The sequence below is a fragment of the Burkholderia sp. HAN2018 genome, assembly GCF_024704855.1.
Classification (GTDB): domain Bacteria; phylum Pseudomonadota; class Gammaproteobacteria; order Burkholderiales; family Burkholderiaceae; genus Burkholderia; species Burkholderia cepacia.
The window spans coordinates 1-50,877 of the sequence record NZ_QOBB01000032.1; the positions used below are offsets into that span (position 1 = coordinate 1).

General features: G+C 65.8%; 46 protein-coding genes, 1 tRNA gene and 1 pseudogene. 32 read left to right on the forward strand and 16 right to left on the reverse strand.

The genetic code is table 11. The features are described 5' to 3' along the window. On the reverse strand, positions 1 to 77 hold a 77-nt coding region (locus DPV74_RS42110; RefSeq protein ID WP_346341597.1), incomplete at its 3' end, for a transposase. Between the two features lie 209 nt (positions 78 to 286). Between DPV74_RS42110 and DPV74_RS10795 the strand changes: the two genes are divergently transcribed. Then, positions 287 to 2,362: a molybdopterin-dependent oxidoreductase gene (locus DPV74_RS10795; RefSeq protein ID WP_119337134.1), complete on the forward strand. Its 2,076-nt coding sequence runs from the start codon at positions 287 to 289 to the stop codon at positions 2,360 to 2,362. 136 nt (positions 2,363 to 2,498) lie between these two features. Further along, entirely contained in the window at positions 2,499 to 4,172 is a 1,674-nt protein-coding gene (locus DPV74_RS10800; protein WP_119337135.1) for a long-chain fatty acid--CoA ligase, read from the forward strand. Between the two features lie 282 nt (positions 4,173 to 4,454). Here the strand turns inward: DPV74_RS10800 and DPV74_RS10805 are convergent, their stop codons facing one another. Then, positions 4,455 to 5,606, reverse strand: coding sequence for a porin (locus tag DPV74_RS10805; protein WP_027788458.1), 1,152 nt, complete (start codon positions 5,604 to 5,606; stop codon positions 4,455 to 4,457). A 276-nt stretch (positions 5,607 to 5,882) separates the two neighbouring features. On the opposite strand from DPV74_RS10805, the gene coq7 reads away from it, so the two are divergent. The 18 genes from coq7 (at position 5,883) to lpxC (ending at position 26,049) form a co-directional block, all read left to right on the forward strand. Continuing rightward, positions 5,883 to 6,509 carry a 2-polyprenyl-3-methyl-6-methoxy-1,4-benzoquinone monooxygenase gene (gene coq7, locus DPV74_RS10810; RefSeq protein ID WP_027788457.1) on the forward strand — a complete coding sequence of 209 codons (627 nt, stop codon included), beginning with the start codon at positions 5,883 to 5,885 and terminating at the stop codon, positions 6,507 to 6,509. A 386-nt stretch (positions 6,510 to 6,895) separates the two neighbouring features. Beyond that, on the forward strand, positions 6,896 to 7,324 hold the full coding sequence (gene mraZ / locus DPV74_RS10815; protein WP_119337137.1) for a division/cell wall cluster transcriptional repressor MraZ: 429 nt from the start codon (positions 6,896 to 6,898) through the stop codon (positions 7,322 to 7,324). Positions 7,325 to 7,347: 23 nt separating this feature from the next. After that, positions 7,348 to 8,289 (forward strand): 16S rRNA (cytosine(1402)-N(4))-methyltransferase RsmH, encoded by a 942-nt coding sequence (rsmH, locus tag DPV74_RS10820; RefSeq protein WP_060318884.1) that lies wholly within the window; start codon positions 7,348 to 7,350, stop codon positions 8,287 to 8,289. Next, positions 8,286 to 8,627 (forward strand): cell division protein FtsL, encoded by a 342-nt coding sequence (ftsL, locus tag DPV74_RS10825; RefSeq protein WP_021159919.1) that lies wholly within the window; start codon positions 8,286 to 8,288, stop codon positions 8,625 to 8,627. The genes rsmH and ftsL overlap by 4 nt, the downstream gene beginning before the upstream one ends. Further along, complete coding sequence (locus DPV74_RS10830; protein WP_027788455.1) at positions 8,624 to 10,471, forward strand: penicillin-binding protein 2; 1,848 nt, start codon at positions 8,624 to 8,626, stop codon at positions 10,469 to 10,471. The genes ftsL and DPV74_RS10830 overlap by 4 nt, the downstream gene beginning before the upstream one ends. Beyond that, positions 10,468 to 12,006 (forward strand): UDP-N-acetylmuramoyl-L-alanyl-D-glutamate--2,6-diaminopimelate ligase, encoded by a 1,539-nt coding sequence (locus DPV74_RS10835; RefSeq protein WP_119337138.1) that lies wholly within the window; start codon positions 10,468 to 10,470, stop codon positions 12,004 to 12,006. The genes DPV74_RS10830 and DPV74_RS10835 overlap by 4 nt, the downstream gene beginning before the upstream one ends. Next, positions 12,003 to 13,409 carry a UDP-N-acetylmuramoyl-tripeptide--D-alanyl-D-alanine ligase gene (gene murF / locus DPV74_RS10840; RefSeq protein ID WP_119337139.1) on the forward strand — a complete coding sequence of 469 codons (1,407 nt, stop codon included), beginning with the start codon at positions 12,003 to 12,005 and terminating at the stop codon, positions 13,407 to 13,409. Before DPV74_RS10835 ends, murF begins: the two co-directional genes overlap by 4 nt. Positions 13,410 to 13,425: 16 nt before the next feature. Beyond that, positions 13,426 to 14,595 carry a phospho-N-acetylmuramoyl-pentapeptide-transferase gene (gene mraY, locus DPV74_RS10845; protein WP_006477019.1) on the forward strand — a complete coding sequence of 390 codons (1,170 nt, stop codon included), beginning with the start codon at positions 13,426 to 13,428 and terminating at the stop codon, positions 14,593 to 14,595. Between the two features lie 28 nt (positions 14,596 to 14,623). Beyond that, complete coding sequence (gene murD / locus DPV74_RS10850; protein WP_027788452.1) at positions 14,624 to 16,138, forward strand: UDP-N-acetylmuramoyl-L-alanine--D-glutamate ligase; 1,515 nt, start codon at positions 14,624 to 14,626, stop codon at positions 16,136 to 16,138. Next, positions 16,135 to 17,418: a putative lipid II flippase FtsW gene (ftsW, locus tag DPV74_RS10855; RefSeq protein WP_021159916.1), complete on the forward strand. Its 1,284-nt coding sequence runs from the start codon at positions 16,135 to 16,137 to the stop codon at positions 17,416 to 17,418. Before murD ends, ftsW begins: the two co-directional genes overlap by 4 nt. Beyond that, entirely contained in the window at positions 17,415 to 18,518 is a 1,104-nt protein-coding gene (murG, locus tag DPV74_RS10860) for an undecaprenyldiphospho-muramoylpentapeptide beta-N-acetylglucosaminyltransferase (protein ID WP_021159915.1), read from the forward strand. Before ftsW ends, murG begins: the two co-directional genes overlap by 4 nt. Next, the gene (gene murC, locus DPV74_RS10865) at positions 18,515 to 19,912 is read left to right on the forward strand and encodes a UDP-N-acetylmuramate--L-alanine ligase (RefSeq protein ID WP_059586549.1); all 1,398 of its coding nucleotides are present in this window, start codon (positions 18,515 to 18,517) and stop codon (positions 19,910 to 19,912) included. The genes murG and murC overlap by 4 nt, the downstream gene beginning before the upstream one ends. A 1-nt stretch (position 19,913) precedes the next feature. Beyond that, a complete protein-coding gene (locus DPV74_RS10870) occupies positions 19,914 to 20,855 on the forward strand; it encodes a D-alanine--D-alanine ligase (protein ID WP_021159913.1) in 942 nt (313 codons plus the stop codon). Between the two features lie 19 nt (positions 20,856 to 20,874). Next, entirely contained in the window at positions 20,875 to 21,627 is a 753-nt protein-coding gene (locus DPV74_RS10875; RefSeq protein WP_021159912.1) for a cell division protein FtsQ/DivIB, read from the forward strand. Positions 21,628 to 21,653: 26 nt separating this feature from the next. After that, positions 21,654 to 22,886, forward strand: coding sequence for a cell division protein FtsA (gene ftsA, locus DPV74_RS10880; RefSeq protein WP_006487138.1), 1,233 nt, complete (start codon positions 21,654 to 21,656; stop codon positions 22,884 to 22,886). A 113-nt stretch (positions 22,887 to 22,999) separates the two neighbouring features. Next, entirely contained in the window at positions 23,000 to 24,196 is a 1,197-nt protein-coding gene (ftsZ, locus tag DPV74_RS10885) for a cell division protein FtsZ (protein WP_021159911.1), read from the forward strand. Between the two features lie 188 nt (positions 24,197 to 24,384). Then, positions 24,385 to 24,891, forward strand: a complete 507-nt coding sequence (locus tag DPV74_RS10890) for a peroxiredoxin (RefSeq protein ID WP_060194642.1) — start codon at positions 24,385 to 24,387, stop codon at positions 24,889 to 24,891. Positions 24,892 to 25,131: 240 nt separating this feature from the next. Then, on the forward strand, positions 25,132 to 26,049 hold the full coding sequence (lpxC, locus tag DPV74_RS10895) for a UDP-3-O-acyl-N-acetylglucosamine deacetylase (RefSeq protein ID WP_027788449.1): 918 nt from the start codon (positions 25,132 to 25,134) through the stop codon (positions 26,047 to 26,049). Positions 26,050 to 26,129: 80 nt separating this feature from the next. Here the strand turns inward: lpxC and DPV74_RS10900 are convergent, their stop codons facing one another. Further along, positions 26,130 to 26,606: a DUF721 domain-containing protein gene (locus DPV74_RS10900; RefSeq protein WP_021159908.1), complete on the reverse strand. Its 477-nt coding sequence runs from the start codon at positions 26,604 to 26,606 to the stop codon at positions 26,130 to 26,132. A 256-nt stretch (positions 26,607 to 26,862) separates the two neighbouring features. On the opposite strand from DPV74_RS10900, the gene secA reads away from it, so the two are divergent. The 4 genes from secA to DPV74_RS10920 all read left to right on the forward strand — a co-directional run bounded on the left by secA (position 26,863) and on the right by DPV74_RS10920 (position 32,376). Next, positions 26,863 to 29,661, forward strand: coding sequence for a preprotein translocase subunit SecA (secA, locus tag DPV74_RS10905; protein WP_027788448.1), 2,799 nt, complete (start codon positions 26,863 to 26,865; stop codon positions 29,659 to 29,661). Positions 29,662 to 29,805: 144 nt separating this feature from the next. Continuing rightward, positions 29,806 to 31,047, forward strand: coding sequence for a bifunctional glutamate N-acetyltransferase/amino-acid acetyltransferase ArgJ (gene argJ / locus DPV74_RS10910; protein WP_027788447.1), 1,242 nt, complete (start codon positions 29,806 to 29,808; stop codon positions 31,045 to 31,047). A gap of 19 nt (positions 31,048 to 31,066) precedes the next feature. Continuing rightward, entirely contained in the window at positions 31,067 to 31,936 is an 870-nt protein-coding gene (locus tag DPV74_RS10915) for an ATP-binding protein (RefSeq protein WP_021159904.1), read from the forward strand. Beyond that, positions 31,933 to 32,376 carry an NUDIX domain-containing protein gene (locus DPV74_RS10920; RefSeq protein WP_060359791.1) on the forward strand — a complete coding sequence of 148 codons (444 nt, stop codon included), beginning with the start codon at positions 31,933 to 31,935 and terminating at the stop codon, positions 32,374 to 32,376. Before DPV74_RS10915 ends, DPV74_RS10920 begins: the two co-directional genes overlap by 4 nt. 60 nt (positions 32,377 to 32,436) lie before the next feature. Here the strand turns inward: DPV74_RS10920 and DPV74_RS10925 are convergent, their stop codons facing one another. The 9 genes from DPV74_RS10925 to DPV74_RS10965 all read right to left on the reverse strand — a co-directional run bounded on the left by DPV74_RS10925 (position 32,437) and on the right by DPV74_RS10965 (position 40,349). After that, positions 32,437 to 32,637 (reverse strand): DNA gyrase inhibitor YacG, encoded by a 201-nt coding sequence (locus DPV74_RS10925; protein ID WP_027788444.1) that lies wholly within the window; start codon positions 32,635 to 32,637, stop codon positions 32,437 to 32,439. Between the two features lie 25 nt (positions 32,638 to 32,662). Continuing rightward, a complete protein-coding gene (zapD, locus tag DPV74_RS10930) occupies positions 32,663 to 33,418 on the reverse strand; it encodes a cell division protein ZapD (protein WP_027788443.1) in 756 nt (251 codons plus the stop codon). Positions 33,419 to 33,527: 109 nt separating this feature from the next. Continuing rightward, positions 33,528 to 34,136: a dephospho-CoA kinase gene (coaE, locus tag DPV74_RS10935; protein WP_027788442.1), complete on the reverse strand. Its 609-nt coding sequence runs from the start codon at positions 34,134 to 34,136 to the stop codon at positions 33,528 to 33,530. A 1-nt stretch (position 34,137) separates the two neighbouring features. Further along, positions 34,138 to 35,049, reverse strand: a complete 912-nt coding sequence (locus DPV74_RS10940) for an A24 family peptidase (protein ID WP_059697884.1) — start codon at positions 35,047 to 35,049, stop codon at positions 34,138 to 34,140. A 45-nt stretch (positions 35,050 to 35,094) separates the two neighbouring features. Beyond that, positions 35,095 to 36,306 carry a type II secretion system F family protein gene (locus tag DPV74_RS10945; RefSeq protein WP_119337140.1) on the reverse strand — a complete coding sequence of 404 codons (1,212 nt, stop codon included), beginning with the start codon at positions 36,304 to 36,306 and terminating at the stop codon, positions 35,095 to 35,097. Continuing rightward, on the reverse strand, positions 36,303 to 37,580 hold the full coding sequence (locus tag DPV74_RS10950) for a GspE/PulE family protein (protein ID WP_059697881.1): 1,278 nt from the start codon (positions 37,578 to 37,580) through the stop codon (positions 36,303 to 36,305). The genes DPV74_RS10945 and DPV74_RS10950 overlap by 4 nt, the downstream gene beginning before the upstream one ends. 83 nt (positions 37,581 to 37,663) lie before the next feature. Continuing rightward, entirely contained in the window at positions 37,664 to 38,956 is a 1,293-nt protein-coding gene (locus DPV74_RS10955; protein ID WP_119337141.1) for an HlyC/CorC family transporter, read from the reverse strand. Between the two features lie 142 nt (positions 38,957 to 39,098). Further along, positions 39,099 to 39,175 (reverse strand) — tRNA-Pro (locus DPV74_RS10960). A 178-nt stretch (positions 39,176 to 39,353) separates the two neighbouring features. Beyond that, positions 39,354 to 40,349 (reverse strand): polyprenyl synthetase family protein, encoded by a 996-nt coding sequence (locus tag DPV74_RS10965; protein WP_059236288.1) that lies wholly within the window; start codon positions 40,347 to 40,349, stop codon positions 39,354 to 39,356. A gap of 210 nt (positions 40,350 to 40,559) precedes the next feature. On the opposite strand from DPV74_RS10965, the gene rplU reads away from it, so the two are divergent. From rplU to proB, 4 genes are all read left to right on the forward strand, one after another. After that, complete coding sequence (rplU, locus tag DPV74_RS10970; protein ID WP_006025184.1) at positions 40,560 to 40,871, forward strand: 50S ribosomal protein L21; 312 nt, start codon at positions 40,560 to 40,562, stop codon at positions 40,869 to 40,871. Positions 40,872 to 40,895: 24 nt separating this feature from the next. After that, positions 40,896 to 41,159 (forward strand): 50S ribosomal protein L27, encoded by a 264-nt coding sequence (gene rpmA / locus DPV74_RS10975; protein WP_006476999.1) that lies wholly within the window; start codon positions 40,896 to 40,898, stop codon positions 41,157 to 41,159. Positions 41,160 to 41,346: 187 nt separating this feature from the next. Next, positions 41,347 to 42,459, forward strand: coding sequence for a GTPase ObgE (obgE, locus tag DPV74_RS10980; protein WP_042975354.1), 1,113 nt, complete (start codon positions 41,347 to 41,349; stop codon positions 42,457 to 42,459). Between the two features lie 90 nt (positions 42,460 to 42,549). Next, positions 42,550 to 43,668, forward strand: coding sequence for a glutamate 5-kinase (proB, locus tag DPV74_RS10985; RefSeq protein WP_027788436.1), 1,119 nt, complete (start codon positions 42,550 to 42,552; stop codon positions 43,666 to 43,668). A 102-nt stretch (positions 43,669 to 43,770) separates the two neighbouring features. Here the strand turns inward: proB and DPV74_RS10990 are convergent, their stop codons facing one another. Both DPV74_RS10990 and DPV74_RS10995 read right to left on the reverse strand, forming a co-directional pair. Further along, complete coding sequence (locus DPV74_RS10990) at positions 43,771 to 44,379, reverse strand: CNP1-like family protein (protein ID WP_034195819.1); 609 nt, start codon at positions 44,377 to 44,379, stop codon at positions 43,771 to 43,773. A gap of 13 nt (positions 44,380 to 44,392) precedes the next feature. After that, positions 44,393 to 45,040: an RNA pyrophosphohydrolase gene (locus tag DPV74_RS10995; protein WP_027788434.1), complete on the reverse strand. Its 648-nt coding sequence runs from the start codon at positions 45,038 to 45,040 to the stop codon at positions 44,393 to 44,395. 228 nt (positions 45,041 to 45,268) lie between these two features. On the opposite strand from DPV74_RS10995, the gene DPV74_RS11000 reads away from it, so the two are divergent. Beyond that, a complete protein-coding gene (locus tag DPV74_RS11000) occupies positions 45,269 to 47,005 on the forward strand; it encodes a proline--tRNA ligase (RefSeq protein WP_027788433.1) in 1,737 nt (578 codons plus the stop codon). Positions 47,006 to 47,026: 21 nt separating this feature from the next. After that, the gene (locus tag DPV74_RS11005; protein ID WP_009688453.1) at positions 47,027 to 47,629 is read left to right on the forward strand and encodes a MarC family protein; all 603 of its coding nucleotides are present in this window, start codon (positions 47,027 to 47,029) and stop codon (positions 47,627 to 47,629) included. 84 nt (positions 47,630 to 47,713) lie between these two features. On the opposite strand, the gene DPV74_RS11010 is transcribed toward DPV74_RS11005, so the two are convergent. Continuing rightward, positions 47,714 to 48,265: a hypoxanthine-guanine phosphoribosyltransferase gene (locus DPV74_RS11010; protein ID WP_021159891.1), complete on the reverse strand. Its 552-nt coding sequence runs from the start codon at positions 48,263 to 48,265 to the stop codon at positions 47,714 to 47,716. A gap of 94 nt (positions 48,266 to 48,359) precedes the next feature. Further along, positions 48,360 to 49,727: a signal recognition particle protein gene (gene ffh / locus DPV74_RS11015; protein ID WP_021159890.1), complete on the reverse strand. Its 1,368-nt coding sequence runs from the start codon at positions 49,725 to 49,727 to the stop codon at positions 48,360 to 48,362. A gap of 89 nt (positions 49,728 to 49,816) precedes the next feature. On the opposite strand from ffh, the gene DPV74_RS11020 reads away from it, so the two are divergent. Then, positions 49,817 to 50,710: an inner membrane protein YpjD gene (locus tag DPV74_RS11020; RefSeq protein ID WP_027788432.1), complete on the forward strand. Its 894-nt coding sequence runs from the start codon at positions 49,817 to 49,819 to the stop codon at positions 50,708 to 50,710. Positions 50,711 to 50,723: 13 nt separating this feature from the next. Next, a pseudogene (locus DPV74_RS11025) lies at positions 50,724 to 50,877 on the forward strand (deaminase); the annotation flags it as partial.

The window sequence follows — 50,877 nt, forward strand, 5'->3', positions numbered from 1 at the left end:
AGTTCCTTGACTGCCATACCGGCTTCGGCTTCCTTCAGAAACCCGATGATTTGCTGTTCCGTAAAGCGCTTCTTCATGTTCGTCTTCTTCTCCGAAAACGAACTTTACTAGACTCCAGCTGGCCCTGTTTGCAGGGGGCAGGTCAATGACACGTGGTGTAACCGAAACTACCCCCGGCTTCCTCCAATCGCTTTTTGGTCAGATAACCCAGAATCCGAACGAAATGAACGCTTTATTCGGCGTGTCCACGTAAAATTTGCGAACCCCCATCTAAGCACTCAAAACGATGAACGCCGCGATTCAGGTAGCCCGGGCCGTTTGCCCGCACGATTGTCCGGACACGTGCGCAATGCGTGTGACCGTCGAAAACGGCAAGGCGATCAAGGTCACGGGCGATCCTGACCATCCGCCGACGCAAGGCGTGTTGTGCACGAAAGTCAGCCGATACGCCGATCGCGTTCATCATCCCGATCGCCTCACCGTTCCGCTCAAGCGCATCGGCGCCAAAGGGGAAGGGCATTTCGTACCGATCAGCTGGGACGAGGCGTTCGACGAGATCGGCCGTCGTCTCGGTGAAATCGCGGCGCGCGCACCGGAAGCGATCGTGCCGTACAGCTATGCGGGGACGATGGGGCTCGTGCAAGGGGAGGGCATCGCCCAGCGGTTCTTCCACAAACTGGGCGCCTCGCGGCTCGAGCGCACGATCTGCGCGGCGGCCGGTGCCGCGGGGTTACGGTACACATATGGTGGCAGTCTCGGTATGCATCTCGAGCATTTCGAGGAAAGCGAACTGATTCTGATATGGGGAGCGAACCCGATCGCGTCGAGTCTGCACTTCTGGACGCGTGCGCAGGAAGCGAAGCGCAGAGGCGCCCGTCTTGTCGCCATCGATCCGTACCGTTCGCTGACAGCGGAGAAGTGTCATCAGCATATTGCGTTGAAACCGGGTACCGATGGCGCGTTCGCACTCGGCATGATGCACGTGCTGATTACCGAAGACCTGCTCGATCACGACTACATCGCCAACCATACGCTCGGTTTCGACGCACTCAAGGAACGTGCGATGTCCTATCCGCCGGATCGTGTCGCGCAGATTTGCGGCATCGACGCGTCGGAGTTGATCGATCTTGCGCGTCGTTACGGCGCTACCCGGAAGGCATCGATCCGCCTGAACTACGGCATGCAGCGCGTCCGCGGCGGTGGCAACGCGGTACGGGCGATCGCAAGTCTGCCGGCGCTGACGGGTGCATGGCGCGATCGGGCCGGCGGACTGTTGCTCTCATCGTCGGAATCCGCGCCGGTCAACCAGGCTGCGTTGCTGCGCCCGGACTTGATGCCGGGCTGGCCGCACAAACTGCCGCGCATCATCAATATGAACGCGATCGGCGATGCGCTGTTGCACCCGGGCGATGCCACCTTCGGACCGAAGGTCGAAGCGATGATCGTGTACAACTCGAATCCGGTGGCGGTCGCGCCGGATTCCTCGAAAGTCGCGGCGGGGTTCGCGCGTGACGATCTGTTCACGGTGGTTCTTGAGCATTTCAAGACAGATACCGCCGATTTCGCCGACATTGTGCTGCCGGCAACCACGCAGCTCGAGCATCTGGACATTCACAAATCGTATGGCCACACCTACGTGATGGCGAACCTGCCGTCGATTCCTCCGGTCGGAGACGCGCGGCCGAACACGGAGATCTTCCGCGGGATCGCGCGCAGCATGGGGCTGGACGAGCCCGCGCTCTATCACAGCGACGAAGAGGTCGCGCGCGTGGCCCTCCGCTGGGACGATCCGGCACTCGATAGCGACTGGGACACGCTGAAGCGCGACGGCTGGTTGAAACTCAAGCTGCCGGAGGCGCCGTTCGCGAACGGCGGTTTCCGTACACCGTCCGGCAAGTGCGAGTTCTACAGCCCGCGGCTCGAGCAGATGGGCGTGGACCCTGTGCCCGACTACCTGCCGCCGTTCGAATCGGCCGAGGCGGCACCCGAGCTCGCCGCGCGCTATCCGCTCGCGATGATTTCGCCGCCGGCCCGTCACTTCCTGAACAGCACGTTCGTGAACGTCGACAGCCTGCGTCATACCGAAGGCGAACCGCATCTCGACATTCACCCGTCGGATGCCGATGCACGGGGCATCGCGGAGGGCGATCTCGTCCGCATCTTCAACGACCGCGGCTCGATGCAGGCGCTCGCGAGAATTACCGATCGCGCACGTGCAGGGCTCGTCGTCGGGTTGTCGATCTGGTGGAAGAAGCTGTCGCCGGACGGCAGGAACGCGAACGAGGTGACGAGCCAGGCGCTCACCGATCTCGGCAATTCGGCGACGTTTTACGATTGCCTTGTGGAAGTTGAACGCATTTGACCGAATATCACCGTATCATCCGACGAATCTCCACGGAAGTTCGAAGTGGACATCTAACCCTGTTGTATCGGGACGGGCGAGCCGTTACGATGCGTTTTAGCACGATCATTCGAAAATCCGTGAGGAGACGCGCAGTATGAACAAAATTTGGCTGAAATCGTACCCACCCGGCGTTCCAGCCGAAATTGACGCGTCTCCGTACCCCTCTGTTCCAGACCTGCTCGACGAAAGCTTCCGCCAGTACCGCGACCGCACGGCGTTCGTCTGCATGGGCAAGGGCATCACGTACGGCGAACTCGACAAGCTGTCGCGCCAGTTCGGCGCCTGGCTGCAATCGCGCGGTCTTGCGCGCGGGGCGCGCGTTGCGATCATGATGCCGAACGTGCTGCAGTACCCGGTGGCGATCGCCGCGGTACTGCGCGCAGGCTACGCCGTCGTCAACGTCAATCCGCTCTACACGCCACGCGAGCTCGAACATCAGCTGAAGGACAGCGGCGCGGAGGCGATCGTCATCCTCGAGAATTTCGCGTCGACGCTGCAGGCTGTCATCGCGAATACGAGCGTCAAGCACGTCGTCGTCGCGTCGATGGGCGATCTGCTGGGCATCAAGGGATGGCTCGTCAACTACGTCGTGCGCAACGTGAAGAAGATGGTGCCGGCCTGGCAACTGCCGTCGTTCACGCGCTTCAAGGCCGCGCTGTCGGAAGGCGCTCGGCAGGCATTCAAGGCCCAGAAGATCGGCCCCGATGACGTCGCGTTCCTGCAATACACGGGCGGGACGACAGGCGTAGCAAAGGGGGCGACGCTGCTGCACCGGAACATCGTGTCGAACGTGCTGCAGGCCGGCGCCTGGCATCATCCGGCTCACGAGAAGTTTCCGGAGGTGAAACAGTTCGTGACCGTTGTCGCGCTGCCGCTGTATCACGTGTTCGCGCTGACCGTCTGCGGTTTCCTGACGATGCGTACCGGGGGCATGGGCATCCTGATCCCGAACCCGCGCGACATCGCCGGCATGATCAAGGAGCTGAAGGGCTACCAGATCTCGACGATCCCGGCGGTCAACACGCTGTATAACGCACTGCTGAACCACCCCGAATTCAATCAGCTCGACCTGTCGAAGCTCGTGATCGCCAACGGCGGCGGCATGGCGATCCAGGAAGGCGTCGCGAAACGCTGGTATGAAAAGACCCATACGGCGATCATCGAAGGATACGGGCTGTCCGAAACGTCGCCGGTCGCGACCTGCAACCCGGTGGCGGCGACCGAATACAGCGGGACGATTGGCCTGCCGCTGCCGTCGACCGAAGTGGCGATTCGCGACGATGCCGGCAACGACGTCGCGCTCGGCGAACCCGGCGAGATTTGCATCCGCGGGCCGCAGGTGATGGCCGGCTACTGGAACCGGCCGGACGAGACCGCGAAGGTCATGTTCGCAGACGGCTTCTTCAAGACGGGCGACGTCGGCGTGATGGATGCGCGGGGTTACGTGAAGATCGTCGACCGGAAGAAGGACATGATTCTCGTATCGGGCTTCAACGTGTACCCGAACGAAGTCGAGGACGTGGTGGCGTCGCATCCGGGCGTGTTCGAGGTGGCGGCGGTCGGCGTGCCCGACGAGCATTCCGGCGAAGCCGTGAAGCTGTTCATCGTGAAGAAGGACCCGGCGCTCACCGACAAGGACATCCTCGCCTACTGCAAGGAGCGCCTCACTGGCTACAAGCGGCCGAAGCTGGTCGAGTTCCGTACGGAGCTGCCGAAAACGAACGTCGGCAAGATCCTGCGGCGCGAATTGCGCGACGGACGCGCGTGACGCCGCGGTCGATCGAAGGGAAAGGCCCGGCACATGCCGGGCCTTTTTGTTTGCAGTGCGGCCCCGAGGAGGTTTGTCTCCGAACGAGACCGCCTCCGGAATGGGCTTTGCGGCGGCGGCCGTGCGTTTCGATGGCTGCAGAGGCAAGCGGCATGGCCCCCAACGACGAGCGCGCAACGCCCGGCGCGATTCGCCGCGCTCCGGCTTTGCGGTTCTGCCCCGCAAAAAGAAAAAGGCGCCCGGAGGCGCCTTCAATATGCTGCGGCTTGTCAGGCAAGCTGATTAGAACTTGTGACGGATGCCGACGCGTGCCGCGACCTGGTTGCTGGTGCTCGAACCGGCGAGACCGTTGATCGACGCGGTTGCCTTGATCACGTCGCCGTTCGCGTCGAGCACGTTGCCCGATGCGTGCTGGTACACGCCGATCGCGTAGACGTCGGTGCGCTTCGACAGGAAGTAGTCGACGCCCAGCGAGCCTTGGTGGTACTTGGCTGCCGAGTTGCCGTCGATCTTGCTGCCTTGCGTGTAGTCGTACGCCGCGCCGAGAATCAGCGCCGGGGTCAGCTGATACTTGAAGTTGATTTCGCCGTTGTTGAACGTCGCGGTCTGGTTCACGAACGGGCCTGCCGAGAAGCCCTTGAACTTCGTGTTCGAGTACGTCGCGCCGATCGTTGCTGCACCGAACGTGTATGCGCCGCCTGCACCGATGACCTGGTACGTGTTCGCGTTGTTCGCGTACGCACCATAGATCGGCGACGAGACCGACGAGGACGCGGAACCGTTGTTGAACATGCCGCCGAACTGGTTCGGCGTACGTGCGTTCAAGTAACCGACGCCCAAGACCAGCGGGCCGTTGTTGTAGCCTGCGCCGAGCGACCAGACCTGGTTCTTCGAGAACTGGCCTGCCTGACCGCCGAAGCTGTACAGGCCGCCGAACGAGAAGCCGCCATAGGTCTGGCTCGTGAACTTGACCGCGTTGTTCACGCGATAGGCGTTGTTGAAGTTGTCAAGGTCGCCCGGGTGAGCGGCGATGTAGCCACCCCACTGATCGCCTGCCTCGAGCGGGCCGACGAAGTCGACGACGGAGTCGTATTGACGACCCAGCGTGACCGTACCGTACTGGCTCGACAGGCCGACGTAAGCCTGACGACCGAACATCAGGCCGCCCTGACCGAGCTTGCCGCTGTTCACGTCGAAACCGTTTTCGAGGGTGAAGATCGCCTTCAGGCCGCCACCGAGGTCTTCGGTGCCGCGCAGGCCGAAGCGGCTGCCTTGCATCACGCCGCTGGCCATGCTGTACAGGTGCTTGCCGCCCGCATTGTTGTTGAAGAGCAGGCCTTCATCGATGATGCCGTAAAGCGTCACGCTGCTTTGCGCATGGGCAGCGCCAGCGAACGCGCCCAGCGCGACGAGCGCGAGAAGCGACTTTTTCATTAACGGATCTCCAAAAATCACTGAATTTTTCTGGCGGGGCGGATAGTTATGTTCTGTTGACGGGCCCCATCAACTTCGCAAGAAGTCGCACGTAATGTAGCAAAACCGGTTTTTGCCACAAAGCGAAATGCCGCAGCTCAAGGCCGCCATGTTTCCTTTATGCAACAATGGTTAAAATCACGGGTTAACCGCAATTTCCGCTGAATAATCAAGTCGGTTACGCAGCGGACTCGTGCCCTTGCCGCTCGCGGCGGCACATGCAGCCAGGAGAACAGGATGGTGTTTGATGAACTGATCAGCGAATTCGATCGCGGCCTGCGGTCGCTGACGGGCATTAGCCGGATGAGCCGGCCGGTGCCCGCGCCGGCCGAGGCGCCCGCCGTCGAACTGACGCCCGCGGAGCGTACGCATGCCGCCGGGCTGATGCGCGTGAACCACGTCGGCGAGGTCTGCGCTCAGGCGCTGTACCAGGCGCAGAAGCTCACCGCGCGCACGGCATCCGCGAAGGCGATGTTCGAGGAAGCCGCGCGCGAGGAGGAGGATCACCTCGCGTGGACCGCACACCGCCTGAAAGAGCTCGACTCGCGCCCGAGCCTGTTGAACCCGCTCTGGTATGCGGGTTCGCTCGCGATCGGCGTGGCGGCTGGCGCGCTCGGCGACAAGGTCAGTCTCGGCTTCATGGCAGAGACCGAACGGCAGGTCGAGAGCCATCTCGAAGGCCATATGTCCGAGTTGCCGGCGGCCGATACCGCGTCGCGCGCGATCGTCGACCAGATGCGTATCGACGAGGTGAAGCACGGCAAGGCCGCCGCCGACGCAGGCGGGATCGAACTGCCGCTGCCCGCGCGAATGCTGATGCGCGCCGCGTCGAAAGTCATGACGAGCACTGCGTACTATCTGTGAGATTCGCACCGGGGCGATGCGTGACGTCGCCCCGGCTCCCCGCCGCTGATACCGCCCGTTTATTCCTCGTTTTCCCGCCCCCGAAAGCCCCGTCCGCACACCCGTCTGGCCCGTCTTTCTCACGTATCACCTTCACAAGTTGCACTAGCTCATTCATTTATAACGGTTTTTGGAATGAGGGGCAGCATGAGCATGTGCGCGTAAGTCCTTGTTCTAACTAACAAAATTCGTCAAAAAAGCGGGCCGCTCCCTTGACCGTGCCACACCCTTCCTCTAAAGTGGGAGACAGTGTGAGAAAGTGTATTTTTGTGTGATTTGGCGGGCTATTCCGGCTAAATTCTCAGCATTGAGCGGGTGCTTCGGTGCCCTGAACGGGAGAGCGGAAAGTGTTCCAAGGGGCGTCGGCGCTGACGCTCGATGCGAAAGGGCGGATGTCGGTGCCGGCTCGCTATCGCGAAGCGCTGCAAGGACAGGCAGAAGGACGGGTGACTGTGACCAAGCACCCGGACGGCTGCCTGTTGCTGTTTCCGCGCCCCGAATGGGAAGTATTCCGCGCCAAGATCGCCGCGCTGCCGATGGACGCGCACTGGTGGCGGCGCATTTTTCTCGGCAATGCGATGGATGCCGATCTCGACAGCGCCGGCCGGATTCTTGTATCGCCCGAGCTGCGCATGGCAGCTGGACTGGAAAAGGAAGTCATGTTGTTGGGAATGGGTAGTCACTTCGAGCTGTGGGATTCGCAGACCTACAACGCGAAGGAGCAGGCGGCGATGGCGCAGGGCATGCCCGACGCGCTGAAGAATTTCACGTTCTGATTGCGGTGACGGAGACGCCCGCGATGGGAAACGAATTGCGGCATCGGACGGTGCTGTTGGATGAAGCGGTCGAGTCGCTCGTGACGCGGCCGGACGGCGTTTATGTCGACGGCACGTTCGGGCGCGGCGGTCATAGCCGTGCGGTGCTCGCGCGGCTGGGGCCGGCCGGGCGGCTGATTGCGTTCGACAAGGACCCGCGAGCGATCGAGACGGCGCAGGGCATCGAGGATGCGCGCTTCTCGATCGTGCATGACAGCTTTGCATCGATGCGCGACGCGCTTGCGGCGTGCGGCGTCGAGAAGGTGTCGGGTGTGTTGCTGGACCTGGGCGTGTCCTCGCCGCAGGTGGACGATCCGGCGCGCGGCTTCAGCTTCCGCGCCGATGGCCCGCTGGACATGCGGATGGATCCGACGCGCGGCGAGTCGGCGGCGGAATGGCTCGCACGGGCTTCGGTGCAGGAATTGACGGAGGTGATACGGGATTATGGGGAAGAACGGTTTGCTTTTCAGATTGCAAAGGCGCTTGTTGCTCGCCGGGCAGAGTCCGACCGTCTTGGGCCTCTCGACACCACGGGCGAGCTTGCCCAAATCGTGGGTCACGTCGTCAAAACCCGTGAGAAGGGCAAGGATCCGGCAACCCGCACCTTTCAGGCTATACGGATTCACGTCAATCAAGAGCTTGCGGACCTGCAAGTCGTACTAGACGCGGCACTGTCGTTGCTGGAGCAAGGGGGGCGGCTGGTGGTCATCAGCTTTCATTCACTCGAGGACCGGATCGTCAAGCGATTCATGCAGGCGCACGCGAGTGCGCCTGCGGTCGATCGTCGCCTGCCGATCCGCGCCGTCGACCTCCCGAGCCCGCCGCTCAAGATCATCAGCCGCCAGTTTCCGAGTGAAGCGGAAGTCGCCGCGAACCCGCGTGCCCGCTCGGCCGTGATGCGCATTGCGGAGCGCGTCACGCCATGAGCCGCTTCAATATCTTCCTGCTGATCATCGTGATGGGCTGCGCGCTGTCGGTCGTCAATTCGACGAACCAGCAGCGCCAGATCTTCATCCAGCTGCAGCGCGCGCAGTCGCAGGAGCGTCAGCTCCAGCAGGACTACGCGCAGCTTCAATATCAGCAGAGCGCGCTGTCGAAGACGTCGCGCATCGAGCAGCTTGCGAACGATTCGCTGAAGATGCAGCCGATCTCGACCGGCCGCACGCAATACCTGACGCTGCCGCCGGGCGCGGCGAAGGCGATCGATGCACCGATCCCGGCATCGGCGGACACGGCCGGCAAGGGCAAGGGAGGCGCGCGATGAAGCCGTCCCAGAAGCGCCAGAACGTGAAGTTCTCGTCGAGCCCGGTGCTGGGCGTGCATCTGCCGATGTGGCGCTCGAAGCTCGTCGTGTTCCTGCTGTTCATGGCGTTCGTCGCGCTGGCCGCGCGCGCGTTCTGGATCCAGGGGCCCGGCAACGCGTTCTACCAGAAGCAGGGCGAAAGCCGCTACCAGCGCACGCTCGAGCTGCCGGCGACGCGCGGCAAGATCCTCGACCGTAACGGGCTCGTGCTCGCGACGAGCCTGCCCGTGCGCGCGATCTGGGCGATTCCCGACGCGGTGCCGGACGATCTCGATGCCGACAAGGTCAACCAGCTCGGCAAGCTCCTCGGCATGACGTCGAAGGAACTGCGCGTGAAGCTGTCGGAAGACAAGGGTTTCGTCTACGTGAAGCGCCAGGTGCCGATCGACGTCGCGGACAAGGTTGCCGCCCTCGACATTCCCGGTATCTATCAGCGCAACGAGTACAAGCGCTTCTATCCGGAAGGCGAGATCACCGCTCACCTGATCGGCTTCACGAACGTCGAGGACGAAGGGCAGGAGGGCGTCGAGCTCGGCGACCAGAAGATGCTGTCCGGCACGTCGGGCGTGCGTCGCGTGATCAAGGACCGGCTGGGGCACATCGTCGAGGATGTCGCCGAGCAGATTCCGCCGCACAACGGCACCGACGTCGACCTGTCGATCGACAGCAAGATCCAGTACATCGCGTACGCGAACCTGAAGGCCGCCGTCGAGAAGTTCAAGGCGAAGGCCGGCGCGGCGATGGTCGTCGACGTGCGCACCGGCGAGGTGCTCGCGCTCGTCAATTACCCGACGTACAACCCGAACGACCGCTCGCGCATGACGGGCGAGCAGTTGCGCAACCGGATCATGACCGACGTATTCGAGCCGGGCTCGATCATGAAGCCGTTTACGGTGTCGCTCGCGCTCGACCTGCACCGCGTGACGCCGAACACGCTCGTCGAGACGGGCAACGGGCATTTCGTGCTCGACGGCGCACCGATCACCGACGACGCGGGTTTCGGCACGCTGACGGTCGGCGGCGTGATCCAGAAGTCGAGCAACATCGGCGCGACGAAGATCGCGATGACGATGCGGCCCGAGGAAATGTGGAATATGTATACGAGCATCGGCCTCGGCCAGGCGCCGAAGGTCGGGTTCCCGGGCGCGGTGGCCGGCCGCCTGCGTCCGTGGAAGAGCTGGCGTCGCATCGAGCAGGCGACGATGTCGTACGGCTACGGCCTGTCGGTGTCGCTGTTCCAGCTTGCGCGCGCGTACACGGCGATCGCGCATGACGGCGAGCTGATGCCCGTGACCATTTTCAAGACCGACCCCAATCAGCCGGTCGTGGGCACGCAGGTGTTCAACCCGACCACCGCGCGCGAAGTGCGCGCGATGCTCGAAACGGTGGTGGCGCCGGGCGGCACGTCGCCCGATGCGGCCGTGCCGGGCTATCGCGTCGGCGGCAAGAGCGGTACCGCGTACAAGCATGAGGGGCACGGCTACACGCGCAAGTACCGCGCGTCGTTCGTCGGGATGGCGCCGATGCCGAATCCGCGCATTGTCGTCGCGGTGTCGGTCGACGAGCCGACCGCCGGCAGCCACTTCGGCGGCCAGGTGTCCGGCCCCGTATTCTCGGCGATCGCCGGCGACACGATGCGTGCGCTGAACGTGCCGCCGAACATGCCGATCAAGCAACTCGTCGTGTCTGACGATTCGCCGGCAGCACCTTCCGCAGCGGGGCCGCAAAAGCTGGCCGCAGGTGGCGGTGCGAAGCATATGATCGTGTCCAGCACGACGCGTAATTCACCAGGAGTTGTTCGATGAGCGCCGCTCGCAGTTCCCATCCGGCGCATCAGCAGATCGCAGCCGCGCTTGCGTGGCTGCATCAGCATGTGGCCCCCGCAGCGCAACTGCATGCCGACACGCGCAGCCTCAAGGCCGGCGACGTGTTTTTTGCCTATGCGGTTGACGGGGCCGACAACCGCGCTTTCATTGTCGATGCCGTCGCGCGCGGTGCGGCCGCCGTACTGTATCAGCCGGAAGGGCTGGCCGCGGCGCCGGCGGTGCCCGTTGCACTGGCCGTGCCGGCGCTCGACCAGCTCGCCGGCGAGATCGCCAGCGGCTGGTACGGCAATCCGAGCGACAGCCTGCTTGCGGTGGGCGTGACCGGCACGAACGGCAAAACTTCGTGCACGCAATGGATCGCCGCCGCGCTGACGGCGCTGCACCAGCCGTGCGCGGTGATCGGCACGCTCGGCACCGGGATGCCCGGCCAGCTCGTGCCGACGGGGTTCACGACGCCCGACGCGCCGCAACTGCAGCGCAGTCTCGCGCAGTTGCGCGACGCGGACGCGAAGGCCGTGGCGATGGAAGTGTCGTCGCACGCGCTGCACCAAGGGCGCGTGAACGGCACGGGTTTCGACATCGCGGTGTTTACGAACCTCACGCAGGATCACCTCGACTATCACGGCACGTTCGATGCGTACGAGGCCGCGAAGGCGAAGCTGTTCGCGTGGCGCGGCCTGCGCGCGGCAGTTGTCAACCGCGACGATGCAGCCGGTCGGCGCCTGCTCGCGAAGCTCGCCGGCCGCGTGCGTACGATCGCGTACGGGATCGGCGACGCACCGGCGCCTGACGCCGATCGCGAGCTGGTCGCACTCGACGTGCGCGCCACCGCGACCGGCACGGCGTTCCACCTGCGTTCGTCGTGGGGTGAAGCGGACGTCGAGGTCGGCACGCTCGGCACGTTCAACGTCAGCAATCTGCTCGCGGTGCTCGGCTCGCTGCTCGCGGCCGACCTGCCGTTCGACGCGGCGCTCGCCGAGATCGCGCGGCTCGAGTCCGTCAACGGACGGATGCAGCGGCTCGGCGGCCGGCTGCAGAACGACGAACCGCTCGTCGTGATCGACTATGCACACACGCCCGACGCGCTCGAAAAGACGCTCGACGCGCTGCGCCCGATCGCCACGGCGCGCGGCGGCCGGCTCGTCTGCATGTTCGGCTGCGGCGGCGATCGCGATGCGACGAAGCGCCCGCTGATGGGCGCGATCGCGGAGCGGCTCGCCGATGAGACCGTCGTCACGAGCGACAACCCGCGCAGCGAGGATCCGCAGCGCATCATCGACCAGATCGTCTCGGGCATGACCGCGGCCGATCACGCACGTCGTATCGAGGATCGCGCGAGCGCGATCCTGCAGGCCGTGCGCGGCGCCGCACGCGAGGATGTCGTCGTGCTGGCCGGCAAGGGCCATGAGGGCACGCAGGAAATCATGGGTAAGAAGCGTACGTTCTCCGACCAGGATCACGCGCGGCTCGCGCTGGCAGCGCGCGCGACGCACGGCAAGGGAGGCGCCGAATGACGATGCTCAGTCTCGGCGAAGCCGCTCGCCTGATTCCCGGCGCAACCGTCCACGGCGATGCGGGCGTCACGTTCGACCGCGTGTCGACGGACAGCCGCACAGTCGGCCCCGGCGACCTGTTCGTCGCACTGAAAGGCGAGCGCTTCGACGCGCACGACTTCCTTGGCGATGTCGCTGCGCGCGGTGCGGCGGCGGCGCTCGTCGCACACGTGCCGGCGGGCGTCACGATGCCGGCGATCGAAGGCGGCGAAACACGTGCCGCGCTCGGCGCACTGGCACATGGCTGGCGCAAACGATTCGCGCTGCCGCTCGTCGCGGTGACGGGCAGCAACGGCAAGACGACCGTCAAGGAAATGATCGCGTCGATCTTCGCGGCGGCGGTCGGCGCCGACGCGCGGCTCGCGACGGCCGGCAACCTGAACAACGACGTCGGCCTGCCGTTGACGCTGCTGCGCCTGTCGGCCGCACATCGTCTCGCGGTGATCGAGATCGGGATGAACCATCCGGGCGAGACCGAAGTCCTCGCGCGTCTCACGGCGCCGACGGTCGCGCTCGTCAACAACGCGCAGCGCGAGCACCAGGAATTCATGGCGACGGTCGAAGCGGTCGCGCTCGAACATGCGGCCGTGATTCACGCGCTCCCGCCGGACGGCGTTGCGGTGTTCCCGGCCGACGACGCGTATGCGGGCATCTGGCGCGTCGCGGCGACCGGCAACCGGGTCCTCGATTTCGCGCTGCACGATGCCGAACGGCAGAACGACGCGCAGGTCACGGGCCGTCTTCACGGCGGCGAACTCGCGATCGATACGCCCGCGGGCGCCGTCGCGGTGCGGCTGCGCGCGCTCGGCGAGCACAACGCGCGCAACGCGCTGGCCGCCACGGCCGCGGCGCTGGGCGCCGGCGTCGCGCTGTCGGCGATCAAGCAGGGTCTCGAATCGTTCGAGCCGGTCAAGGGCCGGCTGCAGGTGAAGCAGGCGATCGCGGGCAGCCTCGCGGGTGCGACGGTCGTCGACGATACGTACAACGCGAATCCCGATTCGATGCGTGCCGCGATCGACGTGCTCGCCACGCAACCGGCGCCGCGCGTGCTGGTGATCGGCGACATGGGCGAGGTCGGCGACGAAGGGCCGGCTTTCCATCGCGAGGTCGGTGCATACGCGCGCGAGCGCGGGATCGACGCGCTGTTCGCGCTCGGCGACGCATCGCGAGATGCGTGCACGGCGTACGGCGACACGGCACGCCACTTCGACGACGTCGGCGCGCTCGTGGCGGCGCTGCTCGCGGCCGGTTACGGCGCGCAGGCGACGCTGCTCGTGAAGGGCTCGCGGTACATGAAGATGGAGCGCGTGGTCGACGCGCTGACGAACCAACCCGCAGCGGGCACGGCGCCCGCTGCACACTGAGTAGAAGGAAGGAAGCATGCTGCTGGCGCTGGCGCAATGGCTGCAAGGAGACGCAAGCTTTTTGCGCTTGTTCACGTACCTCACGTTCCGGGCGGTGATGGCCACCATCACCGCGCTCGGGATCGGGCTCGTGTGCGGACCGTGGGTGATCCGCAAGCTGACGCAAATGAAGGTCGGTCAGGCCGTGCGCAAGGACGGCCCGCAGACGCACCTCGTCAAGTCCGGCACGCCGACGATGGGCGGCGTGCTGATCCTGATCGGCATCGCGGTCGCGACGCTGCTGTGGGGCGACCTGACGAACCGTTTCATCTGGATCGTGATGCTCGTCACGTTCGGTTTCGGCGTGATCGGCTGGGTCGACGATTACCGCAAGGTCGTCCACAAGGACCCGCGCGGGATGTCGTCGCGCGAGAAGTATTTCTGGCAATCGGTGATCGGGCTGTTCGCCGCTGTCTATCTCGCCTTCAGCGTGTCCGAGGCGAACAACGTGCGCGTGTTCGACCTGTTCATGGCGTGGGTGAGGAGCGGCCTGTCGATGGGGCTGCCGGCACGCGCCGACCTGATGCTGCCGTTCCTGAAGTCGATCAGCTATCCGCTCGGCGTGTGGGGTTTCATCGTGCTGACGTACTTCGTGATCGTCGGCGCGAGCAACGCGGTGAACCTGACCGACGGCCTCGACGGCCTCGTGATCATGCCGGTCGTGCTGGTCGGCGCGTCGCTGGGTGTGTTCGCGTACGTGATGGGCAGTGCGGTCTATTCAAAATACCTGTTGTTCCCGCATATCCCGGGCGCGGGCGAACTGCTGATCTTCTGTTCCGCGATGGGCGGGGCAGGGCTCGCGTTCCTCTGGTACAACACGCACCCCGCGCAGGTGTTCATGGGCGACGTCGGCGCGCTGGCGCTCGGCGGCGCGCTCGGCACGGTCGCGGTGATCGTGCGCCAGGAAATCGTGCTGTTCATCATGGGCGGCATCTTCGTCGCGGAAACGCTGTCGGTGATGCTGCAGGTGTCGTGGTTCAAGTACACGAAAAAGCGCTACGGCGAAGGGCGGCGCCTGCTGAAGATGGCGCCGCTGCATCACCATTTCGAATTGTCCGGCTGGAAGGAAACGCAGGTGGTCGTGCGTTTCTGGATCATCACGCTGATGCTGTGCCTGTTCGGTCTGACCACCCTCAAGCTGCGGTAAAGGAAAGGTAACAAGGATGTCTGGCGAGATGTTTGGAGATCGGCAACGGCCGATGGTGCTCGTACTGGGGCTCGGGGAATCGGGTCTCGCGATCGCGCGATGGTGCGCGAGGCACGGGTGCCGGCTGCGCATTGCCGATACCCGCGAGGCGCCGCCGAACCTTGCCGCGCTGCAGGCCGAAGGCATCGATGCGGAGTTCGTCGGCGGGGCGTTCACGCCTGCGCTGCTCGACGGCGGCATCGAGCTCGTCGGGCTGAGCCCCGGGCTGTCGCCGCTCGAACCGGCGCTCGCGGCGCTGGTCGCGGCCGCGAACGAGCGCGGCATCGCGGTGTGGGGCGAGCTGGAATTCTTCGCGCAGGCGCTGCGTGCGCTCGGCACGAGCGGCTACCAGCCGAAGGTGCTCGCGATCACGGGTACCAACGGTAAGACCACGACGACGAGCCTCACGGGCCTGCTGTGCCAGCGCTCGGGCAAGAAGGTCGCGGTCGCGGGCAACATCAGCCCGGCGATGCTCGACCGGCTCGCCGGCGCGATCGACGAAACCGCGCTGCCGGACGTATGGGTGCTCGAACTGTCGAGCTTCCAGCTCGAGACCGCGCGCACGTTCGCGCCCGATGCGGCCGCGATCCTGAACATCACGCAGGACCACCTCGACTGGCACGGCAGCTTCGAAGCGTACGCGCAAGCAAAGGGCCGGATCTTCGGCGCGACGACGACGCGCGTGCTGAACCGCGACGATGCGGCAGTGATGAAGTTCGCGCCGGCAGCCGGCGCGGCCGACGCGCCGCGTACGGTCACGTTCGGCCTGAACGAACCGGTGCAGGACGGCGACTACGGTCTGTCGCGCGACAACGGCATCGCGTGGCTGGTGGAAGCCGTCGATCGCGATGCACCGGACGAAGCGGCGACGACGAGCCGCCGGCGCAAGCGCGATGCCGCGCACACGCCCGACATCGCGCAGAAGCGCCTGATGCCGGCCGACGCACTGCGTATCCGCGGGCTGCACAACGCGGCGAACGCGCTGGCCGCATTCGCGCTCGCACGCGCGATCGACCTGCCGGCCGCGCCGCTGCTGCACGCGCTGCGCGAGTACCGCGGCGAAGCGCATCGCGTCGAAGTGATCGCGACGATCGACGACGTGGACTACGTCGACGACAGCAAGGGCACGAACGTCGGCGCGACGGTTGCCGCGCTCGACGGGCTCGCCCAGAAGATCGTGCTGATCGCGGGCGGGGACGGCAAGGGCCAGGACTTCGCGCCGCTGGTCGCGCCGGTCGCGCGCTGGTGCCGCGCGGTGATGCTGATCGGCCGTGACGCGCCGGCGATCCGCGACACGCTCGCCGAAACGGGCGTGCCGCTCGCCGACCACACGACGCTCGAAGGCGCGGTGCACGCGGCGGCCGACCTCGCCGAGCCGGGCGATGCGGTGTTGCTGTCGCCTGCATGCGCGAGCCTCGACATGTTCAGGAACTACGCCCATCGCGCGGATGTGTTCCGCGCGGCGGTCGACGAAATCGCCATCGACAAAGGAGCGACGCCATGAGCTGGTCCGATCGCCTCGTCTCCCGTTTCAACGATCGGCGCGACACCGGCGGCAATGCCGCGGGCGGCCGCGTCGCGTCGGCCACGCGCGCCGCGACCGGCGGCCTCGCGAGCGTCGTCAACGGCGTGCGCCCGAGCCGTTCGCGGATGCTCGACTTCGACTACTCGCTGCTGTGGGTCGCGATTGCGCTGCTCGGGCTCGGCGTCGTGATGGTGTATTCGGCGTCGATCGCGATGCCCGATTCGCCGAAATACGCGGCGTATCACGATTACGCGTTCCTGATGCGCCACTGCGTATCGCTCGTCGTCGCGTTCATCGCGGCGGTGATCGCGTTCCGGGTGCCGGTGTCGACGTGGGACAAATACGCGCCGCATCTCTTCCTGATCGCGCTGGTCGGCCTCGTGATCGTGCTGATCCCGCACGTCGGCAAGGGCGTGAACGGCGCGCGCCGCTGGATTCCGCTCGGCATCACGAACATGCAGCCGTCGGAAATCATGAAGCTCGCGGTGACGATCTACGCGGCGAACTACACGGTGCGCAAGCAGGAATACATGCAGAGCTTCGCGAAGGGCTTCCTGCCGATGGCGTTCGCGGTCGGCCTGGTCGGTGCGCTGCTGCTGCTCGAGCCGGACATGGGCGCATTCATGGTCGTCGCGGCGATCGCGATGGGCGTGCTGTTCCTCGGCGGCGTGAACGGCAAGCTGTTCGGCGGCCTCGTCGCGACGGCGGTCGGCACCTTCACGATGCTCGTGTGGCTGTCGCCGTGGCGTCGCGAGCGGATCTTCGCGTACCTCGATCCGTGGGACGAGCGCTACGCGCAGGGCAAGGCTTACCAGCTCACGCACTCGCTGATCGCGTTCGGACGCGGCGAGTGGTTCGGTGTCGGCCTCGGCGGCAGCGTCGAGAAGCTGAACTACCTGCCGGAAGCGCATACCGACTTCATCCTCGCGGTGATCGGCGAGGAGCTCGGTTTCGTCGGCGTGCTGGTCGTGATCCTGCTGTTCTACTGGATCGTGCGCCGCGCGTTCGAGATCGGCCGCCAGGCACTCGCACTCGATCGCACGTTCGCGGGCCTGATGGCGAAGGGCATCGGCATCTGGTTCGGCGCGCAGACCTTCATCAACATGGGCGTGAACCTCGGGCTGCTGCCGACCAAGGGCCTGACGCTGCCGCTCGTGAGCTACGGCGGTTCCGGCATTCTGCTGAACTGCGTGGCGCTCGCGGTGCTGCTGCGGGTCGACTATGAAAACCGGGTGCTGATGCGCGGGGGGAAGGTATGACCGCGTCGCAACGCACGCTGATGGTGATGGCAGGCGGCACCGGGGGCCATGTGTTCCCGGGGCTCGCGGTCGCGCACCGGATGGAGGCGGCGGGCTGGCGCGTCGTGTGGCTCGGCAATCCGGCCGGGATGGAAGCGACGCTCGTGCCGAAACACGGCATTCCGATGGAATACGTGCGGTTCGGCGGGCTGCGCGGCAAGGGCCTGAAGACCAAGCTGACGCTGCCGTTCAACCTGCTGCGCGCATGCGGGCAGAGCCTCGCCGCGCTGCGCCGCGTGCGGCCCGACGTCGTGCTCGGGATGGGCGGCTACATCACGTTCCCGGCGGGTGTGATGACGGCGCTGTCGGGGCGTCCGCTCGTGCTGCATGAACAGAATTCGATCGCGGGCCTGACGAACAAGGTGCTCGCGAAATTTGCGAAACGCGTGCTCGTCGCATTCCCCGGCGCGCTGCCGCACGCGGAATGGACCGGCAACCCGATTCGCGCGGAACTTGCCGGTACCGAAGCGCCCAAAGCACGCTACGCGTCGCGCAGCGGCCCGCTGAACGTGCTGGTCGTCGGCGGCAGCCTCGGTGCGGCCGCGCTGAACGAAGTCGTGCCGCGCGCGCTGGCGATGCTGACGCCGGGTGAACGCCCGCGCATCGTGCATCAGGCCGGCGCAAAGCACATCGACGCGCTGAAGGCGAATTACGAAGCGGCCGGTTTCGCGGCCGGCGAAGACGTGCGGCTCGTGCCGTTCATCGACGACATGGCGGCCGCGTATGCGGCGGCGGATCTCGTGATCTGCCGGTCGGGCGCGATGACGGTGTCGGAGATCGCGGCGGTGGGCGTGGCGGCGCTGTTCGTGCCGTTCCCGTACGCGGTCGACGATCACCAGACGAGCAACGCCGCGTTCCTCGCCGATGCGGGCGCGGCCGTGCTGGTGCAACAACGCGACCTGTCGGCGGAACTGCTCGCCGACTGGCTGCGCGGCCAGTCGCGGGCATCGCTCGCGGACATGGCGGAACGTTCGCGCTCGCTGGCGAAGCCCGAGGCCACCGACGAAGTCGCGCGCGTGTGCGCGAAGGCGGCCGGCGCGAACCTGGAAATATTGCAATGAAACATATCGTCAAACACATTCATTTCGTCGGGATCGGCGGCGCGGGCATGAGCGGCATCGCCGAAGTGCTCGTCAACCTCGGCTACGAGGTCAGCGGCTCGGATCTCTCGCGCAACGCGGTGACCGATCGTCTCCAGGCGCTCGGCGCACGGATCGCGATCGGCCACGACGCGGCGAACATCGAGGGCGCGAACGCGGTCGTCGTATCGACGGCCGTGCGCTCGGACAACCCGGAAGTGCTGGCCGCGCGCGCGAAGCGCGTGCCGATCGTGCAGCGCGCGGTGATGCTCGCCGAGCTGATGCGCCTGAAGCAGGGCATCGCGATCGCCGGCACGCACGGCAAGACCACGACCACCAGCCTCGTCGCGAGCGTGCTCGCCGCGGGCGGCCTCGACCCGACTTTCGTGATCGGCGGGCGGCTGATCAGCGCCGGCGCGAACGCGCGGCTCGGCACGGGCGATTTCATCGTCGCCGAGGCCGACGAGTCGGACGCGTCGTTCCTGAACCTGTATCCGGTGATCGAAGTCATCACGAACATCGATGCCGACCACATGGACACCTACGGCCACGATTTCGCGCGGCTCAAGCAGGCGTTCATCGAATTCACGCAGCGCCTGCCGTTCTACGGCAGCGCGGTCGTGTGCGTCGACGATCCGAATGTGCGGCAGATCATCCCGTTCATCTCGAAGCCGGTCGTGCGCTACGGACTGTCGCCGGACGCGCAGGTGCGCGCGGAAGACATCGACGCGCGCGACGGCCGGATGCATTTCACGGTGATCCGCGAAGGGCGTGCACCGCTCGCGGTGGTGCTGAACATGCCGGGCCTGCACAACGTGCAGAACGCGCTCGCGGCGATCGCGATCGCGACCGACCTCGGCGTGACGGATGACGCGATCCAGCAGGCGCTGGCCGAATTCAACGGCGTCGGCCGGCGTTTCCAGCGCTACGGCGAGGTGCCGACCGCGGACGGCGGCCAGTACACGCTGATCGACGACTACGGCCATCACCCGGTCGAGATGGCCGCGACGATCGCGGCCGCGCGCGGCGCGTTCCCGGGGCGTCGCCTCGTGCTGGCGTTCCAGCCGCACCGCTACACGCGCACGCGCGATTGCTTCGACGATTTCGTCAACGTGCTGTCGACGGTCGATGCGCTGGTGCTGACGGAAGTCTACGCGGCCGGCGAGGCCGCGATCTCGACCGCCAACGGCGACGCGCTGTCGCGCGCGCTGCGCGGGGCAGGAAAGGTTGACCCGGTGTTCGTCGCGACGGTCGACGACGTGCCGGACGCATTGGCGAAGGTCGCGCAGAACGGCGACGTGGTGATCACGATGGGCGCGGGTTCGATCGGCGGCGTGCCGGCGAAGGTCGCGCAGCACACTCAACAGAAGGCATGACATGAGCGGGATTGATCCGAAACGTTTCGGCAAGGTGGCGGTGTTGTTCGGCGGCGAGTCCTCGGAGCGCGAGGTCTCGCTCACGTCCGGCCAGCTCGTGCTGCAGGGCCTGCGCGACGCAGGCATCGACGCGCACCTGTTCGACCCGGCCGAGCGCCCGCTGGCGGCGCTGAAGGACGAAGGGTTCGTGCGTGCGTTCAATGCGCTGCACGGCGGTTACGGCGAGAACGGCCAGATCCAGGGCGCGCTCGATTTCTACGGGATCCGTTACACGGGCAGCGGTGTGCTCGGGTCGGCGCTCGGCCTCGACAAGTTCCGCACGAAGCTCGTCTGGCAGCAGACGGGCGTGCCGACGCCGCCGTTCGAGACGGTGCTGCGCGGCGACGACCTCGCGGCGCGCGCGACGGACATCGTCGCGAAGCTCGGCCTGCCGCTGTTCGTGAAACCGGCGAGCGAGGGCTCGAGCGTCGCGGTGCTGAAGGTGAAGACGGCCGATGCGCTGCCGGCTGCGCTCGAGGAAGCCGCGAAGCACGACCCGATCGTGATCGTCGAGAAGAGTATCGAAGGCGGCGGCGAATACACCGCATGCATCGCCGGCGATCTCGACCTGCCGGTGATCAAGATCGTGCCGGCCGGCGAGTTCTACGACTATCACGCGAAGTACATCGCCAACGACACGCAATACCTGATCCCGTGCGGGCTGCCCGCCGACAAGGAAGCGGAGCTCAAGCGCGTCGCGCGCCGTGCGTTCGACGTGCTCGGCTGCACCGACTGGGGCCGCGCGGACTTCATGCTCGACGCCGATGGCAATGCGTACTTCCTGGAAGTGAACACCGCACCGGGCATGACCGACCACTCGCTGCCGCCGAAGGCCGCGCGCGCGGTCGGCATCAGCTATTCGGAGCTGGTCGTGAAGGTGCTGTCGCTCACGCTCAACGACTGACGCAGGAACGGAACGACGTATGTGGAACAACGTTCGCCAACTCAACCTTGCCGCCAGCGCGCTGTACGCGCTGCTGCTGCTCGTGTTGGCGGCGGCCGGTTGCTACTGGCTGATCCAGCGCCCGACGTTCGCGTTGCGGGAAATCCGGATCGACGGCGACACCGAGCACATCAATTCGCCGACGGTACGCGCGGGCGTGGTCGGCCGGCTGAAGGGCAATTTCTTCACGGTCGATCTCGACGCCGCGCGCGCCGCGTTCGAGCAGATGCCCTGGGTGCGCCATGCGAGCGTGCGCCGGGTGTGGCCGAATGCGCTGGCTGTCACGCTCGAGGAGTACAAACCGCTCGGGACCTGGGGCAGCGACCAGCTCGTGAGCGTCGACGGCGAGCTGTTCACCGCGAACCAGGGCGAGCTGGATCAGGAACTGCCGGCGTTCGACGGCCCGGAGGGCAGTGCGAAGGAAGTCGTCACGCGGTATCGCGACTTCGGGAAATGGTTTGCGCCGCTGAAGGCGGCGCCGGAAGAAGTGACGCTGTCGGCGCGGTACGCGTGGACGGTGAAGCTGTCGAACGGCATGCAGGTCGAGCTGGGCAAGGAACGCAACAGCGAGTCGCTGCATGACCGGAGCCAGCGCCTGGTCGCCGCCTGGCCGGCGGTCACGGAGCGCTGGGGCAACGACATCGAGTACGCGGACCTGCGTTATCCGAACGGATTCGCGATTCGCGCGGCAGGCATGCGGTTCCTGACCGATACCGACAAGCGCAAGAAGTAACGAGAGATCACACGCAAGAGCACTTTATGAGCAAAGACTACAAGGATCTGCTGGTTTCCCTCGACATCGGCACGTCGAAGGTGGTGGCCATCGTCGCCGAGCTGAAAGGCGAAGGTCACTACGAGGTGATCGGTCTCGGCCAGAGCGAGTCGAAGGGTCTGAAGAAAGGTGTGGTGGTCAACATCGAGGCCACCGTGCAGTCGATCCAGCGCGCGCTCGAGGAAGCCGAGCTGATGGCCGACTGCAAGATCACCAACGTGTTCACGGGGATCGCCGGCAGCCACATCCGCAGCTTCAACTCGAGCGGGATGGTCGCGATCAAGGACAAGGAAGTCACGCAGACCGACGTCGCGCGCGTGATCGAGACCGCGAAGGCGATCAACATCCCGACCGACCAGCAGGTGCTGCACATCCTCACGCAGGAATTCATCATCGACGGCCAGGAAGACGTGCGCGAGCCGATCGGGATGAGCGGCATCCGGCTGGAAGTGAAGGTGCACATCGTGACGGGCGCGGTGAGCGCCGCGCAGAACATCGTCAAGTGCGTGCGCCGCTGCGGGCTGGAAGTGAACGACCTGATCCTGCAGCCGCTCGCGTCGTCGCTGGCGGTGCTGACGGAAGACGAGAAGGATCTCGGCGTGGTGCTGGTCGACATCGGCGGCGGCACGACGGACATCGCGATCTTCGCCGAAGGCGCGATCCGCCACACCGCGGTGATTCCGATCGCCGGCGACCAGATCACGAGCGACATCGCGATGGCGCTGCGCACGCCGACGCCGGATGCGGAAGACATCAAGGTCGGCTACGGGATCGCGAAGCAGGCGCTCGCCGACCCGGACGAAATGGTGGAAGTGCCGGGCCTCGGCGAACGCGGTCCGCGCACGCTGTCGCGCCAGGCGCTCGCGGCCGTGATCGAGCCGCGCGTCGAGGAACTGTTCTCGCTCGTGCAGCAGGTCGTGCGCGAATCCGGTTACGAAGAACTCCTGAGCTCCGGCGTGGTCATTACCGGCGGTGCGTCGATGATGCCCGGCATGGTCGAGCTCGGCGAAGACATTTTCCTGAAACCGGTGCGCATCGGCGCGCCGGAGTATGCAGGCGGCCTCTCCGACGTCGTGCGCAATCCGCGCTACTCGACGGCGATGGGGCTGCTCGTCGAAGGCAGTGCCCAGCGCATGCGCGGCCGCAAGGTCGCCGTGCAGTCCGGCAACGCGGGGCAGGTGTTCTCGCGGATGAAGGAATGGTTCCTGAGCAACTTCTGACAAACCGAATCTCGAAATTCGCGCTGGTGCCGGCGGCTGGCGCGCGACAGGGGGTTGCCCGATCTCCTGCCGAATAACGGCCGATTAGCAGTTTTTCTCTTGACGGAGGCAACATGGAATTCGAAATGCTGGAAACCGAGACCAACGGCACCATCATCAAGGTGGTCGGCGTTGGCGGCGCTGGCGGCAATGCCGTCCAGCACATGATCAACCGCGGCGTGCAGGGCGTCGATTTCATCGTGATGAACACGGATGCGCAGGCGCTGTCGCGTTCGCGCGCATCGTCGGTGATCCAGCTCGGCAATACGGGCCTCGGCGCCGGTGCGAAGCCGGAAATGGGCCGTGCGGCAGCGGAAGAAGCGCGTGAGCGCATCGCCGACGCACTGCGCGGCGCGCACATGGTGTTCATCACGGCCGGCATGGGCGGCGGGACGGGCACGGGCGCGGCACCGGTGGTCGCGCAGATCGCGAAGGAGATGGGCATCCTGACGGTCGGTGTCGTCAGCAAGCCGTTCGAGTTCGAAGGCGGCAAGCGCATGCGCGTCGCTGAAGCAGGTTCGCAGCAACTGGAGGATCACGTCGACTCGCTGATCGTCGTGCTGAACGACAAGCTGTTCGACGTGATGGGCGACGACGCCGAGATGGACAAGTGCTTCCAGTGCGCGGACGACGTGTTGAACAACGCGGTGGCAGGCATCGCTGAAATCATCAACGTCGATGGCCTCGTGAACGTCGACTTCGAAGACGTGAAGACGGTGATGGGCGAGCAGGGCAAGGCGATGATGGGCACGGCGACGGTCGCCGGCGTCGATCGCGCGCGCCTCGCGGCGGAACAGGCCGTGGCGAGCCCGCTGCTCGAAGGCGTCGACCTGTCGGGCGCGCGCGGCGTGCTGGTCAACATCACGTCGAGCCGTTCGCTGCGCCTGTCGGAAACGCGCGAAGTGATGAACACGATCAAGAGCTACGCGGCGGAAGATGCGACGGTGATCTTCGGTGCGGTGTACGACGACGCGATGGGCGATGCGTTGCGCGTGACGGTCGTGGCAACGGGTCTGGGCCGTGCGGCGAAGAAGCAGCAGTCGGCACCGATGACGCTGCTGCGCACGGGTACGGACAACCAGCCGGTCAGCGCAGTGTCGCACGGCTATGCACCGGCGCATCACGTCAGCACGGCCGACTACGGCGCACTCGATACGCCGGCGGTGTGGCGCAATTCGCGTGAAACCGCGGCATCGCACGTGCAGGCGCTGCAGGAGAAGGGTGTCGACACGTACGACATCCCGGCTTTCCTGCGCAAGCAGGCTGACTGACGCAAACACAGGCGAAGCCGCGGCGAAACTGCCGCGGTATCGCCGGCGTGACGGATGCTACGGACCACGACAGGCCGCGTCGGCTGCGACGCCGGGCCGGGAAACGTGCCCTCTCCGCACAAGCGGGGCGGGATGGGCCGTGCTGTCCGCGACACGCTGAAAAACCGTATCGCTATGAGGGACCAGCCATGATTCAAGTGGGCGACGCGCTGCCCGACGCGCAACTGTTCGAGTACATCGACGACGCGCGCGAAGGGTGCACGCTGGGGCCGAACGCCTGCAGCGTGCGCGATCAGGTTGCGGGAAAGCGGGTGGTGATCTTCGGATTGCCGGGCGCTTTCACGCCGACCTGTTCGGCGCAGCATGTGCCGGGCTACGTCGAACACGCCGAGCATCTGCGCGCGGCGGGTATCGACGAGATCTGGTGCGTGTCCGTCAACGACGCATTCGTGATGGGCGCATGGGGACGTGATCTGCACACCGCGGGCAAGGTGCGCATGATGGCGGACGGCAGCGCGGCTTTCACTCATGCGCTGGGGCTGACGCAGGATTTGTCCGCGCGTGGCATGGGGATTCGTTCCCTGCGCTACGCGATGGTGATTGACGGCGGTGTGGTCAAGACGCTGGCCGTCGAGGCGCCGGGCAAATTCGAAGTGAGCGATGCGGCGAGTGTTCTCGCGACGTTGACGTCCTGATCGTGCGGTGCGCCGTTGCCTGCCGGCAACGCTGCTCACCGGCCTCAGGGCAGTTGTAACACGGGCTGATGACCGGAAACGCCTCCGTTCCGGGCATCGGCCCGTCCCGTATCGGCAGGGGTAAACAGCCGAAACAGATTGATACGCAGTTTCAAACTGCGTTGAATAGGGAATTACGCTATAATCCCTCCTATTGAATATAACTCCTGATTGATATCTTCAATCACGACGAAGAACATCATGCTGAAGCAGCGCACCATCAAATCCATCGTGAAGACCGTGGGTATCGGTGTCCACTCGGGCCGCAAGATCGAGCTGACGCTCCGTCCCGCCGCACCGGGCACGGGCATCGTGTTCTCCCGCGTCGACCTTCCCACGCCCGTCGACATTCCCGCGGCGGCAACGTCGATCGGCGATACGCGGCTCGCGTCGGTGCTGCAGAAGGATGGCGTGCGCGTGTCGACCGTCGAGCACCTGATGTCGGCATGTGCCGGCCTCGGCATCGACAACCTCTATGTCGACGTGACGGCCGAGGAAATCCCGATCATGGACGGCAGCGCGGCGACCTTCGTGTTCCTGATCCAGTCCGCCGGGATCGAGGAGCAGAACGCGCCGAAGCGTTTCGTGAAGGTGAAGAAGACGGTTGAAATCCGTGACGGCGACAAGTTCGCGCGTCTCGATCCGTACTTCGGCTTCAAGCTGAAATTCTCGATCGACTTCCGTCACCCGGCCGTCGACAAGACCGGCCAGGAGCTCGAGGTCGATTTCGCGAATACGTCGTATGTGCGCGAGATCGCGCGCGCACGCACGTTCGGTTTCGCGCACGAGGCCGAGATGCTGCGCGAGATGGGCCTCGCCCGCGGCGGCAGCATGGAAAATGCGATCGTGCTCGACGAGTACCGCATCCTGAACAACGACGGGCTGCGCTACGACGACGAGTTCGTGAAGCACAAGATGCTCGACGCGATCGGCGACCTGTACGTGATCGGCCATCCGCTGCTGGCGTCGTACACGGCGTACAAGTCTGGCCACGGGCTGAATAACGCGCTGCTGCGCGAGCTGCTTGCGAACGAAGATGCGTACGAGATCGTCACGTTCGACGATCCGCAGGCCGCGCCGAAGGGTTTCGCGTTCGACGCGCAGACGGCCTTCGCCTGAACTGTGTTCGGCGCAAGCAACAAAAAAGCAGCCTTCGGGCTGCTTTTTTGTTGGCCGGACGATGCCGGCGGCGTAGGCCGTCAGCGCGGCTTTGCGCCGTGCCGGGCCGCCATCCGCGCAAGCGCGGCCTGCAGCGGCGACGGTTCGAGATGGTCTGCCAGATCGCGCAACGCGGCCGCGCCGACCGACGTCATCCGCGCCTGCTTCACGTGCGGCGGCTCCGGAGCATCCTTCGGGCGCACGCGCACGCGCAGCGTCGAGACCGGCCAGCCGCGCTTTTGCAGATCGCCGAGCAGCCGCGGCTCGACCTGCCGCAGCCGCGCGGCCAGCGCGTTGTGCGCGGCAAAGAGGGTCAGGGTGCCGTCCTTCACGAAGCCGGGTTCGACGTGGTTCGCCAGGTAGTCGGGCAGAAGCGCGGCAAGATCGCGCTGCAGCGACGCGATTTGCTCGACGCCGGCGCGCAGTGCCGCGAACGCGTCGGTGCGGCCGAGCACTTCGGACACGGGTTGCGGGCGATAGGCGGCGAGCGGGCCGAAACGCTTGGAAAATCGGTTCATCGAGACATTCTTCGGGCGCGCACGCGCGCGGACGTTGACGCCGATTGTACCCGCGCGGGCCCGTGCACGGGCGGCTTTCGCCCCGTGGGCCCGGCCGTAGGCGCGCAGTGCCCGTCCGGCCGAGACACGGGCGCACGCTTTCCCGCGTGCTAAAATTCGACGTTTGAGTCCACTAATTCGCTAAGCCGCCGAGGCTCGGGCGTCGGGGCGCGCAACACGCGCCGGGCGCCGGTGCTGCGACGCAGGATCCGATCCGATGACAACCGGTTTTCTCCAGAAAATTTTTGGCAGCCGCAACCAGCGGCTCGTCAAGCAATACCAAAAGACCGTCGCGACGATCAATGCGCTCGAAACGCAGATCGAGAAGCTGACGGACGACCAGTTGCGCGGCAAGACGGACGAATTCCGCCAGCGGGTCGCGGCCGGCGAGTCGCTCGACAAGCTGCTGCCCGAGGCGTTCGCGGTCTGTCGCGAGGCCAGCCGGCGCGTGCTGAAGATGCGGCACTTCGACGTGCAGATGATCGGCGGCATGGTGCTCCACTACGGCAAGATCGCGGAAATGCGCACCGGCGAGGGCAAGACGCTCGTCGCGACGCTGCCCGTGTACCTGAACGCGCTGGCCGGCCGCGGCGTGCACGTCGTGACCGTCAACGATTACCTCGCGCAGCGCGACGCCGAATGGATGGCGCGCCTCTACAACTTCCTCGGTCTGTCGGTCGGCATCAACCTGTCCGGCATGGAGCACGACCAGAAGCAGCAGGCTTACGCGGCGGACATCACGTACGGCACGAACAACGAGTTCGGCTTCGACTACCTGCGCGACAACATGGTCTACGAGACCGACGCGCGCGTGCAGCGGGCACTGAACTTCGCGGTCGTCGACGAAGTGGACTCGATCCTGATCGACGAAGCGCGCACGCCGCTGATCATTTCGGGCCAGGCCGAGGATCACACCGAGCTGTACGTGCGGATGAACGCACTGCCGCCGCTGCTCGAGCGCCAGATCGGCGAAGAGAAGGCCGACGGCACGGGTGTCGAGAAGCCGGGCGACTACACGCTCGACGAGAAGGCCCGCCAGGTGTTCCTGACGGAATCGGGCCACGAGAAGGCCGAGCGCCTGCTCGCCGAATGGGGCCTGATCGGCGAGGGCGAGAGCCTGTACGCGCCGCAGAACATCACGCTGATGCACCACGTGTACGCGGCGCTGCGCGCACACACGCTGTTCCACAAGGATCAGCACTACGTCGTGCAGAACGGCGAAGTGGTCATCGTCGACGAATTCACGGGCCGCCTGATGGCCGGCCGCCGCTGGTCCGACGGCCTGCACCAGGCGGTCGAGGCGAAGGAACACGTGAAGATCCAGAGCGAGAACCAGACGCTCGCGTCGATCACGTTCCAGAACTACTTCCGGATGTACGCGAAACTCGCGGGCATGACCGGTACCGCGGACACCGAAGCGTACGAATTCAACGAGATCTACGGCCTCGAGACGGTCGTGATCCCGACCAATCGCCCGCCGAAGCGAATCGACAAGCAGGACCAGATCTACAAGACGGCCAAGGAGCGCTACGACGCGGTGATCCGCGACATCCGCGAATGCTACGAGCGCGGCCAGCCGGTGCTGGTCGGCACGACGTCGATCGAGAACTCGGAACTGCTGTCGCACCTGCTGAAGCAGGCCGGGCTGCCGCATGAGGTGCTGAACGCGAAGCAGCACGAGCGCGAAGCGGCGATCGTCGCGGAAGCCGGCCGTCCGAAGCGCGTCACGATCGCGACCAACATGGCCGGCCGCGGTACCGACATCGTGCTCGGCGGCAATGCCGAGAAGCAGGCCGCGTTCATCGAGGCCGACGACGCGATCCCGGCCGACGAAAAGGCGCGCCGCATCCAGCAGTTGCACGACGAGTGGGAAACGCTGCACGAGCAGGTGAAGGCTGCTGGCGGCCTGCACATCATCGGCACCGAGCGCCACGAATCGCGCCGGATCGACAACCAGCTGCGCGGCCGTGCAGGCCGTCAGGGCGATCCGGGCTCGTCGCGCTTCTACCTGTCGCTCGACGATCCGCTGCTGCGCATCTTCGCGGGCGACCGCGTGCGTTCGATCATGGATCGCCTGAAGATGCCGGAAGGCGAGGCGATCGAGGCAGGCATCGTCACGCGCTCGATCGAGTCCGCGCAGCGCAAGGTCGAAGCGCGCAACTTCGACATCCGCAAGCAGCTGCTCGAATACGACGACGTGTCGAACGACCAGCGCAAGGTCATCTACCAGCAGCGCAACGAGCTGCTCGAAGCGCACGACATCACCGAGACGATCTCCGCGATGCGTCACGGCGTGATCGCCGAAGTCGTCCGCCAGTTCGTGCCGGAAGGCAGCATCGAGGAGCAGTGGGACGTGCCCGAGCTCGAGGAAGCGCTGCGCAACGACTGGCAGCTCGACCTCGCGATCCAGGAAATGGTGAACGAGTCGTCGTCGATTACGGCCGAGGAGATTCTCGACGCCGTGATGACGGCCGCCGACGAGCAGTACGAGGCGAAGGTCGCGATGGTCGGCCGCGAATCGTTCAGCGCATTCGAGCGTTCGGTGATGCTGCAGACGGTCGACCGCCTGTGGCGCGAGCACCTCGCGGCGCTCGACCATCTGCGCCAGGGCATCCACCTGCGCGGCTATGCGCAGAAGAACCCGAAGCAGGAATACAAGCGCGAAGCGTTCGAGCTGTTCGCCGCGATGCTCGAGGCGATCAAGCAGGAAGTCACGCGTGTCGTGATGAACGTGCAGATCCAGTCGCCGGAACAGCTCGAGGAAGCGGCCGAGCAGATCGAGGAGCGCGCAGGTCATCTCGAGAATGTCGAGTACCAGCACGCCGACTACGCGGAAGCCGGTGCGCCGGTGGCGAACGTCACGGCTGCCGCGGCGGCCACGGCGACGGCCGACATGGTCGGCAGCGCGATGACGCACAGCGGCCCCGGCGGTGAAATGCCGAAGGTCGGCCGCAACGACCCGTGCCCGTGCGGCAGCGGCAAGAAGTACAAGCAATGTCACGGGAAGCTGTCATGATCGACGGCGGCGCGCGTGACGCGCGCCGCTCGGTTCGCAGCTTCGAGCGCGTGATCTGAGTTGCGGCGGCCCGCGCATGCGGCCGCCGGTTCTTCCAATCGATGCCGGCGCACGCCGGCATTTTCCATCTGGCAGGTGTGCCCCATGGCTGTCAATTTTCCGTCGATCGATCCCGCCCAACTGCATCCCGTCGCCGGCGTCACGCTCGGCTGGGCGGAAGCGAACATCCGCAAGCCGAATCGCAAGGACGTGCTGGTCATCTCCGTCGACGAAGGCGCGACGGTCGCGGGCGTGTTCACCGAAAACCGCTTCTGCGCCGCGCCGGTCATCGTCTGCCGCGAGCATCTGGCGAAGGTGCGCGCGGGCGGTGCGGGCATTCGCGCGCTCGTCGTGAATACGGGCAATGCCAACGCCGGTACCGGCGAGCCGGGCCTTGCGAACGCGCGCGAAACCTGCACGGAACTTGCCCGCCTTGCGGGTATCGAGCCGGCGCAGGTGCTGCCGTTCTCGACCGGCGTGATCCTCGAGCCGCTGCCGATCGACCGCCTGAAGGCCGGGCTGCCGGCCGCGCTCGCGAACCGCAAGGCCGCGAACTGGTTCGACGCCGCGCAGGCGATCATGACGACCGATACGCTGCCGAAGGCCACGTCGCGCCAGGTGACGATCGACGGTCACACGGTCACGCTGACGGGCATCAGCAAGGGCGCCGGCATGATCAAGCCGAACATGGCGACGATGCTCGGCTTCCTCGCGTTCGACGCGAACGTCGCGCAGCCGGTGCTCGACACGCTCGTGAAGGAAGTGGCCGACCGCTCGTTCAACTGCATCACGATCGACGGCGACACGTCGACGAACGACTCGTTCATCCTGATCGCGTCGGGCAAGAGCACGCTGCCGGCGATTACGTCGACGGATTCGCCGGCCTATGCGGCGCTGCGCGATGCGGTGACGGAAGTTGCGCAGGTGCTGTCGCAGCTGATCGTGCGCGATGGCGAAGGTGCGACGAAATTCATGACGGTGCAGGTCGAAGGCGGCAAGAGCGTCGCGGAATGCCGCCAGATCGCTTACGCGATCGGCCATTCGCCGCTCGTGAAGACCGCCTTCTATGCATCCGACCCCAACCTCGGCCGGATTCTCGCGGCGATCGGCTATGCGGGCGTCGCGGATCTCGACGTCGGCAAGATCGACCTCTATCTCGACGATGTGCTCGTCGCGAAGGCGGGTGGCCGCAACCCGGCTTACCAGGAAGAGGACGGCCAGCGCGTGATGAAGCAGAGCGAAATCACGATCCGCGTGCTGCTTGGCCGCGGCGACGCACAGGCCACCATCTGGACGTGCGACCTGTCGCACGACTACGTGAGCATCAACGCGGATTACCGCTCCTGATCGGGAGTGCCTGAACGACATGGACAAGCTTGAACAGTTTCTGACGCGCGCGGAAGCGCTGCTCGGTCGTCTCGAGGGGATGTTGCCGCCCGCGCAGGCAGCGGTCGACTGGAATGCCGCACACGCGTTCCGCTGGCGCAAGCGCCAGGGGCGCGGTTATCTGCAGCCGGTGCCGGCCGTGTCGTCGATCACGCTCGACGACCTCCACAACATCGATCGCCAGAAAGGGCTGATCGACCAGAACACGCGGCAGTTCGTGCAGCAGAAGCCGGCGAACAACGTGCTGCTGACCGGCGCGCGCGGTACCGGCAAGTCGTCGCTGATCAAGGCGTGCCTGAACGCGTATGCGAAGGACGGGCTGCGTCTGATCGAAGTCGACAAGGACGACCTGCACGATCTCGGCGACATCGTCGACCTGATCTCGCAACGTCCCGAGCGCTTCATCGTGTTCTGCGACGACCTGTCGTTCGAGGAAGGCGAGTCGGGCTACAAGGCGCTGAAGGTGGCGCTCGATGGCTCGATCGCCGCGCAGTCGGACAACGTGCTGATCTACGCGACGTCGAACCGCCGCCATCTGCTGCCCGAGTACATGAGTGACAACGAGACGTACAAGCATCTCCCGGATGGCGAGATTCACCCCGGCGAAGTCGTCGAGGAGAAGATCTCGCTGTCGGAGCGCTTCGGTCTGTGGGTCAGCTTCTATCCGTTCAAGCAGGACGACTATCTCGACATCGTCGGGCACTGGCTGCGTCATTTCGGTTGCCCGGATGCGGAGATCGAGTCCGCACGCGGCGATGCGCTCGTGTGGGCGCTCGAGCGCGGCTCGCGGTCGGGGCGCGTCGCGTGGCAGTTTGCGCGTGACTGGTCGGGTCGCAAGGAGCAAGCATGAGCGCGGATCTCGCACAAGGCGCCGTGCGCGCGCCCGATGGCCGCAAGGTGACGGAAGTGGCGGTCGGCGTGATGGTGCAGCCTGGTGGCCGCTATCTGCTCGCGCAGCGGCTGCAAGGCAAACCGTACGAAGGCTACTGGGAATTTCCGGGCGGCAAGCTGGAGGCCGGCGAAAGCGTCGAGGACGCGCTTGCGCGCGAACTGCACGAGGAACTCGGCATCCAGGTCACGGCCAGCCATCGCTGGCACACGCTCGAGCACGATTATCCGCATGCCTATGTGCGGCTTTATTTCTGCAAGGTGACGGGCTGGACGGGCGAGCCGCACAGCAAGGAAGGGCAGGCGTTCGTATGGCAGCAACTGCCGGTCGAGGTCGCGCCGTTGCTGCCGGCCGCGCTGCCGGTACTTGAACTGCTCGAGAAGGAAGCCGCGTCGATCTGACGCCACGATGGCCTGCCGGAAAGGCGGGCCACATCACCGGCTGACGGTGCCGAGCGCCGCTCAGCTGTCGCGGCGGCCGTCCGTGCCGTCTTCTTCCGACGAGGGCCCCTCGTCGGAGGATCCCCCGATCCGGTACTTTTCCGCGGCCCAGGCGCCGAGGTCGAGCTGCTTGCAGCGGGCCGAGCAGAACGGACGGAACTGATTTTCGGGCGTCCAGCGCACTTCGGCGCCACACGACGGGCATTTCACAACGGTAGTCATACGAAAGCGATCCGGCACGCGGCCGTTACAGATTGCACAGTGTCAGATGGAACGGCACGTCGATGTCCACCGCACGCGGCCGCACATCGCCGTCCTGCGTGGTGAACCGTACCCACAGCATGTATTTGTTGGCGCTTGCCTCGGGAATGACGCGCAATTCCGGCGCCACGCGCACCTGCATCAACTGGTAGGTGCGGCCGGACAGCATCTGCTGGTAGCTGCCCTGCATCGCCATGACCTTCGACGCCTGGCCCGATTCGCGCGCGAGCCGCAGCACGATCGCAGCGGCATCGCGCAGCGGCAGCATCGGCAGGATCCATTTCGCGATGTCCTGGCGCCGCTGCTCGGCGGGCCATTGCTGCCATGCGTAGTACGACGGCAGGTCGAACTTGCACGTGCCGCCCGGAATCACCGCACGGCTGCGGATGCTGGCGAGCCACTCGTTGTCGACGAGGTGCTGCCCGGTCTTGCCCTGCATCTGCGCGAGATTCGCGAGCGTCTGCTCGATTTCGCCGAGCACGGCTTCGAGCGCGTTCTGCTCGATGCCCGGATTGCCGCGAAAGGGGGCGAGCGTCTGGCGTTGACGTTCGAGCTCCTTCATCAGATCCGATTTCAGGTCCGCGCGGCCCGTTACCTCGGCGATTTCGAACAGCGTCGTCAGCGCGACGTGGTGTTCACGCGGGTCCTCCTGAGCCAAAAAGAACGCGAAGCGCTCGAAGAGATCTTCGAGGCGCAACAGCGTGCGAATTCGCTCGTTGAACGGATACTCGTAAAGAATCAAGCGCGCTCGCCTCTTGGGTAGGGATTGAAACAATGCAGGACATTCTAATGCCCACGCTCTACCCTAGCAACGCGCCAATTTCGTACACCATCACGATCGAGCGCGAGGCTCAGTGCGCGGCGGCCGCGAACCCGAGATAGCGTTGGTGCAGTGCATCGACCTGCGCGGCGAGCGCATCGGGCGTCGTCGCGTCATTGACGATGACGTCGTCGGCCGCCGCGAGGCGGGCCTCGCGCGACGCCTGCCGCGCGATGATCGCCTCGACCTGTTCGCGCGTGAAGCCGTTGCGCCGCATCACGCGTGCGATCTGCGTTTCGACCGGACAGTCGACGACGAGCACGCGATCGCAGCGCGCCTTCCAGTTGCCGGATTCGACGAGCAGCGGCACGACGAACATCACGTATGGGCCCTGCGCTTCGCGCGCCTCACGATCGGTCTCCGCCCGGATCAGCGGGTGCGTGATCGCTTCGAGGCGCCGACGCGCGTCGTCGTCGCTGAAGATCAGTGCGCGCATCTGCGCGCGGTCGAGCGAGCCGTCGGCGGCAACGAAGTCGCGGCCGAATGCCTGTTCGATCGCGGGCATCGCGAGGCCGCCCGGCGCGGTGATGCGATGGGCGATCAGATCGGTATCGACCAGCGATGCGCCTCGGGCGGCGAACAGGTCGGCGACGGTTGTCTTGCCGCTGCCGATGCCGCCGGTGAGTCCAATTGCGAACATGTCAGCCTCCGAGCGCCGAATAGAAAGGGGTGCCGAAAAACAGCGTCGCGACACCGCCTGCCGCGAGGAACGGGCCGAACGGAATCGGCTCCTCGAAGCGCATGCGACCGCGCCAGGTCGCGACGAGCCCGACGACCGCGCCCGTCACCGCGGCGAACAGCACGACCTGCGGCAGTGCGGCCCAGCCCATCCATGCGCCGAGCGCGGCGAGCAGCTTCAGGTCGCCGAAACCGATGCCCTCGATGCCGCGCAGCCATTTGAACAGCCAGTAGACCGACCACAGGAACAGGTAGCCGGCCATGGCTCCGATCACGGCCGAACGCAGCGATGTGAACGTGCCGCCGAGGTTCAGCACGAGCCCGGCCCAGAGGAGCGGCAGCGTCATCGAGTCGGGCAGGTAGCCGGTCCGGATATCGATCGCGCTCATCGCGAGCAGCGCGGCGCACAGCGCGAACGCGGCGAGCGCGGCGACGGTCGGGCCGAATGCCGCGAGCGAGCCGGCGGCGAGCAGCGCGCACACAAGCTCGACGAGCGGATAACGGATGCCGATCGCGTGGCCGCAGCGTCGGCAGCGCCCGCGCAGGATCAGGTAGCTGACGAGCGGGATGTTTTCCCATGCGCGCAGCACGTGGCCGCAATGCGGGCAGGCGCTGCGCGGGTGCCACAGGTCGTAGCGCGGCGGGTAGCCGTCTTCGGGAGTGGCACTCGTGTTGCCGGTCGCTTCGTCGATCTCGGCCTGCCATGCGCGCTGCATCATCACGGGCAGCCGGTGCACGACCACGTTCAGGAAGCTGCCGACGCACAGGCCGATGATGACCGCGAACGCGTACTGCAGTGCGGCCGGCAGCATCGCCAGCGCGAGCAGCGTGCTCTCGGGCGAATCGGAAACGGCGGACAAGGGCGCGGGTGTCATGAGGCTCAAGGTTCGGACTAAAAGGCGACAGAATCGGTTGCGATGCTACACCACGTTGCCGAGCTGAAGGATGGGCAGGTACATCGCGATCACGAGGCCGCCGACGAGTGCGCCCAGTACGATCACGATCAGCGGTTCGCCGAGCGCGGCAAGCGTATCGAGATGCGCGTCGAGCTGGCGCTCGCACAGCGTGGCGATGTCGGCGAGCATCGTGTCGAGCGCACCGGTCTCCTCGGCGACGGCGATCGGTTGCACGACGTCGTCCGGAAAGCAGCCGGCCGACTGCATCGCGTCCGCGAGACGCGCGCCGCGCAGCACGTGGGCGGCGATGTGGGCGGTGGCGCGCTCGAACACGGGGTGGCCGGCCGTGCGTTCGAGCGTGGCGAAGGCGTCTGCGAGCGGCACGCCGGCGCCGAGCAGCGTCGCCAGCGATCGGCACCAGCGCGCGGCCGCGAACCGGCTCATCGCGCTCCCCGCGAGCGGGACGTGCAGCAGGCGCCGCGCGACGGCGTGGCGCAGCGGTGCCGATAGCCGTAGCGCGCGATGGGCGGCCAGCGCGGCTGCCGCCGTACCGGCAACCAGCACACCGCCCCACGCCGACAGTGCCGAGGACAACGCGAGCAGCGCACGAGTCGGTGCCGGCAGCGCGGCGCCGAAACCGTCGAAGATCTGGCGGAACGTCGGTACGACCCACACCATCAACGCGGCCGAAATTGCGAGCCCGAACAGGATGACGGCCGCCGGATAGGCAAGCGCGGCCCGCAGCTTGCGCCATTGCGCGTCGGCGCGCTCGCGGTGCTCCGCGACCCGTGTCAGCACGACGCCGAGCGAGCCTGACGCTTCGCCGACCTCGATCAGCTGGCGATACAGTGTGCCGAACTGCGCCGGATAGCGTGCGAGTGCATCGGCGAAGCGATGGCCGCCGACAATCTCGCGGGCGAGACCGGCGGCGATTCGCGGCAGGCCGTCGCGTGGCCGCGTGCGCGCGAGCATCTCGAGCGACGGCGCGAGCGGCAACCCGGCCTGCAGCAGGCTCGCGAGCTGGCGCGTGAAGCGCGTGACGTCCCGCGTGCCGGCCATTGGCGGCCGGGCCCGCCCGCGGATGTCGAGCGACAGGACTGCGATGCCGTCGCGCGCGAGTGCGGCGCGTGCACTCGCAGCGTCGAACGCGATGATGATCCCGCGGCGTGGTGTGCCGTCGCGATGGCGGCCGCGCCATCCGAAGCGGCTTTCGCGCGGCGTTGTGCGCATGCTCATGCAGCAGGTGTCGCGGCGATGGCTTCCGCGATGCTCGTCGTGCCGTCCTGGACACGCGCGAACGCCGCGTCGCGCAGACTGCGCACGCCTTCGGCCGCCGCGCATTGCGCGAGTTCGCCGACGCTCGCCCGGGCGACGATGCGTTCCGCCAGCCGGGGCGATACCGGCATCGTCTGATGCAGGCCGATACGGCCGCGATAGCCGATGCCGTGACAGGCCGAACAGCCTCGCGCGACGAACGGCCGCCATCCTGCGGCGAGCGCAACCGGGTCGCAGCCGGCTTCGCGCAATACGGGCACCGGTGCGTCCGAGTGCATGCGGCAGGCGGTGCACAGCCGCCGGACGAGGCGCTGCGCGGTGACGAGGTGCAGCGCGGCCGCGAGGTTGTACGGGGCGACCCCGATATCGAGCAGCCGCGCGACGGCGGCCGGCGCGTCGTTCGTGTGCAGCGTCGACAGCACGAGATGGCCGGTCTGCGCGGCCTTGATCGCGACGTCGGCCGTCTCCGCATCGCGAATCTCGCCGACCATGATGATGTCCGGATCCTGCCGCAGCAGCGCGCGCAGTGCCGTCGCGAACGTGAGCCCCGCCTTTTCGGCGACGCCGACCTGGCTGATGCCGTCGAGCTGGATCTCGGCGGGATCCTCCACCGTGCAGACGTTGTGCGCGTCGCGATCGAGCATCTGCAGCGCGCAATAGAGCGACAGCGTCTTGCCGCTGCCGGTCGGGCCCGTGACGAGCACGAGGCCATGCGGTGCGCGTATCGCGGCTTCCATCGCGGCCGCCTGTTGCGCGTCGAAGCCGAGACGGGCGAGCGTGAGGTCGGTCGGCAGGGTTTCGAGGCGCCGCAGCACGAGTTTTTCACCGAACAACGTCGGCAGCGAACTGACCCGGTAGTCGCCGCGAGTACCGCCGTCGATCGCGATACGCAGCCTGCCGTCCTGCGGGAGCCGCCGCTCGGCGATGTCCATGCGTGCGAGCACCTTGATCCGCGTGACGAGCGCGTCGCGCAGATGAAGAGGCGGCCGCGCATGTTCGTGCAGCACGCCGTCGATGCGCAGGCGGATGCGCCAGCCGGCTTCGAACGGTTCGACGTGGATGTCGGATGCGTCGCGCACGCGTGCTGCGTGAAGCGTGTCCGTCAGCAGCCGCACAGCCGGCGCGTCGTCGAGCTGGGCCGCGTCGAGCGCGCGCGGTGCGGTGACGGGCGACGCATCGGAATGAGCGGGCGGCGGCTGCGTGCGCAGCGGCGCCCCGGGAGGAGTGAAATGCATGTGAGCCGGCACGCTGGCCGCCAGTTGACCGTGACCAGCAGATGGTCGCGCGTCGCGGGCGGCGCCGGCAGTCGGCCGTTCGGCTAACGCGCGACGGCGCGTGCGATGCGCGAGCCGCGCGGCTTGAAGAGCTTGACGGTGCGCACGGCCTGATCGTCGCTGCGCATCACCTCGAGCATCACGTCGCCGATTTTCAGGCACACGTCGTCTTCCGGAATTTCCTCGAGGATTTCGAGGACCAGTCCGTTCAGCGTCTTCGGCCCGTCGGTCGGCAGCTTCAGGTGCAGCCAGCGATTCAGTTCGCGCAGCGGCATGCTCGCCGAGACGATGCATTCGCCGTTCTCGTCCCAGCCGCCCGCGCGTTCGCTGCGCGGCATCGATGTCGTGAATTCGCCGATCAGCTCCTCGATGATGTCTTCGGGCGTGACGAGCCCTTCGAGTTCGCCGTACTCGTTGACGACGAGCGCGGTCCGCTGCCGCGTTTCCTGGAAAAACTGGAGCTGCTGGACCACCGGCGTGCCCGACGGCACGTAGTACGGCTCGGCGAGCAGCGTGCGCAGCGTCTCGCGGTCGAACTCCTGGTTGTGCAGCGCGGTCAGCGTCTTGCGGACGTGCAGCACGCCGAGCACCTTGTCGATGTCACCTTCGTAGACGACAAGCCGGTTGTGATAGCAGGTTTCGAGCTGGTGCAGGACGTCGTCGAGCGGCGCGTAGAAGTTGAGCGACTCGATCTGGCGGCGCGGCACCATCACGTCGTCGACCGTGATGTTCTCGAGGTCGAACAGGTTGAGCAGGATGCTGCGGTGCTTGGTCGGCATGAAACTGCTCGACTCTAGGACGATGGCCCGCAGCTCGTCGGCCGACATCCGCTGGTCTCGGCCCTTCTTCGTGTTGATGCGCAGCACCCACAGCACGCCGTTCGCGAGCGCGTTGACGAACCAGACGACCGGCTTGAACACGCGCATCAGCGGCGCGATCACGAGGCTCGCGGGCAGTGCGATGCGTTCGGGGAACGTCGCGCCGACGATCTTCGGCGCGATTTCGGCGAACACGATGATCAGGAACGCGACGATGCCGGTCGCGATCGACAGCGCGAGATTGTTGCGGCCGAACGTATGGAGCGCGAGCGACGTCGTCAGGACCGGGATGATCGTGTTGAACAGGTTGTTGCCGATCAGGATCACGCTGAGCAGCAGGTCAGTACGCGTCAGCAGCCCCTGCGTGGTTTTCGCGCCGAGCGCGCCCTGGCCGGCGAGATGCTTCAGCCGATGGCGGTTGAGCGCCATCATCGCGGTCTCGGAAATGGAAAAGAAGCTGGAACAGAGGAGAAGCAGGAAGACGGCGCCGATTTGCGCCCATAAGGGAATTTGGTCCACGCGTTGGAAGGAGCAGTGAAGGACAGGGATGGAGGGAATATAGCAGAGGCCGGCGACCGTGATGTGTCGTGCGCGACACGAGGGGTCCGCGGCGGCCGGACGAAAAAAAACCGTGCACGTGGTGCACGGTTTTTTCAAAATCTGGTCGGGGTGAGAGGATTCGAACCTCCGGCCTCTACGTCCCGAACGTAGCGCTCTACCAGGCTAAGCTACACCCCGATTTGTACTCTTCCGATTTCGCCGTCTTCTTCAAGACCGCTGCGTCGTCAAGCAAGAACATAACTATAACGACGTTTCTTCAAGAAGGGAAGCCCTTGGAGAAAAAATTTTTTCGAGACGGGTGATTTTCCCGTGTCAAACGTGTGTCGCAGCCGTGGCGGCGACACACGACATGCAATCAGGACTGCCGCGACGTCGAGTAAGAGCACAGCGCGAGCAGGCTCTCCTTGTAGATCGAATCGGGGAATGCGGCGATCGCGGCCGCGGCCGCCTGCGCTTCCTGGCGCGCGCATTCGAGCGTGTGATCCAGTGCGCCCGAGCGCGTGATCGCTTCGAAAATCGTGTCGAAGCGATCGGTGCCGCCCTGTTCGATCGCCTCGCGTGCCAGCGCTGCCTGCTCGGGCGTGCCGCGCTCGATCAGATAGATGAGCGGCAGCGTCGGCTTGCCTTCGCGGAGGTCGTCGCCGGCATTCTTGCCCATTGCCTCGACGGTGCCCGCGTAGTCGAGCCAGTCGTCCATGATCTGGAATGCGGTGCCGATCCGGCGGCCGTATTCGGCGGCGGCGGCCTCGGTCGGCGCATCGGCGCCCGCGAGCACCGCGCCCAGGCGCGCCGATGCCTCGAACAGCTTGGCCGTCTTGTAGCGGATCACCTGCATGTAGCGCGTTTCGTCGACGTCCGCGTCGTGCATGTTGAGGAGCTGGAGCACCTCGCCTTCGGAAATGATCGTCGTCGCTTCGGACAGGATCTCCATCACGCGCATCTTGCCGACGCCGACCATCATTTCGAACGAGCGTGAATAGAGGTAGTCGCCTACCAGCACGCTCGCCGCGTTGCCGAACAGTGCATTGGCGGTCTGGCGGCCGCGGCGCAGCTCGGATTCGTCGACGACGTCGTCGTGCAGCAGCGTGGCCGTGTGGATGAACTCGACGACGGCGGCCAGCACGTGCCGCTGGTGCGACGTCTCGCCGAGTGCACCGGCGACGAGCAGCAGCAACGCCGGGCGCAGCCGCTTGCCGCCCGCGCCGATGATGTACTCGGCGATCTGGTTGATCAACAGTACGTCGGACGCGAGGCTTTGCCGGATAACGCGATTCACCTGCTCCATGTCGCTGGTGATCGGAGCGAGCAGGTGGGCGGCGCTGAGGGTGGGGGAGGCGGTGGACGACGACATGATGATGGAATTGGGTGATGCCGCGGATTATAAGTCGAATCCGAGATATCCCGGTCTGTCACACGTGCCGCAGCCGCGAATTTGGCCGTTCGGCCGAGGCCCGCGCGCGGCAATCGTCGATCGGTTTTGACTTCGGTGCTAACCCCATGTATAATCACGTGTTTTCCGCGCGTGGTGTGCGGAAAAATTGGATCCAGAGTGAGGTTCTCAATGTACGCGGTCATAAAAACCGGCGGCAAGCAGTACAAGGTTGCCGTTGGCGAAAAACTCAAAGTAGAACAGATACCGGCTGACATTGACGCTGAAATCACGCTCGACCAGGTTCTCGCAGTGGGCGAAGGCGAATCGATTAAGTTCGGTACGCCGCTGGTCAGTGGGGCTTCCGTCAAGGCCACCGTTGTGTCGCACGGTCGTCATGCCAAGGTCACCATCTTCAAGATGCGTCGCCGGAAGCACTACCAAAAGCACGGCGGCCACCGCCAGAACTACACTGAGCTGCGCATCGACGCGATCAACGCGTAAGCGCCTCGGTAAAGGAGCAATCAGATGGCACACAAAAAGGCAGGCGGCTCTTCCCGGAACGGCCGCGACTCCGAGTCGAAACGTCTCGGCGTGAAAGTGTACGGCGGCCAGGCAATCAATGCCGGCGGCATCATCGTGCGTCAGCGCGGTACGCGCATGCACGCAGGCGAGAACGTCGGCATGGGCAAGGATCACACCCTGTTCGCGCTGGTCGACGGTCACGTCAAGTTCGCGACGAAAGGCGCGGACAAGAAGCATCTGGTCATCGTCGTCCCGGCGGCTGCCTAATTCAGGCACCCACGGGCTTCGTAGCCGAAAGGCCCCGCAGTCTTCGCGGGGCCTTTTTTTATTTGGCCGCCGGGCGCATGCGCGTTCCGGCGACCGTTGCGCAACCGGCGTACGATCGGCCGAACGGCAGATTGTTCAAGCGTGCCGGCGCGCGGCACAATAGCGGAAATACTGGGCGGAGTGACGAATGAAGTTCATTGACGAAGCACGAATCGAAGTCATCGCCGGCGACGGAGGCGATGGCAGTGCGTCGATGCGCCGCGAGAAATTCGTCCCGTTCGGCGGGCCGGATGGCGGCGACGGCGGTCGGGGCGGTAGCGTGTACGCGATCGCCGACCGCAACATCAACACGCTGATCGACTACCGTTACGCGAAGAAGCATCTGGCGCGCAACGGCGAAAACGGGCGAGGCTCGGATTGCTACGGCAAGGGTGGCGACGACGTCACGCTGCGTATGCCGGTCGGCACGATCATCAGCGACATGGATACCGGCGAGCTGATTGCCGACCTGACCGAGCACGACCAGCAGGTGATGCTTGCGCAGGGCGGTGCCGGCGGGCTCGGCAACCTGCATTTCAAGTCGAGCACGAACCGCGCGCCGCGCCAGAAGACGGACGGCAAGCCCGGCGAGCGTCGCATGCTGAAGCTCGAGCTGAAGGTGCTCGCCGATGTCGGCCTGCTCGGCATGCCGAACGCAGGCAAGTCGACGTTCATCTCGTCGGTGTCGAATGCGCGGCCGAAGATCGCCGACTACCCGTTCACGACGCTTGCGCCGAATCTCGGCGTGGTGCGGGTCGGCCCGAGCAAGAGCTTCGTGATCGCCGACATTCCGGGGCTGATCGAGGGCGCCGCCGAAGGCGCGGGCCTCGGCCATCAGTTCTTGCGCCACCTGCAGCGCACCGGCGTGCTGCTGCATCTGGTCGATCTCGCGCCGTTCGACGAAAGCGTCGATCCGGTTGCCGAAGCGACGGCGATCGTCGGCGAGCTGCGCAAATACGACGAGGCGCTCTACGAGAAGCCGCGCTGGCTCGTGCTCAACAAGCTCGACATGGTGCCGGAAGACGAGCGCAAGGCGCGCGTCGCGGATTTCCTCGAGCGCTTCGAGTGGGACGGCCCGGTGTTCGAGATTTCGGCACTGACGGGCCAGGGCTGTGAAGCACTGTGCTACGCGATCTACGACTACCTCTCCGAACATTCGGACGCGCATCGCGCGGCGGAGGCGGAAGATCTCGCGGCGGACGTGCGTTTCCGCGACGCGCCGCCTGCGAAGGGCGAGGCTGCGCCGGGCGACGACGCCTGAGTGGTTCCGGAGCGCGCCGGGCGTGCCGCCCGGCGTCGGCGCTCAATCGCGCCCGGCCGGGCAGGCATCAGATACAGGAGACAGTGCAGGATGCGTTCGATCATCGCGGATTCGAAGCGATTGGTGGTGAAGGTGGGCTCCAGCCTCGTGACCAACGACGGCAAGGGGCTCGATCATGCTGCAATCGGCCGCTGGGCGGCCCAGATCGCCGCGCTGCGCGCCCAGGGCAAGGAAGTCGTGCTCGTCAGCTCGGGCGCGATTGCCGAAGGGATGCAGCGGCTCGGCTGGAGCAAGCGGCCGCGGGAAATCGACGAGTTGCAGGCGGCCGCCGCGGTCGGCCAGATGGGGCTTGCGCAGGTCTACGAGAGCCGCTTCACCGAGCACGACATCCGCACCGCGCAGATCCTGCTGACGCATGCCGACCTGGCGGACCGCGAGCGCTACCTGAATGCGCGATCGACGCTGCTGACGCTGTTGAGGCTCGGCGTCGTGCCGATCATCAACGAGAACGACACGGTCGTCACCGATGAAATCAAGTTCGGCGACAACGACACGCTCGGTGCGCTCGTTGCAAACCTGATCGAAGGCGATGCGCTGATCATCCTGACCGACCAGTCGGGGCTGTTTACGGCCGATCCGCGCAAGGATCCGAACGCGACGCTCGTCGCGGAAGCGAATGCGGGCGCGCCGGAACTCGAGGCGATGGCGGGCGGTGCGGGCTCGAGCCTTGGCCGCGGCGGGATGCTGACGAAGATCCTCGCGGCGAAGCGCGCGGCGCACAGCGGTGCAAATACGGTGATCGCGAGCGGCCGGGAGTCCGACGTGCTCGTGCGTCTGGCGGCCGGCGAGGCGATCGGCACGCAACTGATCGCACGTACCGCGCGGATGGCGGCGCGCAAGCAGTGGATGGCCGATCACCTGCAGGTGCGCGGCCATGTCGTGATCGATGCGGGCGCGGTCGAGAAACTGACGGCCGGTGGCAAGAGCCTGCTGCCGATCGGCGTGATCGACGTACAGGGTGCGTTCGCGCGCGGCGAAGTCATCGCGTGTGTCGGCCCCGACGGGCGCGAAGTGGCGCGAGGGCTCACGAACTACAGCAGCGCGGAGACGAAACTGATTCACCGCAAGCCGAGCGGCGAGATCGAATCCGTGCTCGGCTACATGCTGGAGCCCGAACTGATCCATCGCGACAATCTGGTGCTGGTGTGATCATTCGCCTTGCCGGTTCAGGCCGTCAAATGAAAAAGCCCGCGTGATGCGGGCTTTTTCATGCAGCGGGGCAGAAAGAGCGGCGGCGGGCGTCGCGCGCCATCAGCGCAACTGGCTCATCGCGGTACGGTGAAACCGGATGTTCTCCAGGATCTGCCGGGTCGAGCCTTGTGGCATCTTGTTCGCGCAGAAGTAATCCTGATACAGCGCCGAGTGGTAGGCATTCAGCTCGCCGTTCTCGATGCGCTGCCAATCGTTCTCGACCGTGCGATCCCAACCGTCGTGGTCCGAATTCAGGCCGGCATACTGGCGCCATTCGTAGGTGTCGCAGCGGATGCCCTCGTAGTTCACGTTGCGCGCGCCGGCCGGGCTCGTGACGACGACCGCGTAGCGCACGACGCCGTCGGTGCCGACCGCGAGCGACTTCGCATCGACGAAGAACTTGAGCGGCGTGTTCTGCGAGACGTTGAACGGCAGCAGGTCGCTCGCCTGCGGCAGCGGCGGCAGCGAGTCGACCGTGTTTTCCTTCCAGGTTCCCTGGCGGTCCAGCAGATACACGAACTCGCTGTCATCCTTGTTGGTCGGCGTCTTCGAATTCGCGCAACCTGCCAGCGTGGCCACCGCGGCAATCGATGCGAGCGCGAGAGCAATCGCTTTCAATATGCATTCCTCGTAAAAAAAGGGCGCGACACCAAGGTCGCGCCCGGTCATGCAGTTCGATTCGTCATTTGCCGACGATCACGCGGGGCGGCATCTCGTCGAGCGTGCTCGCTTCCACTTCGATCTCCGAACAGACTACCGATGCGTCGACAATCGTCAGCGTCTGCTGGGCCTGTGCGCCGATGACGCGCGGATAGCGCGACAGACGCGGCCCACGCGGCTTCTCGGCTCGCTGCGCCGGGCGGCGCAGGAAGCGCGACAGTTCCGTCAGCGCCAACTGATAGACATCCCGCTTGAACTCGATCACCGCATCGAGCGGCACCCAGTACTCGTTCCAGCGCCACGCATCGAACTCCGGGTGGTCGGTCGCGCGCAAGCAAATGTCGCAATCGCGTCCGACCATCCGCAGCAGGAACCAGATCTGCTTCTGGCCGCGGTAATGACCGCGTACTTCGCGTTTGATGAACTTGTCAGGCACCTCATAACGCAACCAGTCGCGAGTGCGGCCGATTATCTTGACGTGTTCCGGATGCAGGCCCGTTTCCTCGTGCAGTTCCCGGTACATCGCCTGCATGGGGGTCTCGCCGTACTTGATCCCACCTTGAGGAAACTGCCAGGAGTGCTCGCGGAGCCGCTTGCCCCAAAACACCTCGTTGCGCGCGTTCAAGAGGATGATGCCGACGTTCGGGCGAAAGCCTTCACGATCCAGCATACAACCACCTTCGAATCCTTTAAAATTGCTTTGATTATAAACAGATAACGGGCGCTGCGCACCGTAGCGGAGCGAATCCGCGCGGGGTACACCGGCTGAATTGTCCCTGATTAGTCTGCTACGTCGTCTGCGCCATCGTCGTCCATTGCTGTTCGCCGCGCGCAGCTTTTTCACCTTGAAACTTTTTCGGGCGCCCCGCCTGGGGGCGCCGTTTTTGGAACCGTCCGCATGAAAGCTTCCCGTTTCTTTATCGGCACCCTGAAAGAAGCACCCGCCGACGCAGAGATCGTCAGCCACAAGCTGATGGTGCGCGCCGGCATGATCCGTCGCGTCGCCGGCGGTATCTATAACTACCTGCCAGTCGGCCTGCGTTCGATTCGCAAGGTCGAGGCGATCGTGCGCGAGGAAATGAACCGGGCGGGCGCCATCGAGCTGCTGATGCCGGCCGTGCAACCAGCCGAACTGTGGCAGGAGTCGGGCCGCTGGGAACAGTACGGCCCCGAGCTGCTGCGCTTCAAGGACCGCAAGGACAACGACTTCGTGATCGGGCCGACGCACGAGGAAGTCATCACCGACATCGCGCGCAACCAGATCAAGAGTTACCGGCAGATGCCGGTGAACTTCTACCAGATCCAGACGAAGTTCCGCGACGAGATCCGTCCGCGCTTCGGCGTGATGCGCGGCCGCGAATTCATCATGAAGGACGCGTACTCGTTCGACAAGGATGCGGCCGGCCTGAACGAGTCGTATCGCAAGATGTACGACGCGTACGTGCGCATCTTCACGCGCCTCGGCCTCGAGTTCCGTGCGGTCGCGGCCGACAGCGGCTCGATCGGCGGCAACTTCTCGCACGAATTCCACGTGATCGCCGACACCGGTGAGGACGCGATCGCGTACTGCCCGACGTCCGAGTTCGCGGCGAACGTCGAAGCGGCCGAAGCGCTGCCGCTGAGCGCCGAACGCGCGGCGCCGGCCGAGGCGATGGCGAAGGTCGCGACGCCGGGCAAGGCGAAGTGCGAAGCCGTTGCCGAACTGCTGGCCATCCCGCTCGAGCGCACGATCAAGTCGATCGTGCTCGCGACCGACAACGAAGGCGCCGAGCCGACCATCTGGCTCGTGATGCTGCGCGGCGACCACGACCTGAACGAGATCAAGGTGTCGAAGCTGCCGGGCCTGAAGAACCACCGCTTCGCGACCGAGCAGGAAATCGTCGAGTGGTTCGGCACGCCGCCGGGCTATCTCGGCCCGGTCGGCACCAAGAAGCCGGTGAAGGTGATCGCCGATCGCACGGTCGCGAACATGAGCGACTTCGTCGTCGGCGCGAACGAGGTCGACTATCACATCGCCGGCGTGAACTGGGGCCGCGACCTGCCCGAGCCGGACGTCGCCGACGTGCGCAACGTGAAGAAGGGCGACCCGTCGCCGGACGGCAAGGGCGTGATCGACATTTGCCGCGGCATCGAGGTCGGCCACGTGTTCCAGCTCGGCACCAAGTATTCGGAAGCGATGGGCGCGACGTTCCTCGACGAGTCGGGCAAGCCGCAGCCGATGCTGATGGGCTGCTACGGCGTCGGCGTCACGCGTATTCTCGGCGCGGCGATCGAGCAGAACTTCGACGACCGCGGCATCATCTGGCCCGAATCGATCGCGCCGTTCGAAGTCGTGCTGTGCCCGATGGGCTATGACCGCAGCGACATGGTGCGCGAGACCGCCGACAAGCTGTACGCGGAACTCGCCGCGGCCGGCATCGACGTGATCCTCGACGATCGTGGCGAGCGCCCGGGCGTGATGTTCGCCGACTGGGAGCTGATCGGCGTGCCGCATCGTCTCGTGATCGGCGAGCGCGGCCTGAAGGAAGGCAAGATCGAGTACCAGGGCCGCCGCGACGCCGAAGCGACGCTGCTGCCGGCCGACGCGGCTGCGGCGACGGTCGCGGAGAAGATCCGCGCCGCGCTCGCGCGCTAAGCGCACCGACCGGGGAACGCGGTGGAATACACCTTCCTGTCGGCCACCGTGCTCCTGGTGCTGATCACCGATCCGCTCGGCAACATCCCGCTGTTCATTTCGGCCATGCGGGATGTGCCGCGCGAGCGGCGCGTGAAGCTGATCCTGCGTGAAGTGGGGATCGCGTTCGTGATCCTGCTGTTCTTCATGCTGGTCGGCGACCGCTTCCTGCGGATGATGAGCCTCACCGACCTGTCGTTGCGGCTCGGCGGCGGGATCGTGCTGTTCCTGATCGCGCTGCGGATGATCTTCCCGCATCCGGACGGCGCACTCGGCAACGATCCGCGCGCGGGCGGCGAGCCGTTCATCGTGCCGCTCGCGATTCCGGCGCTCGCCGGGCCGTCGGCGCTCGCGACGGTGATGCTGCTGACGTCGCAGGGGCCCGGCAAGATGCTCGAGTGGGTCGGCGCGCTGACGGTCACGATGATCGTCTGCGCGGTGACGCTGGTGCTGGCCGAGCGGATCCAGCAATGGATCGGCGAACGGACCGTCGCGGCGTTCGAGCGGTTGATGGGCCTCGTGCTCGTCGCGATTTCGGTCGAGATGATGCTGGGCGGCATCCGCGCATTCGTGCACCAGCTGTAGGCGGGGTGGCGCGTGCCCACAAAAAAGCGGCGCTCCGGGAAACCGGAGCGCCGCTTTCTATTTATATAGTGCGGAGCGGGGCGCTCAGACGTTCGTGGTCAGCGCGCGGATCGTCGGCAGGTTGCGCCAGTAGCCCTTCGCATCCATCCCGCAGCCGAACACGTAGCGATCCGGCACCGCGAAGCCGCAGAAGTCGGGGTGCAGCGGCTTCGCCTTCGCGAGTGTCTTCTCGCACAGCACCGCCGACATGAAGCGCTTCGCGCCCATGTCGAGGATGCGGTCGCGGATCGCGGCCATCGTCTCGCCTTCGTCGAGGATGTCGTCGAGCACGAGCACGATCCGGTCCTTCACCGATTCGCGCGGCGCGACGCGCCAGTGCATTTCCGGGCTGCCCTGCGTCGTGTTGCGGTAGCGGGTCAGGTGGATGTAGTCGAATTCGAGCGGGAAATCGAGATGCGGCAGCAGCATCCCGGTAAACACCGCGGCGCCGCCCATCACCGAGAGAACGAGCGGGAACGCATCGCCGATCTCGGCGCGGATCGCGTCGGCCATCCGGGAGATCGACGCATTGACGGCGTCGGCCGAGACGATCTCTTCGGAGTGGTTGAAAATGTGGAGGGCTTCTTCGCGGTTCATGTGTTCTGGCGGGCAGTCGGTATACAAATAAGAATGAAGCAGAACGGACGGCGCGCGCTACAGCAAAAACCCGCGCGCCGGCCGATGGGCGGAATCAGCGCATGCCGGGCATCATGCCCTTCAGGCCGCGCATCATCTTCTGCATGTTGCCGCCCTTCAGCTTCTTCATCATCGTACGCATCTGGTCGTACTGGTTCAGCATCCGGTTGACTTCCTGCACCGGCACACCCGCGCCGGCTGCAATGCGGCGCTTGCGCGTCGCCTTGATGATCTCGGGTTTCGCGCGCTCAGCGGGCGTCATCGAGCTGATGATGCCTTCCATCCGGCGGATCGACTTCTCGGCCTGGCCCATGTCGGCGCCGGCCGCCGCCTGCTGGAACTGCGCCGGAAGTTTATCCATCAGCGACGACAGGCCGCCCATGTTCTTCATCTGCGAGATCTGCGCGCGGAAATCGTTCAGGTCGAAGTCGCCGCCTTTCTTGACCTTGTCGGCGAGCTTCTGCGCGGCCTGCACGTCGACGCCGCGCTGCGCCTCTTCGACGAGGGCGAGGATGTCGCCCATGCCGAGGATCCGGTTTGCCATCCGGTCGGGGTGGAACACCTCGAGACCGTCGAGCTTCTCGGCCACGCCGACGAACTTGATCGGCTTGCCCGTGACGTGACGTACCGACAGCGCGGCGCCGCCGCGCGAATCGCCGTCGAGCTTGGTCAGCACGACGCCGGTGAGCGGCAGCGTGTCGTTGAATGCCTTCGCGGTGTTGACCGCGTCCTGGCCGAGCATCGCGTCGACCACGAACAGCGTTTCGGCCGGCTTCAGCGTGCCGTGCAGCGCGGCGATTTCCTGCATCATCGCCTCGTCGATACCGAGGCGGCCGGCCGTATCGACGATCAGCACGTCATGGTAGTGGCGCTTCGCCCAGTCGACGGCCGCGACCGCGATGTCGACGGGCTTCTGATCCGGCGTGGACGGGAAGAAGTCGGCGCCGACCTGTTCGCTCACCGTTTTCAGCTGCATGATTGCGGCCGGGCGATACACGTCGCACGACACGGTCAGCACCTTCTTCTTGTACTTCTCGCGCAGCAGCTTCGCGAGCTTGCCGGCGGTCGTGGTCTTGCCCGCGCCCTGCAGGCCGGCCATCAGGATCACCGCGGGCGGCGTGACCGCGAGGTTCAGCTCGGCGGCCTTGCCTTCGTAGTCGCCGCCGATCACGGCGGTCAGTTCTTTCTGGACCACGCCGACGAGCGCCTGACCCGGCGACAGGCTGCTGATCACTTCTTCGCCGAGCGCCTTTTCCTTGACCTTGGCGATGAATTCGCGGACGACCGGCAGCGAAACGTCGGCCTCCAGCAGCGCGAGACGCACCTCGCGGAGCATCTCCTGCGTGTTCGCCTCGGTAAGCCGGGCCTCGCCGCGCAGCGTCTTGACGACGCGCGCCATCCGTTGAGTGAGATTGTCGAGCATGGGGAGCGATGGACAGTGGGGCCCGAAGGCGCGGCGGAACCGAACAAAGGGAGCCGTCGCGGGAAGGGGGCCTAGTGTAAACTTCGAACATGGATATTGTACTGTATGCCCTCACCGCATTCCTGTACGGCGGCCTTGCCGTCGCAGGCTGGCGCACGCACCGCCAGGGCGCGACGCCGCTCGTCGCGAGCGTGCCGGCCGTGCCGGTTCCCGCGTCCGCCGCGTCCGGGATGAGCGGGGCCGGCCGCGCGCTGCTGTTCGCCGCGCTCGTCGCGCACGGCGTGCTGCTCCATACGACCATCTTCCCGCACGACGCGATGGTGTTCGGCTTCGCGTTTGCGCTGTCCGCGATGTTCTGGCTCGGCGCCGGCATCTACTGGATCGAGAGCTTCTTCTTCCCGCTCGACAGCCTGCGGCTGCTCGTGCTGCCGCTCGCGTGCGGTGCGTCGCTGCTGCCGCTCGTGTTCGGCGGCGTGCGGGTGCTTCCTTATGCCGCAGCGCCGCTGTTCAAGCTGCACTTCCTGATCGCGAACATCGCGTACGGGCTGTTCGCGATCGCCGCGCTGCACGCGATCCTGATGCTGATGGTCGAGCGGCGCCTGCAGTCGCTGAGGAGCGGCGGACGCGACGGCTCGACGGGCTGGATCGCGAGCTGGCTCGAGACGCTGCCGCCGCTGCTCACGCTCGAGAAGCTGCTGTTCCGCCTGATCGGCGCCGGCTTCGTGCTGCTCACGCTGACGCTCGCGTCGGGCATCCTGTTCAGCGAGCAGGTCGACGCGCGCGCGCTGCGGCTCGACCACAAGACCGTATTCGCGATCCTGTCGTGGCTGATGTTCGGCGGCCTGCTGGTCGCCCGCAAGACGTCGGGCTGGCGTGGCCGCGGTGCCGCGCGCTGGGTGCTCGTGTCGTTCGCCGCGCTGCTGCTCGCGTATGTCGGCAGCCGGTTCGTTTTCGAGGTGCTGCTGCACCGTTCCGTGGTTTGAACGCAGGTTTCCGATGCGACAGATTCTTCTCCTGATCCTTCTCTTCTTCGCGGGTTCGTGGCTCGCGCGCAAGCTGCGCCAGGCGCAGGAGCACGCGCAGGCGCGCACCGGCCGCGGCGCCGGTTACGACGGCGCGCCCGGCGCTGGTGGCCCCGGAGCTGCGCGGC

Bases quoted from the DNA above. Each gene is read 5' to 3' on its own strand.
- DPV74_RS10870 (WP_021159913.1), top strand. From the start codon at position 19,914: ATGAGCGGGATTGATCCGAAACGTTTCGGCAAGGTGGCGGTGTTGTTC.
- proB (WP_027788436.1), top strand. From the start codon at position 42,550: ATGCGTTCGATCATCGCGGATTCGAAGCGATTGGTGGTGAAGGTGGGC.
- DPV74_RS10920 (WP_060359791.1), top strand. From the start codon at position 31,933: ATGAGCGCGGATCTCGCACAAGGCGCCGTGCGCGCGCCCGATGGCCGC.
- DPV74_RS10990 (WP_034195819.1), bottom strand. From the start codon at position 44,379: ATGACCGGGCGCGACCTTGGTGTCGCGCCCTTTTTTTACGAGGAATGC.
- DPV74_RS10875 (WP_021159912.1), top strand. From the start codon at position 20,875: ATGTGGAACAACGTTCGCCAACTCAACCTTGCCGCCAGCGCGCTGTAC.
- DPV74_RS10835 (WP_119337138.1), top strand. From the start codon at position 10,468: ATGAGCGCCGCTCGCAGTTCCCATCCGGCGCATCAGCAGATCGCAGCC.
- DPV74_RS10915 (WP_021159904.1), top strand. From the start codon at position 31,067: ATGGACAAGCTTGAACAGTTTCTGACGCGCGCGGAAGCGCTGCTCGGT.
- murD (WP_027788452.1), top strand. From the start codon at position 14,624: ATGTTTGGAGATCGGCAACGGCCGATGGTGCTCGTACTGGGGCTCGGG.
- rpmA (WP_006476999.1), top strand. From the start codon at position 40,896: ATGGCACACAAAAAGGCAGGCGGCTCTTCCCGGAACGGCCGCGACTCC.
- DPV74_RS10965 (WP_059236288.1), bottom strand. From the start codon at position 40,349: ATGTCGTCGTCCACCGCCTCCCCCACCCTCAGCGCCGCCCACCTGCTC.
- ftsW (WP_021159916.1), top strand. From the start codon at position 16,135: ATGAGCTGGTCCGATCGCCTCGTCTCCCGTTTCAACGATCGGCGCGAC.
- secA (WP_027788448.1), top strand. From the start codon at position 26,863: ATGACAACCGGTTTTCTCCAGAAAATTTTTGGCAGCCGCAACCAGCGG.
- rplU (WP_006025184.1), top strand. From the start codon at position 40,560: ATGTACGCGGTCATAAAAACCGGCGGCAAGCAGTACAAGGTTGCCGTT.
- murC (WP_059586549.1), top strand. From the start codon at position 18,515: ATGAAACATATCGTCAAACACATTCATTTCGTCGGGATCGGCGGCGCG.
- argJ (WP_027788447.1), top strand. From the start codon at position 29,806: ATGGCTGTCAATTTTCCGTCGATCGATCCCGCCCAACTGCATCCCGTC.
- ffh (WP_021159890.1), bottom strand. From the start codon at position 49,727: ATGCTCGACAATCTCACTCAACGGATGGCGCGCGTCGTCAAGACGCTG.
- DPV74_RS10925 (WP_027788444.1), bottom strand. From the start codon at position 32,637: ATGACTACCGTTGTGAAATGCCCGTCGTGTGGCGCCGAAGTGCGCTGG.
- DPV74_RS11010 (WP_021159891.1), bottom strand. From the start codon at position 48,265: ATGAACCGCGAAGAAGCCCTCCACATTTTCAACCACTCCGAAGAGATC.
- mraY (WP_006477019.1), top strand. From the start codon at position 13,426: ATGCTGCTGGCGCTGGCGCAATGGCTGCAAGGAGACGCAAGCTTTTTG.
- lpxC (WP_027788449.1), top strand. From the start codon at position 25,132: ATGCTGAAGCAGCGCACCATCAAATCCATCGTGAAGACCGTGGGTATC.
- rsmH (WP_060318884.1), top strand. From the start codon at position 7,348: ATGGGAAACGAATTGCGGCATCGGACGGTGCTGTTGGATGAAGCGGTC.
- coaE (WP_027788442.1), bottom strand. From the start codon at position 34,136: ATGTTCGCAATTGGACTCACCGGCGGCATCGGCAGCGGCAAGACAACC.
- DPV74_RS11000 (WP_027788433.1), top strand. From the start codon at position 45,269: ATGAAAGCTTCCCGTTTCTTTATCGGCACCCTGAAAGAAGCACCCGCC.
- DPV74_RS10940 (WP_059697884.1), bottom strand. From the start codon at position 35,049: ATGACACCCGCGCCCTTGTCCGCCGTTTCCGATTCGCCCGAGAGCACG.
- DPV74_RS10830 (WP_027788455.1), top strand. From the start codon at position 8,624: ATGAAGCCGTCCCAGAAGCGCCAGAACGTGAAGTTCTCGTCGAGCCCG.
- ftsZ (WP_021159911.1), top strand. From the start codon at position 23,000: ATGGAATTCGAAATGCTGGAAACCGAGACCAACGGCACCATCATCAAG.
- murF (WP_119337139.1), top strand. From the start codon at position 12,003: ATGACGATGCTCAGTCTCGGCGAAGCCGCTCGCCTGATTCCCGGCGCA.
- ftsL (WP_021159919.1), top strand. From the start codon at position 8,286: ATGAGCCGCTTCAATATCTTCCTGCTGATCATCGTGATGGGCTGCGCG.
- DPV74_RS11020 (WP_027788432.1), top strand. From the start codon at position 49,817: ATGGATATTGTACTGTATGCCCTCACCGCATTCCTGTACGGCGGCCTT.
- ftsA (WP_006487138.1), top strand. From the start codon at position 21,654: ATGAGCAAAGACTACAAGGATCTGCTGGTTTCCCTCGACATCGGCACG.
- DPV74_RS10890 (WP_060194642.1), top strand. From the start codon at position 24,385: ATGATTCAAGTGGGCGACGCGCTGCCCGACGCGCAACTGTTCGAGTAC.
- DPV74_RS10900 (WP_021159908.1), bottom strand. From the start codon at position 26,606: ATGAACCGATTTTCCAAGCGTTTCGGCCCGCTCGCCGCCTATCGCCCG.
- coq7 (WP_027788457.1), top strand. From the start codon at position 5,883: ATGGTGTTTGATGAACTGATCAGCGAATTCGATCGCGGCCTGCGGTCG.
- DPV74_RS10950 (WP_059697881.1), bottom strand. From the start codon at position 37,580: ATGCATTTCACTCCTCCCGGGGCGCCGCTGCGCACGCAGCCGCCGCCC.
- obgE (WP_042975354.1), top strand. From the start codon at position 41,347: ATGAAGTTCATTGACGAAGCACGAATCGAAGTCATCGCCGGCGACGGA.
- DPV74_RS10795 (WP_119337134.1), top strand. From the start codon at position 287: ATGAACGCCGCGATTCAGGTAGCCCGGGCCGTTTGCCCGCACGATTGT.
- DPV74_RS10800 (WP_119337135.1), top strand. From the start codon at position 2,499: ATGAACAAAATTTGGCTGAAATCGTACCCACCCGGCGTTCCAGCCGAA.
- DPV74_RS10805 (WP_027788458.1), bottom strand. From the start codon at position 5,606: ATGAAAAAGTCGCTTCTCGCGCTCGTCGCGCTGGGCGCGTTCGCTGGC.
- murG (WP_021159915.1), top strand. From the start codon at position 17,415: ATGACCGCGTCGCAACGCACGCTGATGGTGATGGCAGGCGGCACCGGG.
- DPV74_RS10945 (WP_119337140.1), bottom strand. From the start codon at position 36,306: ATGAGCATGCGCACAACGCCGCGCGAAAGCCGCTTCGGATGGCGCGGC.
- DPV74_RS10995 (WP_027788434.1), bottom strand. From the start codon at position 45,040: ATGCTGGATCGTGAAGGCTTTCGCCCGAACGTCGGCATCATCCTCTTG.